The sequence below is a fragment of the Rhodomicrobium sp. R_RK_3 genome, assembly GCF_002198715.1.
Classification (GTDB): Bacteria; Pseudomonadota; Alphaproteobacteria; order Rhizobiales; family Rhodomicrobiaceae; genus R-RK-3.
Genome location: NZ_MWLK01000014.1, coordinates 1 through 50,925 on the forward strand (window position 1 = coordinate 1; position 50,925 = coordinate 50,925).

Sequence of the window (50,925 nt, forward strand, 5' to 3'; positions counted from 1 at the left end):
TTGCTGCGGCAAGTGGAGAGGCGAGTGGGCCCCGGCTCTAACGGCCGGGGCGAAGGAATCGAAGTTTTGCAAAGGTCTTCCCTGGGAGAGGGAGTCCGGCGGCGGAATGGGAGAGGCGGGGGACGAGATCTCGGCCGAAGCAGGTTGCTAAGGCCTGCGGTGATTTGATTTTGTGATTGCTGGATCCCGCGCGCGGGATTTCGAAAGGCGTAGCAAACCATGCCACATCCGCGCGACGCGCTCGCCTGGGTGAAACGCTTGCGAGGCTGGCGGCCGCCGCGCAAAGCGGTCCGCCGCGCCGGAGCCGTGCTCGCCGTGGCGCTCGTCCTCTGCGCCGCGACCGTCGCCGGCTACCACGCGGCGCTGGCTTGGCTCGGACCCCCGCCGCTCGCCGCCGCCGAGGTCAGCTCAAAGCTCGTGCTCGACCGCAATGGCCGCCTGCTCCGCCCTTTCACCACGCCCAAGGGCCTGTGGCGGCTGCCCGTCGCCGTCGACGAGGTCGATCCGCGCTATTTCGCCCTCCTCCTCGCCTATGAGGACCGCCGCTTCTACGAGCATGGCGGCGTCGACGCCGAAGCGCTCGCCCGGGCCGTCTGGCAATTTCTGCGCCATGGCCGCCCCGTCTCCGGCGCCTCGACGCTGACCATGCAGACTGCCCGCCTGCTCGACGACCGCCCGACCCGCTCCTATCTCGCCAAGGTCGGGCAGGTGTTTCGCGCCTGGCAGCTCGAAGGCATGATGTCGAAGCGGCAGGTGCTGGAGCTCTACATGCGGCTCGCGCCCTTCGGCGGCAATATCGAGGGCGTGCGCGCTGCCTCGCTCGCCTATTTCGGCAAGGAGCCGCGCCGCCTGACCATCGCCGAGGCGGCGCTCCTCGTCGCGCTGCCGCAATCGCCCGAGCAGCGCCGCCCAGACCGCGTCAACACTTCCGCCCGCGCCGCGCGCGACCGCGTCATCGAGCGCGCCGCCGATGCGGGCGTCATCAGCCGCGCCGAGGCCGATTTCGCCAAGCAGCAGAGCGTGCGCGCCGAGCGCTACAATTTCCCCGCCCTCGCCGCGCATCTGTCCGAGCGCATCGCCAGCGCCTCGGACGAGGACGTCGTCCGGCTGACCATCGACGCGCATCTGCAGGAGGGCGCCGAGGCCGTCACCGCGCGGCACGTCGCGGGCGCGGGGCCGAGGCTGTCGGCGGCGGCCATGGTGATCGACCACCGCACCGGCGAAGTGCTCGCCCATGTCGGCTCCGCCAGCTATTTCGACCTCGACCGCAACGGCCCCATCGACATGACCCAGGCCGTGCGCTCGCCCGGCTCGGCGCTCAAGCCGTTCATCTACGGGCTCGGCTTCGAGGCCGGCAACTCCCATCCCGAAACCATCATCCAGGACCGCCCCGCCCGCTTCGGCCGCTACGCGCCGGAGAATTTCGACCAGAGCTTTCACGGCGCGGTCACGGTGCGGCAGGCGCTGCAACTCTCGCTGAACATCCCCGCCGTGAAGATGTTGAACGCCATCGGTCCGGCGCGGCTCTCCGCCCGCATCCGGCAGGCCGGTTTCAGCATCGACGTGCCGCGCAATCTGAGTGTGGCGCTTGGCGGCGTCGGGCTGAAGCTGGAGGATCTGGCCGGGCTCTACACCGCGCTCGCACGCGGCGGCGAACCCTTAGCGCTGTCCTACCGGATGAGCGGCGAGCCGATGCGCCACGCCGCCGCGCAGGCTCTGCTCAATCCGGAAGCGGCATGGTATGTCGGCGACATCCTGCTCGGCTCGCCGCCGCCCGCCCATGCCAAGGCCGGCGGCATCGCCTTCAAGACCGGCACCTCCTACGGCTATCGCGACGCCTGGGCCGCCGGTTTCGACGGCCGCTACGTCGTCGCCGTCTGGCTCGGCCGCCCCGACGGCACGCCGACTCCCGGCCTGACCGGGCTGACCAGGGCCGCGCCGCTGCTGTTCGACATCTTCGCCCAGATCGGCCCGGAGCGCGCGCCGCTCGCCCCGCCGCCGCACGGCGTCATCCTGTCGGCGACGACGGGCCTGCCGCCGCCCTTGCTGAATTTCCGCGAGGCGGACGGCGAGTCGATCACCCAGGCCGCGACCGCCGACCCGCCGGTCCATATCGCCTTCCCGCCCGACCGGGCCGAGCTGGAATTGGCGCGGTCCGGCGATGGCGAGAAGCAGCCGATCGCCTTCAAGGCCGAAGGCGGCATGCTGCCGCTCACCTGGCTCGTCAACGGCGCGCCCATCGAGACACCGCCGCACCGCCGCGAGACCTTCTGGACACCGTCTGGGGAGGGCTTTGTGCAGCTTTCCGTGATCGACGCAGAGGGCCGCGTCGACCGGGTGACGGTGCGGCTGCGCTAGATCTTACATTTGAGCGAAGCGAGCGGGGCCGATGCCGCTCATCTCTCCGGGGCGCTTTACCGCCCGAGCGCGGCGTCCGCCTCCACCACCGGATCGTTGAAGGTCCAACGGGGGATCATGCGCATGCGGTCGAGACCGGCGAAGACAGCGGCAAAGCCGCCGTCCGGCGAAAGCTCGCGGAGCGCGGCGTCGAACGCCTCGCCGAACCCGGTGAAGCCCTCGGCATCGACTTCGCACAGATGAATCTGGTTCCAGTCGATCCTCAACGCCGGGTCACGGTAGAGCACCGCCGCCGTCTCCATCGTCCGGAACGTCCCAATCTCGTTCGCCTCGACGAGCCTCGCGGCGGCCGGGCCGATATATTTCCGCATGATGTCCCGGTATTCGCCGAGATAGGGCGGCCGCACCTCGATATATTCCAGCGATGCCAGCCGTTCGGGACGATCGGCCGATCCCTGCCAATTGCGCGGCAGTACGAAGGCCGAGGGGGTGGTCAGCAGAATCTCCGCGCGCAGCAATTGCGCCTCCGCCGGTTGCGGCTCGACCACGAGCTGGTGAATGGCGTCGGCGGGAATTATGTCGCGAAAATAGCTCAGTTCGAGATGGCTCCACACGGCCGCATCCGAAGCGTTCCGAAAGACGGAGCGGTGCCGGTAGAGCGCCTGCCCGAGGCAGGTCTGTCCAAAACGCGCCCAATGAACGGCGCTGTCCTGGAGTGCGGCTTCCGTTCCGGGGGCCCGCGCCTGGATCGTCCGGGCAAGTACGACGAGACGGTCGTCGGGCTCGATCCGAACCAGACGCGGATCGTAAACGGCATGATTGCTCATTGCGCGCCTCTCTTTGGAGCCTCTCCCCAGAGGATTGAGCGGCCGCGCATCTTGCGATTGCAAGAAGTTGTTCAAGCCATCATCGGACGCGACCGATGCGGACCCCAGCCGCTCGCCGGCAGCATAGCCGCCTGGGCTTCGATACGAGACGGATTTGACGGACGTGGAGCGGCGCGCTCGGGCCTCGCGCAGCGCCGCAATTTGCCTTCGCCGCCGCCCTCGGTTATCCCTATGAGGGTGGGGGACCAAGGAGACGCCGCTCGTGACGCTCGCCCAACGCCTGCGATCCGCCCCCATCCTGCACGACGCCGCTATGGCGGAACGAGCGCTGCGCGAGCTGCGGCTGCGGGCCGTCCATGCGGATGCGGCGGCGGAACTGGCGGCGCTGCTCGATGCGCCGTCGCCCGCGCTCGATCTCGTCACCGGCATTTTCGGCAGCTCGCCCTACCTCTCGCGGCTGATTCTCGCCAAGCCGGACGAGCTTTGGCGCATCCTGCAATCCGAGCCGGAGGATTACCTGCGCCAAAGCGCCGAAACCCTTGCCGTCGAAATGGCAACGGTGGTCCGCCACGACGAGGCGATGAAGCCGTTGCGCGAGGCCAAGCGCCGGCTGGCGCTCGCCACGGCGCTGGCCGATCTCGGCGGCGTCTGGGACGTCAGCCGGATCACGGCGGCGCTCACCGATGGCGCCGACGAGCTGCTGCGCGCGGCGATCCGCTTCCTGCTGAACGAGGCGGCGCGGCGGGGCAAATTCATCCGCGCCGATCCGGACGCGCCGGAGACAGGCAGCGGCTATATCGTCATCGGCATGGGCAAATACGGCGCCTGCGAGCTGAACTATTCCAGCGACATCGACATCATCGTCTTCTACGAGCCCGAGATCGCGCCGCTCGCGCCCGGCGTCGAACCGAGCCCGTTTTTCGTCCGGCTAACCCGCGACCTCGTCAAGCTGATGACCGAGCGCACGCCGGACGGCTATGTCTTCCGCACCGACCTGCGGCTGCGGCCCGATCCCGGCGCGACGCATGTCGCCCTCTCGGTCAATGCCGCGCTGCATTATTACGAGACGGTCGGCCAGAATTGGGAGCGGGCGGCCTATATCAAGGCGCGGGCCGTCGCGGGCGACATGGCGGCGGGCCACGGTTTCCTGCGCCAGCTCAGCCCTTATGTCTGGCGCAAATATCTCGACTACGCCGCCATCGCCGACATCCATGCCATGAAGCGGCAGATCCAGGCGCATAAGGGCCACGCCCAGATCGCCGTCGAGGGGCATAATCTGAAGCTGGGGCGGGGCGGCATCCGCGAGATCGAGTTTTTCGTGCAGACGCAGCAGCTTATCGCCGGCGGCCGGCATGTCGAGCTGCGCGTGCGCGGCACGCTCGAAGCGCTGGATCTGCTCGCCCAGCATCATTGGATCACGCGGCAGACGGCGGACGAGCTGGCGACGGCCTACAAATTCCTGCGCGGCATCGAGCACCGGCTGCAAATGGTCGAGGACGAGCAGACCCATTCGCTGCCGTCCAACCCGGACAAGTTCGAGCAGATCGCGCATCTCTCTGCCTATCCCAGCGGCGAGGCGCTGGCGAAAGCGGTGCGCAAGCAGCTCGAAACCGTGCAGACCCATTATGCGGCGCTGTTCGAGCACGTGCCGGCCTTGTCGCGCACCGGCGCGCCGGGCAATCTCGTCTTCACCGGCGACAGCGACGATCCGGCGACGGTCGAGACGCTGAGCGACATGGGCTTTGCCAGCCCGGCGACGGTCACCAACACCGTGCGTGGCTGGCATTTCGGCCGCTACCCGGCCGTGCGCACCGCCCGGGCCCGCGAAACCCTGACCGAATTCCAGCCGAAACTGCTCGAAGCGCTCGCCCGCACGGCGCAGCCGGATCTGGCGCTCGCCAATTTCGACCGCTTCCTGGCCGAACTGCCGGCCGGCGTGCAGCTTTTCGCCATGCTGCGCAACAATCCCGCCCTGCTCGAAGTGCTCGCGGACATCATGGGCACCGCGCCGCGCCTCTCCCGCCAGATCAGCCGGCGCCCGCGCCTCGTCGACGCCGTGCTCGATCCCGGTTTCCTCGGCGAATTGCCGGGCCCCGGCGAGCTCGCCGCCATCGTGCGCCGCCATCTGGAGGCGAGCGTGTCCTATGAGGACTGTCTCGACCGCGCCCGCACCATCGGCCAGGAGCAGGCATTCCTGATCGGCGTCCGCATCATTTCCGGCGATGTCGGGCCGGAGCAGGCGGGGCAGGCTTATGCGGCGCTGGCCGATCAGCTCATCATCGGCCTGCACGCGCAGGTCCAGACGCAGATCGAGCGCCAGCATGGTCGGGTGCGCGGGGGGGAGATGGCGGTGATCGGCATGGGCAAGCTCGGCGGGCGCGAGATGACCGCGACCTCCGATCTCGATCTCATCATGATCTACCGCTACGAGCAGGGCCAGGATTTCTCCGACGGCGCCAAGCCGGTCGCCACCACGCAATATTACGCCCGCGTCACCCAGCGGCTGATCAGCGCGCTTTCCGCCCCGACCGCCGAGGGCGGCCTTTACGCCGTCGACATGCGGCTGCGTCCGTCCGGCAAATCGGGGCCCGTCGCCACCAGCCTGCCGTCCTTCGTCGCCTATCAGCAGGGCGACGCCTGGACCTGGGAGCATATGGCGCTCACCCGCGCCCGCGTGATTTCGGGCCCTCCGGCCTTGCGCGAGGCCATCGAGTCGACCATTCGCGGCGTCCTTTGCCGCCCCCGCGACCGTGCCCGCATTGCCGCCGATGTGCGCGACATGCGCGCCCGCATCGAGCAGGAGAAGGGTTCCAAAGATGTTTGGGACACCAAATATGCGGTCGGCGGCCTGATCGATGTCGAGTTCATCGCGCAATTCCTGCAATTGGTGAACGCGCATGAGCACCCGGACATCCTCGACCAAAGCACGGCCGGAGCGCTGGAAAAGCTGCGGGCGGCCGGCCTGCTCGCGGCCGCCGACGCCGAGCTTTTGCTGCCGGCGGCAAAGCTCTATCATGGCCTTACCCAGATCATCAGGCTGTGCCAGGATGGCCGTTTCGATCCGGCAAAGGCCCCGCCAGGGCTCAAGGCGATGTTGAGCCGGGCGGCGGATGTGCCGGATTTCTCAAGGATCGAGCCATTGCTGAAGGAGACGCACGCGGCCGTGGCCCGCTGTTTCGAACGCCTGATTAAATAAGTGGCGAAATCGCGACGGAGCGGCGCGCGGCCATGCGTATAGGGGACATGGCGGGCACTCAACAGACTTCTCTGCCGCAGGTGGAAGATTGCCGGAGTGACCGGTCGTGGATGTTATGTCAGCGGCGGAAAGGCGCGCTAGTGCCGGGGCCTAATGTGCTTCCCAAGGAGCCGGTTGCCGGTTCCCTGAGCGCGCCCGACGAGGACGCCGCGCTGGCCGCGCGCGTGGCCAAAGGCGATCGCGACGCCTATGCCGCGCTGGTGCGGCGCCATTTGCCGCGCGTGCTGGCGGTGACGCGGCGGATGCTCGGCAACGAGGCGCTGGCGGAAGAAGCGGCGCAGGAAGCGCTGCTGCGGCTGTGGACGCACGCGGCGAGCTACGACCCCGCCAAGGCGCGCCTGACCACCTGGTTGACCAGGATCACGGCGAACCTGTCGCTCGACCGGCTAAGAAAGCGGGACGAGGAAGCGTGGCCGGAAAATTTCGACGTGGCCCTGCCGGCTCGGCAAGAGCAGGACTACATGCAGGGTCAGGTCGCGGAGAAAGTCAATGCGGCGCTGCAGACCTTGCCGGAGCGCCAGAGATTGGCATTGATTCTCTGCCATTATGAGGAATTGAGCATGGCCGAGGCGGCCGCCGTCATGGAGACCACCGCCGAGGCCGTCGAATCGCTGCTGAGCCGGGCCAGACGCAGCCTGCGCCGGCAGCTCGAACCGGAATGGCGGATGCTGCTTACCGAGGACGACGCCATCTGATGGATCGTGGACCCCAGGAATGAATGCGAAATATAGCCGGGAAGATTTGCTGAAGGAGCTGGAGAAGGCGCTGGACGTCGCCGGCCCCAACCCGACGCGCTGGTCAAAAGGATGTTGCGCGCGGCTGTCGGCCTTCATCGAGAGCGACAGCGAGGCGGCAAGGCTCTATGCCGAGCACAAGGCGCTCGACAAGGTGCTGTGCTCCGCCTCCGGCGGCTCGCCCCGGCGCGATTTCGAGCGCTGCATCCTGGAGGCCGCCTTCAGCCGGCCGCAGGAACGCGATGCTTCCCCCAAGATCGATTTGAGGCTGGTCGGCGGTGGCGCGGATGGCCGCATCGCACGGCTGCCCTTCCTGCCCAAGCGCGCGCTCTGGGGCGAGGCGGCCCTGCTCGCGGCGTCGCTGGTGCTCGGCGTCTATATCGGCATGTCCGGCGAGGCGGTGCAGACCTTGCGCGGCATCGACATTTTCGCCTCCAATGACCAGGAGGCCGGCATGGCCTTTTACGGGTCGCTGTTCGAACCCAGCGGACTGCACGAGCAGGAACAGCTATGAGCAGCGCCGCCGCCGCCCCCGGGCCTGAGATCGTGCGCCGCACGCCGCGCTGGATCTGGATTCTGCTGATCGTTTCGCTGTCCGCCAATGTGCTGGTGATCGGCGTCGTCTGCGGCAGCATGTGGGCGGTGCGCAAGGGCGGCTTGTGGGATATGCCCGTCGCGCTCGAGCGCAGCCAGCGCTTCATGGACGGCCTGCCCGCCGAACGGCGTGGCGAGATCAAGGGCATCTTTTTCGACTATAAGGCGAGGCTCGTCCCCTATTGGCGCGAGGTCCGGCAGGCCCGGCTCGCCATCGGCCGGCTGATCGAGGGCGGCAGCTATACCGGCGAGGAGCTGGATGTTGCCCTGAACCAGCTTTTCCAGAAGGAAATGGCCGCGCGCGAGGCCGCCAAGCCGATGGTCGCCGCCATGCTCGCCCAGCTCAACCCGCGCGAGCGCGTGCATTTCCTCAGCGTGTTCATGCCCTATCTGGACGAAGTGCAAGGTCAGCCCGCCGCGACGCTTTCGCAATAGGGCGCGGCAGGGATTGCCAGAAATCCGTCAGCGTCTCCCCCTCGCCGCAACCTAGCCCTCTCCCACGGGGGAGGGGACTCGCCTGCGGATTGGGCTTAGGGGCGTCAGTTGTTACCGTCTAACCGGCCCGCGCGAGCCGCCTCTCGAAATACCGGACCGTTTTCTTTCCGCCATGGATCGCCGCGCGGCCGACCTCCGCGAACCCCAGCGCCGCGTGGAAGGCGTCGGAGGCCGGGTTGGGCGGATCGATGTTGACCTCGCAGACGACGCGCTCGTGGCCGAGCCGGGAGGCTTCGGCGAACAGGTCCTCGTAAAGCCTGCGGCCGTAGCCACGTCCGCGCGCGGCGCCCGCCGTGATGACCCGGTCGATATAGACGAAGCGCGGGAAGCGCTCGCGGAACCACAGGAAATTCGGGCTCCGGTAATCCGCATTCTGGTCAAAGGCGATCAGGAAAGCGTCGCCGCCGCCGCCGATGCCGCGCGCATAGAAGGCCTCTCCGATGAGCCGCCGCAATTCGGGCAGGCCGAGCGGCGAGGTTTCGAGCTCATGGGCGACATTCAGCGCCAGCACGGCCGCAAGATGCGCCTCCGCTATCGGCTCGATTGATCCGTCAGGCATGCGCGGCGTCTCCATGTTTCGTCCCCCGGAGGGTTAACGAACCTGCCGGAGGAAGGCAAATCCGCCTCGCCTTCGGGCACGGAACACGCAGTTTCAAAACTGGGTGAAGCCCGGCACTCTCCCGCGAAGATTTCCCCGCGCTGATGTATTCTGCACTCAAGCGGTCCTAACAATACGAATTCGCGGAAAGGTTTTACTCGAATGCCCATCTTCAAGCCCGGCCGGATCGCATCCTCCGAGATCACCCCGCGGGCGGTCTATCTGCGGCGCCGGGAGTTGTTGGCCGGAGCCGCCGCCCTGGGCCTCGTCGGCGCAATGACCCGGACCGCGCGGGCCGCCCCGCTGACCACCGTGAAAAGCCCGTTTTCCACGGACGAGACGCGGACCTCGCTGCAGGACATCACCGACTACAATAATTTCTACGAGTTCGGCACCAGCAAAACCGATCCATCGCGCTACGCCAAGTCGCTGACCACCTCCCCCTGGACGGTCAAAATCGACGGGCTCGTCGCCAAGCCGGCCGATTACACGCTGGAAGACATCCTGAAGCCCGTAACGCTGGAGGAGCGCGTCTACCGCATGCGCTGCGTCGAGGGCTGGTCGATGGTCATCCCCTGGAACGGTTTTCCGCTCGCCGAGCTGCTGAAACGCGCCGAACCGCTCGGCAGCGCGAAATACGTCGCCTTCGAAACGCTGGTCCGCCCGGCCGAAATGCCCGGCCAGCGCGCCTTCCTGCCGGTGCTGAACTGGCCCTATGTCGAGGGCCTCCGGCTCGACGAGGCGATGCACCCGCTGACCATCCTGGCGACCGGCCTCTACGGCGAAACGCTGCCGAACCAGAACGGCGCGCCCTTGCGGCTGGTGGTGCCGTGGAAATATGGCTTTAAGGGCATCAAGTCGATCGTGCGCATCAGCCTGGTCGAGAAGGAGCCGCCGACCTCCTGGAACCTGCAGGCGCCGAGCGAATACGGCTTCTATTCCAACGTCAATCCGGAGGTCGACCATCCGCGCTGGAGCCAGGCGAGCGAACGGCGCATCGGCGATGGCGGCATCTTCGCCAAGAAGCGCCCGACCTTGAAGTTCAACGGCTATGCGGATCAGGTTGCGGGCCTCTATGCCGGCATGGACCTGAAGGCGTATTTCTGAGATGAGCGAGGCCAGCACCTCTCCCGCGCCGCAGCGCGCCTTTGCGTGGCAGAGCGTCATCCGGCCGGCAATCTATTGGGGCGGGCTGGCGCCGGGCGCCTGGGCCTTCTATCTCGGCTTCAGCGACCAGCTCGGCGCCGATCCGATCAAGTCGCTGGAACATATCCTCGGGCTGTGGGCGCTGCGCTTCCTGATCGCCGCGCTGGCGGTGACGCCGCTGCGGCGCCTCGGCGGCCCGAACCTCCTGCGCTACCGCCGCGCCCTCGGGCTGGTGGCCTTCTTCTACGCGGCATTGCATCTGCTGGTCTATGTCTGGCTCGATCAGGGCCTCGACCTCGCCGCCATCGGCAAGGACATCCTCAAGCGTCCGTACATTACCATCGGGATGCTGGCTTTCCTGATCCTGCTGCCGCTCGCGGTGACGTCGAACAACGCCATGATCAAGCGTCTCGGCGGCGCGGCATGGCAGCAATTGCACCGCTGGGTCTATGTCGCAGCGGCGCTGGGCGCGCTGCATTTCCTGATGGTGGTGAAGTCCTGGCCGCCGCAGCCACTGATCTATGCGGGCATCGTCGCCGCGCTGCTGCTGTTCCGGCTGACAGGGATCGGGAAGAAGGCGAGGGCGCGGGCGCGCGCCTCAATGCCTACCCTCGCCCCTGACGGCGCGAAGCGCTGAGCCGGCGCCTACTCGCCTCGCCGCTTCGCAGGAGAACGTTGAGGCGCTGATGGGCCCCGGCTCGCCCTTGCGGGCGTCCGGGACGACATCCTCAAATATCCAGATCATGCGCGAATTCCGCGCGCTCCTGGATAAAGCGGAAGCGGCCTTCCGGCTTGTTCCCCATAAGCTGCTCGACGATGTCCGCCGTCACGCCGCCCTCGTCGGCGATGCCGACCTTCAGCAGCGTGCGCTTCTTCGGGTGCATCGTCGTCTCCTTGAGCTGCGCCGGCATCATCTCGCCGAGGCCTTTGAAGCGCGACACCTCGACCTTGCCGCGGCCGCTGAAGGTCGTGCGCATCAGCTCGTCCTTATGCGCGTCGTTGCGGGCATAGGCGGTCTTGCTGCCCTGGCTGAGCTTGTAGAGCGGCGGCACGGCCAGATAGAGATGGCCGCCCTCGATCAGCTCGCGCATCTGGGTGTAGAAGAAGGTGATCAGCAGCGAGGCGATATGCGCGCCGTCGACATCGGCGTCGGTCATGATGACGACGCGCTCATAACGCAAATCGCTCTCGCGGTAGCTCTTGCCGGTGCCGCAGCCGAGCGCCAGCACCAGATCCGAAATCAACTGGTTCTGCGCCAGCTTCAGCGATGAGGCGTTGGCGACGTTGAGGATCTTGCCGCGCAAGGGCAGGATCGCTTGGGTCGAGCGATCGCGCGCCTGCTTGGCCGATCCACCTGCCGAATCGCCCTCGACGATGAAGATCTCGGTTCCGTCGGCGGCGTCCTTGGCGCAGTCGGCCAGCTTGCCGGGAAGCCGCAGCTTGCGCGTCGCCGTCTTGCGGTTGACCTCCTTCTCGCGCTTGCGGCGCAGGCGCTCCTCGGCGCGGTCGACCACCCAATCAAGGAGGCGCGTGGCCTGGGTCGGGCTGGCCGTCAGCCAATGGTCGAAGGCATCGCGCAGGGCGCCTTCGACGATGCGGGTCGCGTCCTGCGAAGACAGCTTGTCCTTGGTCTGGCCCTGGAATTCGGGGTCGCGGATGAAGACGGAGAGCATCACGCCCGCCGAGGTCAGCACGTCTTCCGCCGTGATGTTGCCGGCCTTCTTGTTGTTGGTCAGCTCGCCATAGCCCTTCAGGCCGCGCGTCAGCGCCGCCCGTAAGCCGGCCTCATGCGTGCCGCCTTCGGGCGTCGGGACGGTATTGCAATAGGAGCTGAGAAAGCCGTCATCATCGGCCAGCCACGCGACCGCCCATTCGACCGAGCCGTGGCCGCCCTCGCGGTCGATCCTGCCGGCGAAGACATTGCTGGTGACGGTCTCCGCGCCTTCGATGCGCGACGACAGAAAATCCTTCAGCCCGCCCGGAAAATGGAAGACGGCCTTCTCCGGCGTCTCGTCGCCGCTGCGCAGCAATTCGGGCGCGCAGGACCAGCGGATCTCGACGCCGCCGAACAGATAGGCTTTCGCGCGCGCCATGCGGAACAGCCGGTTCGGCTTGAAGGCGACGCCTTCCTGGAAAATCTGCGCGTCGGGGCGGAAACGGATCTTGGTGCCGCGCCGGTTCTTGGTGACGCCGAGATCTTCCAGCTTCCCCTGCGAATGGCCGCGCGAAAACGTCTGGCGGTAGAGCCGCTGCCCGCGCGCAACCTCGACCTCCAGCAATTCCGACAGCGCGTTCACCACCGAGATGCCGACGCCGTGCAGGCCGCCCGAGGTCGAATAGACGTTGGAATTGAATTTGCCGCCCGAATGCAGCGTCGTCATGATGACTTCGAGGGCGGATTTGTTCTTGTATTTGGGATGCGGATCGACCGGGATGCCGCGCCCATTGTCGGTCACCGTGATGAAGCCATCGGCCTCCAGCGAGACATCGATCCAGGAGGCATGGCCGGCCACCGCCTCGTCCATCGAATTGTCGATGACTTCGGCGAACAGATGATGCAGCGCCTTCTCGTCGGTGCCGCCAATATACATGCCCGGACGCCGCCGCACCGGCTCCAGCCCTTCCAGCACCTCGATATTGGCGGCGGTATAGGCGTTTTCCGCCGCCGCCTGCCGCTGGGACGTGCCGGTGTCGGGCAGTTGCTTGGCGAGCAGGTCTCTGGGTGATGCCATGTGGGGTCCTCGTCAGCCTCGGCGGATCGTGAACGCAAGAATTACACTGAGTCGCAAGCCGCTAAGGTGCTCACCTCGGGGCCGCTTGGCAAGGTGTGTCGCGTCGCATAGGGACGCGGAGCCGCCGCGCTGTGCCATTCCGGCACGCGGCGGAGCTTAGCGCACAACGTTTCCGGCCACCGTCAGATTGAGGTAAGCCTCGGCGCTTTCTCGCGCCAGGTCGGGGCCGACGAGCTTTGATCCGCTGAAGGCGCGGATGGCGGCGTCCGCCGGTTTCGAGATCAGGTTGATCGAGGCGAGGATGGTCTCGCCGCCCGCCACGACGCCGATGGCGATGGTGCAATCGCCGATGGTGTTGCCGGTCGCGGAGATCACGCCGCTGTCATAGCCGCCGCCGAGCCGCAGGCCGAACGCGCTCGATCCGGCGACGACATTGCCGCTGACGGCGCCGCTGCCCTTGAGGCTGATGCCGGTCGCGCATTTCACGATGTGATTGCCGGTGACGATGGCGCCGCCCTGCTCGCTCTCGGAGGTGGCGAGGTCGATGCCGGACGCGTCGCCGCCGCGAACGGTGCATTGGCTGACGCTGATGCTGCGGGCCTTGCTGACGAGGATCGCCGGGCCGTTCGCCTCGCGCATGTTCACCGCGCGGATGGCGCCGCCGATGCCGTCGGCCGCGATGCCGCCACCGCCGCAGCGCTCGAGCAGGCAATGGCTGATATCGGCGTCGCCGCCCTTGATGACGATAAGCGCGATGTCGCGGCGCGGCGCGAGCGGGTCGGCGGCGCCGTCGAACATCAGGCCGGACAGGGTGAGCGCCTGATTGCCCGATGCGTCGAGGATGGGCTGGCCGCCCTTGCCGACGAACTGCGTCCGCCCAGGCACGCCGGCGATGGCGCAGCGGGCGGGCAGTTTCAGCGCGCCGGTCAGATATTTGCCGCCGGGCATGTGCACGAACTCGCCCGCCGCCGAAATCTGGTCGATGGCTTTTTGCAGCGCGGCGGTCTGGTCGGCGGTGCTGTCGGGCCTGACGCCGAATTCGGTGACGCTGCGGGCGGACGCGACGGGCGCGGCCTGGGCCTCGCCGGCATGGATCAGCGCGCCGCTGGCGATGGCGCTTCCACCCATCAGAAAATGACGCCTGTCCCAACTCATTGCTCAAGCCCCTGATTCCAGTGCGTTCGGCTGTTTAGCCGATTTACCGGCGGCGGGCTATGTGGGTTTGCGAGGCGATTGCGCTGAAGCCAGCGACATAAGCGAGACAGCGGAACCGGACCTTCAATCCGCTTCCGTTGTCTTGCATTCGTAGGGAGAGGTGTCAGCAGCGGCGTGCCTCAGCCTGCGGCGAGCGCGGCGGAGGATTGCACCAGCCGGGAGGGCATGTCGTCGGCGGTGATCTCGCCGGCGCGGAGCGTGACCACGCGGTCGCAGATCGCCGCCAGCATGATCGGCATGTGCCGCATGGCCATCAGGATCGAGACGCCGTCATCGCGGACACCGCCCATCACCGCCGCGAGCATGGCGCATTCGGGCGGCGTCAGGCCGCAGGTCGGATCGTCCAGCAGCAGCAATTGCGGCTCGCCGGCCAGCGCGGCGGCGATGGCGAGCAAGCGGCGCTGCAGCGGGCAGAGCGCGGCGACCGGCCGGTCCGCCAGCGCTTCGAGGCCGACACGCGCAAGCACGTCGAGGCCGGCCTCGCGGTCGGGCTTGCCGCCACGGCGGGGGAAGAGCGCGATCTGGCGTTCCGGCGCACCCAGCAGCACGGTCTGCAGCGCGGTCAAATCCTCAAAACCCTGGCCGGCTTCGTGGCAGCGCGCGATGCCGCGGCTGGCGCGCAGCTCGGGAGCCAAGTCGGCTAAATCCCGGCCCGCGAACATAATCCGCCCGGAGCCGGGCTTAATTCGCCCCTCAACGAGATCGAGCGCCGTGGTCTTGCCCGACCGGCTGGGCCCGACCAGGCCGACGATTTCATGATAGCCGATCTTCAATGAGACATTGCGCAGAGCGCGGCCGTTATGAAAACTTTTCGAGACCGCTTCGATCTGCAGCAAAGGAAACCTCTCGGTCGAGACCTCTGCTTTCTCGGCCGCCCAAACATATGACATCAACATTCCCCAGATACAGAGTTTCGTTCATATGGCTGCGAGTAATAATTCTTAACGTCGCTGCATACAATGCGTATTAAACTATAGTGATGGGGAAAATTACCTCTTAAGAACATCAACTTAGCCGAGATAAACCCTTTTCGTATTTAGCAAAAATCTAGCGCCTATTGTAGAACTGCTTATGCAACGGTCGCCCGCCAGGCATGTTCCGCGCATCCGGTATTTAAGATGCTCTGCGCGTCGCGTCGGCGGCGATGCGCCAAATCGATGGCCGCATCTAAGTAATGGACCCTAATCCGAAACCGAAGCAATAGGTAGTCAAACTCAGTCTGTAATCGATACTATAGGTAATCTCACTTAGGAGAGTGCCCAGATACGCACAAAAAACCGCCGGCGGCTCGAAGATTCCAGCGCACCGGCGGCATTATGTTACCGAGTTACATCGCGGGCAGCACGGTGATGTCGCGCAAATTGCCCTTGGCGCCGTCGATCTTCCCCGCGGCGCTCGCCATGCCGGTCGTCAGATCGACCGAATAAAGCGAATTGTCGGCCACCAGCCAAGCCGTATTCTTACCATCTGCCGTCGTCGCAATGTCGAAGGCATAAGACTTGGCCCCGGCGATGCCGAGCTTGCCGATCGCCTTCAGCGTGCCGTCATTGGGGACGACCTGCTGGATCAGCGCGACGATGGTCGCGTCGATGTCGTACATCGCGGTTTTCTCGGGCTTGCCGAAGGCATTGCTATAGGCGGCTGCGACGATATTGGGCTTCTCGCCGGCGTGCATATCCTCCTTAAGGAAGATCAGCGAGCCGTCGGTCGTGACCTTGCCGGTCTCGACATCGGCGCGAAGATTGGTGCCGTCCGTGCCCATGAAGCGCAGCTTGTCGGCCGCCGGGTTGAAATCGACGATGGCGCCCACGCCGGCGGGAATGGTCTTTTCCAGCTTCACGCCCTTGGTTGCCGCCCCCGTCGCCGCATCGATGGTGACCACCGTGCCGTCGGCGGCGACGCCGTAAAGCTGCTTGTCCTTCGGCCGCACGTCGATGCCGTATAGTTTATCCACGCCCGAGACTTCGACGGTTTTCGTCACCGTTGCCTTGGCGGTGTCGATCAGCACGAGTGTCCTGTCGCCGACGAGGCCGACTGCGGTCTCGGCCGAAGTGGTTGCCGCGAATGCGAGGGAGGACAGGCCGCAGGCGAGGGCAAATTTCAAGACTTTCATCATCAAACTCCATTTCGGGTGAGCGAATCGTGGCTTGGCCACGCATCCGTTACCCGGCCTCAGGTGTTTCGGATGCAGACCTCAGATTTTTTTGGTCCCGATGCTGTATTCAGCCCCATCCGTCGTGTATGAGCCTTCTGAAGAAGACGGCCGACAGTGCCGCCAGGGGATGCTAGCCATGCTCGACCATGCCGGATTGCTCAAAGCCTGCGCGGGCGGCGATCGCACGGCGCTGAAAAATCTTTACGACGCGGAAGCCGGCCGCATGATCGCCGTTGCCCAGCGCATCGTCCGGCGGCGCGAACTCGCCGAGGAGGTGGTGCAGGATGCCTTCGTGCAGATCTGGCGCAAGGCGGACAGTTTTTCCGCCGAGAAGGGCTCGGCGCGCGGCTGGATGTACACCATCGTCCGCAACCGGGCGCTCAATCTCATCCGCGATGGCGCGCGCGAGGACCTGATCGACGCCGAAACGCTCGACCGCGCCCGGGACGAGAGCGCCGATATCGGCGACGCCTTCGAAAGGCTGTCGGCGAATAGCGCCCTGCGGCGCTGTCTCGAGGCGCTGGACGTAGAAAAACGTCAAAGCCTCCTTTTATCTTATGTGTCAGGCTACTCGCATGGCGAGATCGCGGCGCTGCTGCGCGTGCCGGTCGGGACGGCGAAATCCTGGGTCCGGCGCGGGCTGCTGGCATTGAGGGACTGCATGGCATGACCACGGAGCGCGACGAATTGGACGCCCAGGCCGGCGAATATGTGCTCGGCCTGATGAGCGACGATGAGCGCCGGCAGTTCGAGTCCATGCTCGAAACCGATGGCGAGGCCCGCCGCGCCGTGCGCGAGACGCAGCAGCGCTTTGCCGATTTGGATGCCGCCGTGCCCGCCGCCGCCGTCCCGCCGCAGCTTTGGGCGCGCATCGAGGACGAGATCGGCAAAGCGGGCAATGTGGTGCCGTTCCCGCGCGGGCTGACGCGGATCAGGCCGCGATCGGGCTTGAAATTCTGGCACGGCTTCGCGGCCGCCGCCGCTTTGGCGCTGGTCACGGCCGGCGCGTTCTTAGCCACGGTGTCGCCGGCTCAGCCGCAGCTCATCGTGGTGCTGATGGACGCGCAGGCGCAGCCGGGCGCCATCGTCGAGGCCTTCGCCGGCCAGCGCGTCCGCGTGGTGCCGCTGTCGCGCTTCGAGGTGCCGGCGGGCAAGAGCATCCAGGTCTGGACCTTGCCGAATCCGGCGACGGGGCCTGTCTCGCTCGGCCTGCTGGACGGCGCCTCGGCGACCAATCTCACCGGCCCGGTGCTCCCCGAGCCGCGCCTGGAACAGCTTTACGAGCTGACACTGGAGCAGGCCGGCGGCTCACCAACGGGAAAGCCGACCGGCCCGGTGCTGGCGAAGGGTTTTGCGCGCGCGCCGCAGATCTAAAGCGAAATCACGTAAGATAGAAGCGGCCAGGACGGCGCTTCTTGGCCTCCGCAAGTCGCCGCAGCCCAGTCCTCCCCCGTTGGAGAGGGAACCCGGCTGCGGATTGGCTTCCGGCGTCATTGTCCATCTAAACTGTCAGCGCGACCCGAAGGCGGTGTTGCCGAACAGCGTCTTTTGTTCATGCGGCGCGGCCCGCCAATATTGCGGCGGCGCATCGACTGAGCCGCCGAGCTGCGCGGCGGCGTGCCAGGCCCAGCGCGGGTCGTAGAGCATGCCGCGGGCGAGAGCGACCAGATCGGCCTTGCCGCTGGCGATGATGTCCTCGGCCTGCTGCGCATCGGTGATGAGGCCGACGGCCATGGTGGTGACGCCGGTCGCCTCCTTCACCGCCTCGGCGAAGGGCACCTGATAGCCGGGCGAGAGCGGAATCTTCTGCTGGGGCGAGACACCGCCGGAGGAACAATCCACCCAATCCGTGCCGCGCGCCTTCAGCGCCGCCGCATAGGCGATAGTCTGCTCGACATCCCAGCCGCCCTCGACCCAGTCCGAGGCCGACACCTTGACGCCGACCGGCTTTTCCGCCGGGAAGGCGGCGCGCACGGCGTCGAAGACCTCCAGCGGGAAGCGCATCCGATTCTCGAGCGTTCCGCCGTACTCATCCGTGCGCTGGTTTGCGATGGGCGAGAGGAATTCGTGCAGCAGATAGCCGTGTGCGGAGTGGATCTCGATGGCGTCGATGCCGAGCCGTGCCGCGCGTTTCGCCGTGGCCACGAAGGCGTCCCGCACCCGGGCGAGACCGGCGGCGTCGAGCGCGGCCGGCGGGGCCTCGCCGTCCTTTTGCGGCACGGCGGACGGTGCATAGGGCACCCAGCCGCCTTCGGCCGGCGGAATGAGCTGGCCGCCCTCCCAGGGCACCTGGCTCGAAGCCTTCCGCCCGGCATGGGCGATCTGCATGGCGACGGCGATCTTGGAATATTGGCGGATCGCGGCCATCACCGGCACCAGCGCGGCTTCGGTCGCGTCATCCCACAGGCCGAGATCGCCGGGGGTGATGCGGCCGTCCGGCTCGACGGCGGTCGCCTCGATGATGAGCATACCGGCTCCGGACAAGGCCAGCGTGCCGAGATGGATCATATGCCAGGGGGTAGCCGCGCCATTCTCTGCGGAATATTGGCACATCGGCGAGATGACGATGCGGTTGCGAAGCGTCACGTCGCGCAGGGTCAAAGGGGAAAAGAGGGCACTCATGGGAACTCCCGTAGGGGAACAAGGACACGATCATATAGGGGATTTGCCGGATAGGCGAATGACGGCACCTGACGGAGAAATAGGGCGGCGCCCCGGAAGCGCAAGCGGATGGAACGGGTTGGGGGAAGCCTCCTCATGAGGACCTTGGCAATACATTCAAGCAATTGCATGTGCAGTGCGCAGCATCGGCGAGCCGATGCCAAGCATGATTATGATAAAAATACTGCATGCAGTTTTTGGCCATGCAAAAATGCGATCCGCCATTTTCTGTCCCAATAATGCTGTGTATATTGCATTGCGCTCTACCTGCCGTCAGGGGCATCGGGATCAGAAATGCGTCGCAAGATCAATCGAATATCCCCGAGTGCGTCTCCATCGAGACATCGAGAGCTGCTGAAGACGATCATGTTGTCGTCGGCTTTACTGAGTCCGACGGTTGACTTAGGCCCCATCGGCGGCATGGTGAGCGCCGAGCCGGCGCCGGCGGCCGAGCGCGTCAGGATCAGGGTGCCCGCCGGGCTGAAGGTCGAGAGCGGGCTCGAAGCGCGGCTGGCCATCGATATCACGCCGAAGGAAGCCATTCCAAGGCAGTCGCTGGTGATGATCCGTGGACTGCCGGCCTCGGTGACGCTGTCCGCCGGGCATGTCTTCGATTCCGGCGTCTGGGCGGTCAGGCCGACCGACCTGCCCACACTCAAGATCGCCACCCGGCCCAGCTCCTTCGCCCGCAGCGAGCTCACCATTTCGCTGGTGACCCTCGACGGCGAAATCCTCGGCAATGCCCAGCTCAGCCTTGCCATCGCCTCGCGGCCGCCAGCCGTGGCCGTGGCTCCGGCCCCGCCGTCCCCACCCGCCGCGACGCCGACCGCCGCGGCCAGCGCGCCGCGTCCGTCGATCCGCATCCACAGCGGCAGCGAGCTCGAGGAAATCCTCGTCCTGATGCAGAAGGGCGACGAGAATATGCGCGACGGCAAGGTCAACGCCGCGCGGCTGTTCTACACTTATGCGGCGGAAAAGGGCTGGGCCGAAGCGGCGCTGGCCGTCGCCGCCACCTATGACGAGATCGAGTTGTCGCGGCTGAAGATTATCGGCGGCGTCGAAGCCAATGCCGATTTGGCCCGGCAATGGTACGAGAGGGCCCAGATCATGGGCGCGAAAGCCGCCGATGAGCGGCTGCAACGGCTTAGCCAACGCTAGAATCGATATTTAAATGATCGTCGAAGGGGACAGAACTATGCTGTACCGCGTTCCGTTTCATTTTCCATCATCGGCATTGATCGTTTCGATCATGCTCCTGCTCATGACGGCGCACTCCGCATCCCCAAGCTCGGCGCAGACCCCCAAGGCGAATGCCATCGACGCCTATCGGAACCAGCTCAACGAGAATGTCGTCTCGGTGCTCGGCGCGGATCTGACCGGCGGCTATATCAAGATCGTCGAGGACATCGCCAAGGCGGTGAATGACGGGCAGAAGCTGCGCGTCCTGCCGATCGTCGGCGAAGGCGGCTCGCAGAATATCCGCGACATCCTCTATCTGAAGGGCGTCGATGCCGGCATCGTCATGTCGAACTCCTTCGACGTCTATAAGAAGGAAGCGCTGTTCGAGGACCTGCCGAACCGCCTCCTCTACATCGCGCGGCTCTATGAGGAAGAGGTCCACATCATCGCGTCGAAGGACATCAACAAGATCGAGGATCTGGCGAATAAGAAGGTCGCCTTTCATGGCGGGGCGATCGTCAGCGGCAAGCTGCTGTTCGACAAGCTCGGCGTGAAGCCGTCGGAAATCAGTCAGGTGAATTTCTTTCAGGGCCTGGAGAAGATCAAGACCGGCGAGCTCTCGGCCATCGTGCGCGCGACGGCCAGCCCGATGGAGCAGTTCGAGGCCTCGTTCGACCCCAATTTCCACAAGCTGATCACAGTGCCCTTCGACACCCGGCTGATCGATTCCTTCCTGCCCTCGAAGCTGACATCGAAGCAATATCCGAAAATCCTCGGGGAGGGCGAATCGATCGACACGCCGGCCATCGGCGTCGTGCTCGCCGCCTATGCCTGGAAGCCCGGCACCGACCGCTACCGGCGGCTCGAGCTGTTCATCAACGCCTTCTTCTCCAACATCGACAAGATCATCAAGAACCCCAAGCGCCATCCGAAATGGGATGACGTGAACCTTGCCGCCACGCTGCCCGGCTGGAAGCGCTTTCCCGCCGCCGAGGCCTGGCTGAAGCGCAACCGCCCGGCCACGACGGCCGACCCCAAGAGCGACTTGCAGCGCAACTTCACCAGCTATCTGGAGAAACGCGGCGTAAGGGACGCCCAGCAGGACGAGCTGTTCCTCGAATTTCAAAAATGGCGTCAGTCTGGAGGGCGTTAGACGGACGAGAACGCGGGGCGGAATAACACCGCCTCGCGGATAACAGTCGTTCCGCGCCGCTTACGCATTTGCACTTAGCGACGGCCTCTTCGCACAGTTGTCGTTGACATTTCGGCAATGTCATATTGCCATGTCGGGGCAATGTCGCGGCCAAATCGCAATGACCGGGCGAGCGCCTGCCGGATTTGTCCGTGCGGGCCGCTCGAATCCGTTTGGCCTCAACATCTTAGATCTGACCGACTGGCAGAATACAGCCGATGAATACGGCTGGGGCACGCAACCATTGTACGAAAATAACTTTGGCCACACGAGTATGGGGAGTCACAAAATGAGATTGCTGCTATTCGCAGCCGCCGCTTTTATCGCGACGGGGGGATTGAGCCGCGAGGCCGGCGCGGGGCCGACCGTCGATGCGATCAAACAGCGGGGCAAGGTGATCTGCGGCGCCAATGGCGCGCGGCCCGGCTTCTCCGGCCTCGACAGCAAGGGCGAATGGCAGGGGCTCGACGTCGACACCTGCCGCGCGGTCGCAGCGGCCGTGCTCGGCGACGCCAACAAGGTGCAACTGGTCAAGACCACCACCGCGACGCGCTTCACCGCCCTGCAAACCTCCGAGATCGACGTCCTCACCGCCAACGCCACCTGGACGCTCAGCCGCGACGCCGAACTCGGCATCGATTTCGTGGCGCCGACCTTCTATGACGGCCAGGGCTTCATGGTGAACAAGAATTCCGGGGTGAAATCCGTCAAGGATCTGAACGGGGCGACGGTCTGCGTGCTGCCCGGCTCGACCTCGGAAAAGATCGCCGCCGACGTCTTCAAGGCCAACAAGCTGGAATACAAGCCTGTCGTCATCGAGGACAAGAACGAGCTGAACACCGCCTTTTTCGGCGGCCGCTGCGACGTGCATGTGCAGGCGACGTCCGGCCTCAGCTCGGCGCGCGCGACGGTCGCCGCGAAGCCCGACGATTACATCATCCTGCCGGGCGTCTACGGCAAGGACCCGATGGGTCCGGTTGTGCGCCAGGGCGATGCGCAATGGCGCGATGTCGTCGCCTGGGCGGTCTATGCCATGATGGCGGCCGAGGAATTCGGCATTACCTCCGCCAATGTCGACGAGAAGAAGAACACCGACGACGCCGAGATCGCGCGCCTGCTCGGCACCAAAGGCGAGCTCGGCAAGGGTCTCGGGCTCGACAATGAATGGGCCTACCGCATCATCAAGCAGGTCGGCAATTACGGCGAGGTGTTCGACCGCAATGTCGGCGCCGGCTCGCCGCTGAAGCTGGAGCGCGGCATCAACGGCCTGTGGACCAATGGCGGCCTGCTCTACGCGCCGCCGTTCAATTGAGGGGATAGGCTGGCGGGCCAGGCGGCTCTGCTGGGCCGGAAGCAAGCCCCCTCACCCACCCGCCTGACGGCGGGAGCCCTCTCCCTCGAGGGGAGATGGCGAAGGAGCCGGAGCCCTCTCGTTTTTGGCCCTCTCCCGCATCGTGAGCCGTCAAGGCGAACGATCAGATTAGGTCCTCGGGAGAGGGCGGGTGCCGGAGGCGCCCGGGTGAGGGGGAGACACGCGCCCCGGCCGATGAAATTCACTCCCGTTGGCACGCCCGGCAAACCTGCTTAGACTAGCCGCATCCGCCCCAGCCTGCCGGCGTAACCATGTCCGAGATGTCAGCCACCGCACCCCGCCGCCGGCCGTCCGGGCGGCAATTTGCTTGGCGCGACGTCTGGCACGATCTCCGCTTCCGCGCGCTGGGCTATCAGGTCCTCGTCGTCGCGGCGATCATCGGCCTCGCGATGTTCTTCATCGGCAACGCCCAGGACGCTTTGCACAAGCGCGGCATCTCGACCGGCTTCGATTTCCTCTCGCAAGCCGCCGGCTTCGACATCGGCGAGGCTCCCATCGCCTTCACCTCCGCGGACAGCTTCCTGCGCGCCTACGCCGCCGCCGTGCTGAACACGCTAAAAGTCTCCGCCATCGGCATCGTGCTGGCGACGGTGATCGGCGTGGCCGTCGGTCTCGCGCGGCTGTCGGGCAACGCGCTGATCCGGGGTTTTGCCTCGGCCTATGTCGAGCTGTTCCGCAACACGCCGCAGCTCGTGCAATTGATCTTCTGGTACACGCTGATCGCGCAATTGCCGGTGGCGAAACAGGCGATCCCGATCTTCGACCTCGCCTTCATCAGCAATCGCGGCCTGGTGCTGCCCTGGCCATCCGACGCCGCCGCCTTCGCCCGCGTGCTGCTGGCGCTCGCGCTGGCCATCGCCGCCGCGATCCTGCTCCGGCGCAGGCAGCGGCGCAGCGGGCTCGCCGCCCTCGCGCTGATCGCCGTGGCGCCGCTCGCGGTCTGGATGCTGCACGGCGCGCCGACGGGGTTCTCGGTGCCGCGCCTGCAGGGCTTCAACTTCCAGGGCGGCGTGACGATCTCGCCGGAGTTCCTGGCGCTGCTGCTCGGGCTGTCGCTTTACATCGGCGCGTTCATCGCGGAAATCGTCCGCTCGGGCATCCAGTCGGTCGGCAAGGGCCAGCTCGAAGCGGCGCGGGCCATCGGTCTCCGCCCCCGCGACACTTATCGCAAGATCGTGCTGCCGCAAGCGCTGCGGGTGATGGTGCCGCCGGCGGCCTCGCAATATATGAGCCTCGTCAAGAACAGCTCGCTCGGCGTCGCCATCGGCTATCCGGAGCTGTTCAACGTCAACAACACCATCATCACGCTCAGCGGCCACACGATCGAGGCCATCGGCATCATGATGGCGATCTACCTGACCCTCTCCCTCGCCATCGCCGCGCTGATGAACATCTATAACCGCAGCGTCCAGATCAGGGAGCGGTAGAGGGTGCTTATACAAACCCATCCCTTCTTCGAAATCCCCGCGCAGGCGGGGATACAGTACGCCGCAGCATTCGCGGTTAGGCAGAGGGCTCACCGCGCGTTTGTGAATACTGGATCCCCGCTTTCGCGGGGATTTCGTTGGTGGGTGGGGAGAGGACTCGCACGATGACTCCCCGGCGCTCCGTCTCCGCAGCCATTCCCGGAAGCGCCGCGCCGCGGCCCGCTCCGGCTAGCGCGAGCAGCACCGGCCTCTGGCTGCGCCGCAACCTCATCGGCAGCGTGCAAAACACCATCCTGACCCTGCTCGCCCTCTGGGCCCTCTTCGTCACTCTCCCGAACATCATCGACTGGGCCATCCTCAGCGCCGTCTGGCACAACCCCGATTCCCAGGCCTGCCGCGATGCCGCCGGCGCCTGCTGGGCCGTCGTCGCGGAAAAGCACCGCGTCATGCTGTTCGGCACCTTCCCTTACGACCAGCATTGGCGCGCCGTCGCGGTGATCGTCATCGTCGTCGGCATGGCGATCCTCTCCGCCTTCCGCCGCTTCTGGTCCTACCGCCTGTTCGCCGCCTGGCTCGCCGCGACCGCCGTCATCTTCATCCTCCTGCTCGGGGGCATCTTCGGCCTCACGCCGGTCGGCACGCATCAATGGGGCGGGCTGCCGCTGACGCTGGTGCTGTTCGCGGGCACCGTCGTCGGCGGATTGCCGGCGGGGGTGCTGCTCGCTCTCGGCCGCCGCTCGTCCATGCCGGCGATCCGCGCGGTCTGCACCGGCTTCATCGAAATCGTGCGCGGCCTGCCACTGATTACCGTCTTGTTCATGGCCTCGCTGATGGTGCCGCTGTTCCTGCCGGAAGGCGTCAGCATCGACAAATTCCTGCGCGCCCAGATCGCCATGACCGGCTTCTTCGCCGCCTATGCCGCCGAAGTCGTGCGCGGCGGCTTGCAGGCGATCCCGCGCGGGCAATATGAGGCGGCGGACGCCATCGGCCTCGGCTTCTGGCAGGCGACCGGCCGCATCGTCCTGCCGCAAGCGCTCCGCATCGTGCTGCCCGCGCTGATGAACGAGATCATCCGCGCCTTCAAAAACACCACCTTCGTCAGCATCGTCGGATTGTTCGACGTGCTGCGCGCCACCTCGACGGCCTTGCAGGATCCGCTCTGGGGGCGTTTCGCCATCGAAGCTTATCTGTTCATTTTCGCGCTCTATTTCGTATTCTGTTTCTCGATGTCGGCCTATAGCCGGCATGTCGAGCGCGATCTGGCCGAGGGGCGCAATCTGTGACGGACGAGCCTGCCGCCATCGTCGAGCTGCGCGGCGTCAACAAATGGTTCGGCGATTTCCACGTGCTGCGCGACGTCAACCTGACGGTCGGGCGCGGCGAAAAGGTCGTCATCTGCGGCCCGTCCGGCTCGGGCAAATCGACCGTCATCCGCTGCATCAACCGGCTCGAGGAGCACCAGGAAGGCGACATCATCGTCGAAGGGACGCTGCTGACGCCGGATGTGCGCAAGATCGAGGCGGTGCGGCGCAAGGTCGGCATGGTGTTCCAGACCTTCAACCTCTTCCCGCATCTGTCGGTGATGGAGAATTTGACGGTCGGCCCGGTGCTGGCGCAGCGGGTGCCGGAGGCGGAAGCCGAGGCGCGGGCGATGGAATTGCTGGCGCGCGTGCGTATCCCCGAGCAGGCGAAAAAATATCCCGGCCAGTTGTCCGGCGGCCAGCAGCAGCGCGTCGCCATCGCCCGCGCCTTGATGCTCAGGCCGAAAGTCATGCTGTTCGACGAGCCGACATCGGCGCTCGACCCGGAAATGATCAACGAGGTGCTCGATGTGATGTTCGAGCTGGCGGGCGCCGGCATGACCATGATCTGCGTCACCCATGAAATGGGCTTTGCGCGCAAGGTCGCCGATCTCGTCGTGTTCATGGATGCCGGCGAGATCGTCGAAGCCGCGCCGCCGGAAGCGTTCTTCGCCGCGCCACAGAATGAGCGCACAAAGCTGTTCCTGAGCCAGATTTTGCATTGAGGCCGCCATGCAAGCCGAAGCCGAGCCCCACGCCTTCGCAAGTTTTCGTGAGGGCTTCCCCGCGCTCCGGGCGCAGACCTATCTTTCCATTTGCGACAAGACCATCCTGCACGACCGCGTGCGCGCCTCGATAAACGTCTTCCTCGACCACCTCGCCATGGCTTCGGCCAACCGCAAGGATCACGAAGTCCATGTCGCCAGCGCCAAGGCGAAATTCGCCGGGCTGGTGAACGCGCCCGCCGAGACCATCGCCGCCATCCGCAACGTCTCCGACGGCGCCAACACCATCGCCTGGGCGATGCCCTGGCGCGAGGGCGACAATGTCGTGCTGACGGTCGAGGCCGAGCACCCGAACAACATCTACCCCTGGCTCCGCCTGAAAACGCGCGGCGTCGAATGCCGCATGGTGGCGGCGCGGTCCGATGGCGGTCTCGACATCCCCGCGATGATCGCCGCCATCGACGGGCGCACGCGGGTGATGACCTGCTCCTCCGTCACCTTCGCGCCGGGGCACCGCTCGGACGTCGCCCGGCTCGGCGAAGCCTGCCGCAAGCGCGACGTTTTCCTGCTGGTCGACGGCGTGCAATCCGCCGGCATCCTGCGCCATGATTTCGACGCCGAGCCGATCGACGGCTTCGTCACCTCCACCTCGAAGGGTCTGCTCGGCCTCTACGGTTTCGGCTTCCTCTACGCCTCGCCGCGCTGGATCGACCGGCTGGAGCCGGCCTATCTCTCGCGCCCCGCCGTCATCCAGGGCACCGACGACCATTCCGCCATGGGCAATTTCGACTTTGAATTCCAGCCCGACAGCCGCCGCTTCGAAGTCGGCAGCTTCAACCTCGCGGGGGCTTACGCAGCGGACGCCTCGCTCGACCTGCTGCTGGAACTCGGCGCGGAGCGCATCGAGAAACGCGTGCTCTCCCTCGCCGCCGCGCTGCATGAGGGGCTGACCGCCATCGGCCTGCCGCCCGCCACGCCCGCCGGCGGTCCGGAGCTTTCCCACATCATGACCATCGGCAAGCTCGACGCGGGCGGTCATGGTTTTTCGAACGATCCGCTGATCGGCCCGTTGTCAGCCCATATGACCGACGGCAAGATCGTCCACACGATTCGCCGCGGCCAGCTCCGGCTGGCGCTGCACGCCTACAACAACGAGCAGGACGTCGAACGCACGATCGCCTGCGTCAGTGAGGGCCTTGCCAAGGCCCGGCAAGCATCCGAGGTTAAGTGATGACCATGCAAGACACCCGCCCCATCCGCATCGACCTCGTCAGCGACACCGCGACGCGTCCGACCCCTGGCATGCGCCGCGCCATGGCCGAAGCGCCGGTCGGCGACGAGCAGCGCGACGAAGACCCCTCCGTCAACGCGCTGACGGCGCGGGTGGCGGAACTGCTCGGCCAGGAAGAGGCGATCTTCCTGCCGTCCGGCACCATGTGCAACCAGATCGCGCTGGCGGTGCATTGCCGGCCGGGCGACGAGATCATCGCGGCGGAGAACGCCCACATCGTCACCTCCGAAGGCGCGGGCTCGGCGGTGTTCGCCAGCAGCGTCATCCGCCCGATCCACAGCGAGCGCGGCATCTTTTCCGGCCGCGAGGTAGCGGCCTTTGCGCGGGGCGCCTACGCCAAGGCGCCGCGCACGCGGGTGGTCGCGGTGGAGCAGACCAACAATCGCGGCGGCGGCAGCGTCTGGCCGCTGGAGACGCTGTCCGAGGTGGTAACGGTCGCCTCCGAGCTGAAGCTGGTGCTGCATATGGACGGCGCCCGACTGCTCAACGCCGTCGTCGCGACGGGCATCAGCGCCCGGCAATATGCCTCGCCCTTCGACAGCGTCTGGCTGGATCTGTCCAAGGGTCTTGGCTGCCCGGTCGGCGGCGTGCTGGCCGGATCGGCCGCCTTCATCCGCGAGGCCGATGTCTGGAAGCACCGCTTTGGCGGCGCCATGCGGCAGGCCGGCATCCTGGCCGCCGCCGGACTCTATGCGCTCGATAACCATGTGGATCGGCTGGCCGAGGATCACGCCAATGCGCGGCTGTTCGGCGCGCTGATCGGGGCGCTGCCCGGCATCAAGCTCGATTCCCCCGAGATCGAGACCAACCTGGTGTTCTTCGATGTCGAGGGAACCGGAAAGCGCACGCCCGAGATCGCCGAACGCCTGCTGCGCCAGGGCATCCGCATCGGTGTCGAAGGACCGACCCGGATGCGCGCGGTCACCCATCTGGATGTCGACGAAGCCGGCATCCGCGAAGCCGCCGCCGCGCTCGCCGCCGCGACGGCGGAGCGGGTGAGCGCTTAATGCAAGGATCGCGGATGGCGGCCTGGACTGGCCTGACCGCCATCCGGTTGCGTCAGGCTTCGTCGGTATCGCAATAGGCTTCGAGGCGGTAGCCGTCGGGATCGATGAGGAAGGCGGCGTAATAGCTGTCGCTATAATCCGGCCGGATGCCCGGCTTGCCGTTGTCAGTGCCGCCCGAGGCGAGGCCTGCCGCGTGGAACGCATCGACGCTTTTGCTATCGGGCGCGTCGAAGCAGAAATGCAGGCCGGATTTCGGGTCGGCCGGGACGGGATGCTCGGCCTTGAGGATCCAAAGCATGACGTCGTCCTCGCCATAGCCGAGCGCGCCGGGGCTGTCGCTGAGCAGCGTGTAGCCGAGCGGTTCCAGCGCGGCATTATAGAAGAGCTTGGACCTCTGCGGGTCGGCGACGCCGATCGAGATGTGACTGAACATGGATTTCTCCGTTTCCAGGTTGATCGTTAGACGTGCAACGTCTGATGCACTGATTCTGCTCCGCCCGGCTCCCTCGGGCTTGCTCGCCCGCCGCATCGGCGGCATCCTGGCGCGGAACAGCAGGAGCACCGCATGACCTCTTCGGCCGACCTCGCCGCCTTCGCCCTCATCGCCCTCGGCATGGTGCTGACGCCCGGCCCGAACATGATCTATCTGCTCAGCCGCTCGATCCTGCAGGGGCGGCTGGCCGGTTTCATTTCTCTGCTCGGCGTCGTGCTCGGCTTCGTCTTCTACATGGTCTGCGCCGCGCTCGGCCTGACCGCGCTGCTCTTCGCCGTCCCCTTCGCCTATGAGGCGATCAAATGGGTGGGCGCCGCCTATCTGCTCTATCTCGCCTGGACGACGGTCCGGCCCGGCGCGCGCTCGGTTTTCGAGGCCCGCAAGGACCTCGCCATCGACAGCCCGCGCAAGCTGTTCGCGATGGGCTTCTTCACCAATCTGCTGAACCCGAAGATCGCGGTGCTCTATCTGTCGCTGCTGCCGCAATTCATCGACCCGGCGCGCGGCGACGTGCTGCTGCAAAGCGTGACGCTCGGTGCGGCGCAGATCCTGGTGAGCTTTTCGGTGAACCTCACCATCGTCATGGCCGCCGGCTCGGTCGCTGCGTGGTTTTCCGCGAGGCCGGGCTGGATCAGGATGCAGCGCTGGATCATGGCGAGCGTGCTCGCGGCGCTCGCCGTGCGACTGGCGACGGAGCGGGCGCGATAGGGCTGGCTTACCGTTACCCCGCGAAAGCGGGGATTCCGTAAAGGGCAAACATAGCCGGGCGTCGGTGCCTTTGCGGCGACCGCTGCGGCGTACTGAATTCCCGCTTTCGCGGGAATGACAATAGTGGGCGGCCTCACTCCGGCAGCGGCAGCCGGCTCGTCTCCTTCACCGTATGCACCACGATGCGGGACTGCACGTCGGCGACGACGGTTTCGGCGAGGAGCTTGTCGCGCAGGAAGCGGTCGTAGCTGCGCACGTCGGCCGTCACCACCTTGATGAGATAGTCCGCCGCCCCGGTCATCAGCTCGCAGAGCACGACTTCCGGCCAATGGCTGACATTGGCCTCGAAGCGTTCCAGCGTCTCGCGGTTGGTATTGGCCAGCTTCACATAGGCGTAGACGACGAATTGCAGGCCGAGCTGCTCGCGGTCGAGCTGCGCCACCTGCCGCTTGATGATGCCCGCCTCCTGCATCCGCCTGATCCGCCGCCAGCAGGGCGACGAGCTGAGCCCGACCCGCTCGGCCAGCTCAGCCATGGACAAAGTGCAGTCCTGCTGGAGCTGGTCGAGGATGCGCAGATCGATGCGGTCAATTCCTTCCAACATCCGGCCTGTTTCCGCAAAATCCTTGCTGATTATGCAACCGCAACGGGCCAAAAGGCAAAAGATTTCGCGTATTTCGGGCTACTCTACCGATTGTGCGGCGTTTGCGATTGACGATGATTCGGAGGCGAAGCGGCATGACGGATCCAACCGTTCGACTGGACGACAAATATCTCTCCGAGAGTGGCTCCTGCCTCATTGGCGGCGTCCAGGCGCTGGTCAGACTTCCCCTCGATCAAATCCGGCGCGACCGGCTAGCCGGCCTCAACACGGGCGGTTTCATCTCCGGCTATCGCGGCTCACCGCTCGCCGGTTACGACCAGCAGCTCGCGCGCGCGAAAAAGCTGCTCGACGTCCACAACATCCATTTTCAGCCCGGCGTGAACGAGGATCTGGCGGCAACCGCCGTCTGGGGCAGCCAGCAGGTCAATCTGCATCCCGGCGCCAAGGTCGACGGCGTGTTCGGCCTCTGGTACGGCAAGGCGCCGGGCGTCGACCGCTCGGGCGATGTGTTCAAACACGCCAATATGAGCGGCACCGCGCCGCTCGGCGGCGTGCTTGCCATCGCCGGCGACGATCCGCTGGCCAAAAGCTCCACCCTCGCCAGCCAGAGCGAATTCGCCCTGATCGATAATGAAATGCCGGTGCTCGCGGCAGGCGACATCCAGGATCTGCTCGACCTCGGCCTGCACGGCATCGCCCTGTCGCGCTTCTCCGGCCTGTGGGTGGGCATATGCGCGCTGACGGATGTCCTCGACGGCTCAGCGACGGTCAACGTCGATCCGGCGCGGCTGTCCATCCTCATGCCCCCGGATGACGGCGTGGCGCGGCACATCACGCTCGCCGGCTTGCGGATGCAAGGCCGCCTTGGCGCCGAGGAGAAAATGCTGCTGGTCCGGCTGCCCGCCGCGAAGCTCTATGCCCGCCTCAATCGCCTCAACCGCGTCGTCTGGGACAGCGCCGCGCCGCGCCTCGGCATCATCGCCAGCGGCAAGAACTGGTCGGCCCTGCGCGGCGCGCTTCAGCTTCTCGGCATCGATGCAGCCGTCGCGGACCGCCTCGGCCTGCGCGTGATGAAGACTTCGATGCCCTGGCCGCTCGACGAAGCGGATATGCGCGATTTCGCCTCCGGCCTGCAATCGGTGCTCGTCGTCGAGGCCAAGCGGCCGCTGATCGAGACGCAGCTCAAGGAGCAGCTCTATCATTGGGACGCCGCCAAGCGCCCCGCTATCATCGGCAAGCGCGACCTGACCGGCGCGCCGCTGTTCTCCGAATTCGGCGATCTCGAAGCCGCCGATATCGCCGCCGTGCTGGCGAAGATGCTGCCGCCGAGCGAGCTGAGCGCACGCATGGACGAGACCGTCCACCGCCTTGAACGGCGCGAGCGCTTCGGCCATAAGCTGGCGACGCCGTCCGCGCGCCCCCCGCATTTCTGCTCCGGCTGCCCGCACAACAGCTCGACCGTCATTCCCGAAGGCAGCCGCGCCATGGCCGGCATCGGCTGCCACATCATGGCGCAGACCATGGACGGCCGCGCCGGAGACAGCTTTTCCCAGATGGGCGGCGAGGGCGTCGCCTGGCTCGGCCAGTCGCCCTTCACCGAGACCGGCCACCTTTTCGTCAATCTCGGCGACGGCACCTATCATCATTCCGGCAGCCTCGCCATCCGCGCCGCGGTCAGCGCCAAGGCGCATGTCACTTACAAGATTCTCTACAACGACGCGGTCGCCATGACCGGCGGCCAGCATGTCGAAGGCCCGTTCGGCGTTGCCGAAATCGCGCGGCAGGTCGCGGCGGAGGGCGTGGCGCGGATCGCCATCGTCGCCGAAGACCCGGGCCGGCATGATGCGGCCACGCTGCCGGCCGGCGTCAGCATCGACGGGCGCGACGCGCTCGACCGGGTGCAGCGCGAATTGCGCGATACGAGCGGGGTCACCGTGCTGATCTTCGACCAGACTTGCGCGGCGGAAAAGCGCCGCCGCCGCAAGCGCGGCGAATATCCGGTGCCACTGAAGCGCATGTTCATCAATGATCGCGTCTGCGAGGCCTGCGGCGATTGCAGCGTGCAGTCCAACTGCCTGTCGATCGAGCCGCTGGAGACCGCCTTCGGCACCAAGCGGCAGATCAACCAATCCTCCTGCAACATGGATTATTCCTGCGCCAAGGGCTTTTGCCCGTCCTTCGTCGTGGTCGAAGGCGCGGCGCTGAAGCAGCCGGAATTCGCGCCCGACGCCATCATCGCGGCGGCGGCGGCGCTCGTCGAGCCGGTGGCCACGCATGGCACCCGCGAGGTGAAAATCCTGCTGACCGGCATCGGCGGCACCGGCGTCACGACCGTTTCCGCGATCCTCGCCATGGCGGCGCATCTCGACGGGCGGCAGGTCGCGACGCTGGACGTGACAGGTCTCGCGCAAAAGGGCGGCGCGGTGCTCTCGCATCTCGCCATCGCCCCGGCGGGCGGCCCCGCGCCGATCGCCAAGATCGCGCCCGGCGGCACGGATTGCCTGATCGCGGGCGACCTCGTCGTCTCCGCCGGGGAAGCCTGCCTGACGCTCTGCGATCCGGGCCGCACCTTCGCCGTCGCGGACGAGGAGATCGCTCCGACGGCGGATTTTGTGCTGCACCAATCGCTCGCGTACCGCACCAGCCGCCCGGCCATGCGCCTGCGCAACGCCGTGCATGAGCTGACGGCGCAGCCGGTCGCCAGCGTCGCCAAGCGGCTGCTCGGCGACACGCTCTACGCCAATATGATGCTGACCGGCATGGCCTTTCAGCGCGGGCGGCTCCCGCTGTCGCTGGCGGCCATCGAGAGCGCCATCGCGCTGAACGGCACGGCGGTGCCGGCCAATCTCGCGGCCTTCCATGCCGGACGGCTGCTGGCCGCCAAGCCGGAGGCGCTGCCCGGTTTCACCGCACCCGTCGCCGCGCCCGCCGAGGATCTGGATGCACTGATCGAACGCCTGGCGGGCGAACTCGCCGCCTATCAGAACGCCGCCTATGCCGAGCGCTTTCGGGCGCTGGTCGCCCGCGTCCGCGCGGCGGAAACGAAACTGGGCGGCGCGAAGCGTCTGGCGCTGACCGAGGCCGTCGCGCGCAGCGGCTTCAAGCTGATGGCCTATAAGGACGAGTACGAGGTCGCGCGGCTCTATGCCGATCCGGCCTTCAAGGCCAAGCTCGCGGCGAGCTTCGAGGACGGCGGCAAGCTCAGCGTGCAGCTTGCGCCGCCACTGATCAGCGGCATCGATCCCGCGACCGGCCGTCCGCGCAAAATCACCTTCGGCCCCTGGATCTTCACCGCCTTCACGCTGCTTGCGAGGTTCAAGCCCCTGCGCGGCACCCCCCTCGACCCGTTCGGCTGGACCAAGGAGCGCCGCGCCGAACGCCGGCTCGCCGAGAACTATGAGCGGACCATCGACGGCCTGCTGCCCGCGTTGACCTCCGCCAATCTCGGCGTGGCGATTGCCATTGCCCAGCTTCCGCAGCAGATCCGTGGCTACGGCCCGGTCAAAGCCGCGCGCATGGCCGAGGCGGAAGCGCTCGAAGCTCAGCTCCTCGCCCGCTTCCGCTCACCGGACAAGCGCCCCGGCGATGCAGCCCACCTGATCGCCGCGGAATAATCAGCCGGTCACAGGCTGTCGACCACGCCGCCATCGACACGCAGCGCGGCGCCGGTGGTCGCGGAGGCCTGGGGCGAGGCGGTGTAGACCACCAGATTCGCCACCTCCTCGGCCGTCGCCATGCGGCGGATGATCGTGCTTGGACGGTTGGTGAGGACGAAGGCCTCGCCGGCGGCTTCGACCGAGCCGAGACGCTCGGTGTCCTCCTTCAGCATCCCGATGACGCCTTCCGTGATGGTCGGCCCGGGCAGCACGGCGTTCACCGTCACGCCCGTCCCGGCAAGCCGCTTGGCCAGACCGCGCGAGACCGAGAGGTTGGCGGTTTTGGTAAGGCCGTAATGGATCATGTCGGCGGGAATGTTGAGGCCGGATTCGGAGGACAGGAAAATGATCCGGCCCCAGCCGCGCTCGACCATCCCCGGCGCATAGGCGCGCGCCAGACGGATGCCGGACATGATGTTGGTGTCGAAATAGCGCTGCCACTCGCTGTCGGGGATCTCGAAGAAATCCTGCGGGCCGTAGACCCCGAGATTGTTGACCAGAATGTCGGCGCTGGGCTCGGCCGCGACCAGCGCCGCGCAGCCTTCCGCCGTGGCCAGATCCGCCGCGAAGCCACGGAATTTTCCGCCCGCCACCTCATCCGCCAGGGCCGCGAGAGCCTTGTCCACGGCCCCCTGCTTGCGGCCGTTGACGACCACGGTGGCGCCGCTTTCGCCGAGCCCCTTGGCGATGGCGTAGCCGATGCCGAGCGTCGAGGCGCTGACGATGGCGGTCTTGCCGGACAGGTCGATTATCATGGGGATGCCTTTCTTGCTGCGCGAATGCGCCGGTCGATGGGTCGCGCAAGAAGATGGCCCCTCGCAGCGCCCGCGTCAAAGGGGGCGCCGCATTATGGCGAGGCGAAAATTAACCATCGTGCCGGCGCCTTGGCGGCCGCCCGAGCGACGCGTCGGCGTCGGGGGCGGCCGCCTGTGGCCGGCGAGGTTCGCGCGGGGCTACTTTGCGATGCGGCCGTGCTGCCGGGCGAATTCGATGAGGTCGCTGAGCTGCGCGCCGGCATAGTGCGGCGATTCGGGGTCGACCGGCGTCTGAGGCGGCCGGGGGCGCGCCGGCGGTTGCGGCTGGCGCATCGGCCGTGGGCGGGCCTCCTCGGCGTGCTGGGCGCGCGGCGGCGGCGGAAGCTGCCGGGGATGCGGCTGCGGCCGATGGGGCCTCGGGGGAGGCGGTGGAAGCGTCTCCTCCGCCTGGACGTCATCGAGCGCCTCCTGCAACGACGTCGGCCGGCGCTGCGGCCGCTGGCTGTGGGCCCGCAGCGGCGGGAAGATCTCCATCGGCGGCCCAAGATCGGGCTGCGGCCGGCCGACCGGATCCCTGGCTGGCGGTGGCGGCGCGGGCCTGTCCTCGGCACGCGGCTGCATGTCCACACGGTCCGGGGCCGGAAGCGCGAGCCGCTGCGGCGGGCGCGCCTGCTGCCGTGGCGGGGCGGTGGGCACCGCCTCCTCCGTCTGCTGGCGCAGGGGGGAACGGGGGCGGCGCGCCGGCTTTGCTTCCTGCGCCTCCGTCTGCTGCTGCTTGGGCTTTTCCAGCAGCGGGCGCGCAATCGGCGAGCCGAAATGGCAAAGCTGGTCGAGCGCCCAGGCCAGCAAGCCCTCATAGGTATCGTCGCCTTGCGCGACGAAGGGGTCGGCATAGAAACTCGCCCCGGCCTCCGCCGCCTTGGCCTTGATCGCCTCGACCATGGGCGGCGCACCGCAGGCATAGACGATGTCGTCGGGGGTCAGCGCCGGCATGTGGTCGGTCGGCCGGCCGCGGCGAACCGTGACGTTCGGCGGGGCGTGGTCGGCGACCGGGAGGATGATGACGCCGGGATGATACCGGAGCCGGCGCGCGGCGGGGCCCATATAGAGCGACTCGTACGTCTTGGCGGCGGGGATCATGACGATCTTGCGCAGGGGGTTCTCGAGCAGCGCCGCTTCCGCGATCGCCCAGATCGGCGCAAAGCCCGTGCCGCTGCCGATCAGCACCAGCCGGTTCGGCAGATTGGGCCGCAAATAGGCGGTGCCGAACGGGCCCTCGAGCCGGACCGGATGGCCGATGGCGATCTGGCCGCCGAAGGACGACGACACCCGCCCGCCCGGCACCACCCGCACATGCAGCCGGATGCCGCCATCGCTCTTCTCCGGCGTCATCGGCGCGGTCGGGCTGAAGCAGCGCGCCGGAAAGCCGCGAAAGCGGAATTTGTAATATTGCCCCGGCAGATATTCGACCGGCTTGGCGAGGCTGATGCGCACCTCGACCACATCGGGCGCCAGCGGGCGCAGGCCGGTGACGATGCCGCGCGTCGTCACGATATCCGGCACCGGCTCGACCAGCAGCTCCAGATCGGTGATGACGCGCGCCTGGCAGGCCCGCACCGTTCCGGCTTCGCCGCCGTCACCGCCGAAGGTCAGGCCCTTCAACACGCGCAGCTCGCAGGTGCCGCATTGGCCGGCGCGGCAATCGTGCGGGATTTCGATGCCGTTGACCAGCGCCGCGTCTAAAAGGACGTCACCCCGCTTGGCGGAGAATTTCTGACCATTGACGGACACTGTGCAGCTTTTTTGCATGTATTCACCTGAAGACGTATCGGCCTGATGTGACGTGTATGGCGGGTCTGGGAGTGGTCGAAGACAGCGACCCGCAAATAGCTGTCGGTCTTGATTGGGACATCGAAACGGCTGCGCGTATCCAGCCGGCGGACGACTTCCAGCACCCAGCGCCCGGCCGCCCATTTCGCCGCGCAAGCCAGGTCGGCGCGGTCGCCGCTGGCGTCCCCAGCCGCGATGATGCCGGGTATGATGGTGCCGACCGGAATGGCGTCGTCGAGCGCCTTGGAATAGGGCACCGACTCCGAGGCCGGCAGCCACCATTTCGCTCCGTCGCTTTCTCCCCGGTCCGGATCGAGGTCGACGGCGCCGAGCGCCCGGTCGGTCTCGGCAAGGTTCTTCGGCAGGCGCAGCGGCTGCAGCGCGGTGTCATAGCCCCCGATCCGGCGCTCCTTGAAATTCAGCCCCACCGGCGCGGTACCGGGGTCGGGCACGAAGCCGCCCTTATAGGCTTCCACGCCGTCGAGCTCGGCCTGGGTCGGCTGGGCGGGGGGCCCGAAATGGCTGTCGTCCACCCAGCCCGAGCCGGTGCCGCCGGTCGCGTGCCACTGCCAGACGTCGACCATGCTGCCGTCGGTCGTGTAGTGCAGGCCGCGGCCCGAGGCGCTCGGCGGCGCGTCGGGGATCGGTTTGTGGCCGGCGTGGAAGGTGCGGTCGCCGGGGATCAGCGTGTAGCCGGGCGCGATCAGCACCGCCAGCTTGTCCTCGAAAAACGCGTTGGCATCCTCGAGGTCGAACCTGTCGTGGACCAGCATCCAGCCCGCCTTGGTCTTGGCCAGGGGCAGGTGCTTGAGCGACCGCGTCGGATCGGTCCAGACGAAGGAGAAATAGGCGTTGGTGCCGTCATGCACGGCACGGATCTCGACGATGGTGCCGCCCGCGCCGTTCAGATTGGCGCCCTGCTGGGTGCGCACTAAGACCGGCTCGGCGTCGCTCCAGACCCGGTCCGAGATGTCGCCGTCGATCGCCGGGCCATCATTGCGCTCGATCTCTTCGATGACGAGCGTGTCGCGGCCGACATGGTCGAGCGACATCAGCACCGCCATCGCCGCCATGCCGCCGCCGATGGCGACCACCAGCGGATGGGCGTGCAGCACCTCGCCGGGGCGGCCCCGCCGCGCCGGGAGCGGCACCACTGAGGGCGGGTGCCTGGAGCTTATCTGGGGATGGACGGTTGGCGCAGGGAGACGCGAGGCAGCGGCTCTGTCCCTCATCGCCGCCTCGGCGAGCAGCTCGAACGGATCGAACGGGGGCGGCGGCGGGGCGAGACGGCCGGGGACGAAGATGCGCAGGAGCTGGCGCGCTCCGCCGATGGCGTGGTGCATCAGGAGATGCGCCGGCAGATAGGCGATGACGATCCAGGTGCCGAGAAAATGCAGGTCGGCGACCATGCCGGCATAGCCGAGATAGAGCAGGATGCCGGTGACCAGCTCCAGCAGGATGGTCAGGAAGAAGATCCAATAGAAGATGACGTTGATCGCGCCGAGCCGGGCGCGCTTGCTGCCGGCGAGCCCCGACAGCCGCGCCCTATCGGGCTTGATGCGCCGGGAAAGGCCGGTCCTGGCGAGATAGATCGCGTAGGACACCGCCAGCCCGAACAGCAGGGCCCCGGCCGGAATATGCCAGGTCCACACCGCCGATTGCGGCAGGATGAGATCGAACGCCTGCAGCCAGGTCATGTCATAGGGCGAGCCGATCGCGATCCGCAATCCGGTGGTCACCGCGACAAGGAGCAAGCCGACCAGCGTCCAATGCAACAGGATCGTACCCAGGTCGGTCTTTCGGATCGCCCGGCGGGCCATATCAGCTCATCTCTTCGACTGTTCGCACACAGCAAGAATCATCGTCGCCGGACGCGGATCGTTCGGCGCGGATAAGGCCAGAAGCTATTTGGCGGCGATTGTTGTCGTTGGAATTCTTCGCCCGGCAGCCCCGAGCGCATGTGTGAACCCTAACCAGAAATTGGGGCGAAGTCCCGACGGCATTGCGTGGGGAGTTGGGCAATTTCTGCACTGCAAAATCGAAGTGTCATAAGGCGGAACGGGATGGCGGCGCCTCGGATGCCGCCGCCACGCTGCGAGATTTCGACATCATTGTGTTCCGGCGAGGATGATCGGCGGTCACTGGCGATTCGTCAGTCGCGGCGGCCTTCCGAGGAGCCCGCATCCGCTTGAGGTCCATACAGATTGGCGAAGGCGGCTTCGTCGAAGGCGGCGGCGGGGGCATCGACGACGACCTTGCCGCCCATGAGGCCGACAATGCGGTCGGCATAGGCGCGCGCGAAATGCACCTGATGCAGGCTGCAAACGATTCCGACGCCCTCCGTATGGGCGATGCCGCGCAGCAATTCGAGCACGCTGACGCTGGTCTGCGGGTCGAGGCTGGCGACCGGCTCGTCGGCAACGATCAGGTCGGGGCGCTGGGCGAGCGCCCTGGCAATGGCGACGCGCTGCTGCTGGCCGCCGGACAGCGTGTCGGCGCGCTGCATCGCCTGGGCGAGCAAGCCGACGCGGTCGAGGCAGCTCAGCGCCAGCAGCCGGTCGGCGCGGGTGAAGCGGCGGGTCCAGCCGCGCCAGGCGGCGACATAGCCGAGGCGTCCGGCAAGCACGTTCTCCATGGCGGTCAGCCGGTTCACGAGGTTGAACTGCTGGAACACCACGGCGATGCGCCGCCGCTCGGCGCCGCGCATTTCCGAGATGTCGCGGCCGCCGATGCGGATGTCGCCGGCATCGGGGGCCAGCAGCCCGGCGACGCAGCGGAACAAGGTGGTCTTGCCCGCCCCGCTCGGCCCCAGCACCGCGACGAATTCATGCCCGCGCACGGTCAGCGAGACGTTGTCGATGGCGGGCACGCCGCCGAACGCCTTGCTGAGCCCGCGCACATCGAGCCGGGGCGGCCCGGACAGGACGGGCCGCGCAAAGCCGTTTGGCGCGTCGACGCCGGGTGTGGGGAAGGGCGCGGTCATCGCGTCACACCAGCTTCCTGCGCAGCCAGCCCGACAACTGGTCGAGCACCGTGACCACGACCAGGATGAGCGCGATGATTGTGAACAGCCGGGGGAAATCGAGCAGGTCCATGCTGTTCTTCAGCTCCAGGCCGATGCCGCCCGCGCCGACGACGCCGAGCACCGTCGAGGCGCGGACATTGAACTCGAACCAGAACAGGGTGGTGGACAGCATCACCGGCAGCACATCCGGGACCAGCGCATAGACAATGGTGGTGGACCGGCTGGCGCCGGTCGTCTGCACGGCGTGGAAGGGGCCGAGATTGGCGTTCTCGATATGGTCGGCGAAGAATTTGGCGGCGCTCCCCCAGGTGTGCAGCGCGATGCCGAGCACGCCCGCGAAAGGCCCAAGCCCGACGGCGGCGACGAAGAGCAGCGCGAAGACGAAGGAATCGATGCCGCGCAGCGCGTTCAGGAACCAGCGCGCCGGGTAATACAGCCGAGGGAACGGTGTGATGTTGCCGCTGGCGATCACCGCCATCGGGATGGCGAGCAATGTCGCGAGCGTCGTGCCGATGGCGGCCATCGCCACCGTCTCCGCCATGCGCAAGAGGAAGAGCGGCAGCTCGGCGGTATCGGGCGGCCAGGCGGAAGAGATCCAGCGCCATAGTTTCGGCAATCCGGTCAGCAGTTTTGCTGGATCGACCTGCGCCAGCCGCCAGGCGGCGACATAGAAGGCGAGGATCAGCAGCGCCGCGATCCAGAAGCGCAGCCGGGCGGCGGTGAAGCCGCGCTTTTTGGCGTCGATGTCGTCCAGGGCGCGTTCGGCCGGGGACATCGATCAGCCCTTCGGCTTGATCTTGCCGAGCGCGCTTCCCGCATTCTCGATCGGGGCATAGGCCGCGTGCGTCGCGGCCACGAAGCCGGTATAGCGCGGCGGCAGCAACTGCTTGGCCTGCTCGGGTGTGATGGCGGTCAGGATCTGCTGCACCTGCGCGCCCCGGTCCTTCGCCGTGTCGGCCGGCAGGGCGATGGCGTCGTTCGGCAGGGGATCGGAGGTCCAGATGATCTTGTTGGAGTCTTCCTTCACCGTGCCCTTGGCGATCATCGCATTGCGGTTGCGGTCGTAATCCGTCGCCATGTCGACCTGGCCGGAGATGACGGCGATCTCATTCGCCGGGTGGCTCGCCCCTTCCGAATATTTCCAAAAGCTCTTGGGATCGATCTTCCAGACTTCCTTGGCGTAAAAAGACGGGATCAGCCATCCCGAGGTCGAGCCGACATCGGCGAAGGAGATCGACTTGCCCTGGGTGTCGTCGGGGAATTTCGTCACGGGCAGGTCAGGGCGCGCGATGATGATGGCGTGATAGACCGGCTTGTCGTCATATTTGACGGTCGCCACCGCCTGGCAGCCGGTCGCGTTATTGGCGATGATATAGCCCCATGGCCCCATCCAGGCGACGTCGAGCTGGCCCGAGCCCATCGCCACCGCGAGCCCCGCCCAGTCCGTCGCGACGACGAGATCGAAATCGGCGCCGAGCTGCTTGGCCAGATGGGCGAAGAGCGGCGTGTAAGCGGTCTTGGTGTCGGTCGCGCTGGGCAGAAACGGGCCGACGCCGAAGCGCAGCGTCCTGGTTTGCGCGATGGCCGGCGTGAACAGTTTTGCGCCCGACAGCGCGGCGCCGCCGGCGCCGATCAGGAATGTGCGGCGTTTGATGGTCATGACGTTCCCTTCCCCGAATGCCCGGCTTTTTGCGATCGCGGACGGCCACTGCCGCCGCAACGCGCGCATGAACAAGTCTTGCCCTCGCCCGGTCAAAGCGCGGCGTCGTCCTCGATTGTATGGTGATCACGCGGAAACCATGGCCTCGTTCCGCAATTGTCTAGCGGCGTGGCCCGGACCGGGCACAACGGACAATCTGGCTCGCGTTTCGAGGATAGGAAGCGAGCCGGGGGCGGTCAAGCCGCATCCGGCCGGGTTGGTAAGCGGCTTCTGACGGGGGCGGCCGCCTGCTGTCCGCGACCCGGTGCTAAGCCGCATCGCCATGCGCCCGCGCGGTGCGGGCGTGCATCTCGCGCAGCGCCGCCAGCTCCGCCGCGCTCGGCGGCAACTCCTCGCGCAGCAGCGCGGCGAATTTCAGCGGCCAGCCGCATTTGGCCTGGATCGTTTCGCGCGTCGCGCCCGGATAGAGGCTGGTGACGGTCAGCTCCTTGGTTTCGGGATCGGGCTCCATCAGGCAGAGATCGGTGAAGATTTTCGTCGGGCCCTTCGAGGTCACGCCGAAATCGCGCCGGCTCGTCCCGCCGCTGCCGTGCCCGAGCGTCGTCACGAATTCCAGCTTCTCCACGAAGGACCGCTTGCCGAGCGCCATGATAATGAAGATCTGGCCGCTCGCCGTGGCGATCTCGGGCGCGCCGCCCGCGCCCGGCAGCCGCACCGACGGCTTGCCGTAATCGCCGATTACAGTGGTGTTGAGATTGGCAAAACGGTCGATCTGCGCGCCGCCGAGGAAGCCGACGCTGATGCGCTCGCCCTGCAGCCAGTAGCGGAACATCTCCGGCACCGAGACGGTGGTCAGCGCGGTGTCGCAGAGCTCGCCGTCGCCGATGGAGAGCGGCAGCACTTCGGGCTTGGTGTCGATGGTGCCGGATTCATAGATCAGCGTGATCTTGGGGGCATGGGTGTAGCGCGCCAGATTGCAGGCCGCCGACGGCGCGCCGATGCCGACGAAGCAGATGTCGGCGTCGGTGAGCGCCCGCGACGCCGTCACGGTCATCATCTCGGTGGGTGTGTATGGCAGGTCGTTCGGCTGGTCGCTCATGAAACCCCATCATGCGGCCCGGGCGGAAGAGAGCCGAGTTTAGACGCTCGCGCGGGCGCGTGGAAGCGGCTCGGCAGCGGGATTGCCCAAATCTAGAGCAGCCCGACAGCGCGCAGCTCCGGATCGAACAGCTCGTGCAGGCGGAAGGCCGTGCAACGGGCAAAGCGCAGCGTCACCGCCTTGCGCCGCGCGGAATTGAGGCGGTGCTCCGGCGGCTCGCGCAGCACGTCCGCGCCGAAGCGGTCGGCGAGGATCAGGCCGCAATCCTCCGGGATCAGCCCCTGCGGAAAATCGGCATCGACGGCGAAATAGAAGCGGTCGCACCATTGCCGGTATTCGGGCCACTTCTGATCGGTGCGGAAGTCAGCCATGCAGGATTTGATCTCGACAATCGCAATATCGCCCTTGGCGTCGAGCGCCATCAGGTCGCAGCGGCGGCCGTCGGCCAAGGGCAGCTCCGCCAAAACCGCGAAATTCATCGCCCGGAAATAGCGCCCGGTGCCGCGCAGGATCTGCAACGCAGCGCCGTCCATCGGCGCCGCCGCAATATTTTCGCTGGCCGGCCCTTGATCCGCCGCACCCGCAGTTCCTACATTGTTCTCGTTCGCGAGCTGGATTCCGCCGTTTTCGGGAACCAAGCTCGCCGTAGGTGATTTGTGTCTCATGTCGCTAGCAAGGTAGGATTTTATGCCACTTGACGACCCGACGCCGTATGACGGCCACCCCGAGGGCCACGCAAGTCTGCGCGGCAGTCTCACCCGAACCCGGCAAACCTCGATCCAGATCGCCGAACCCTTGTCCGAAGAGGACCAGATCGTTCAGGCCATGGAAGACGCCAGTCCGACCAAATGGCATCTGGCGCACACCACCTGGTTCTTCGAGGAACTGGTGCTCAAGCCGCATGATCCCGCCTATAAGATTTTTGACGAGCGCTTCGGCTATTGCTTCAATTCCTACTATGAAACCGTAGGCGACCGCCACCCGCGCCCGAAACGCAGCCTTTTGACGCGCCCGCGCCATGATGAAGTCATCGCCTATCGCGAGCATGTCGACGAAGCGCTGGAGAATTTCTTCGACCGCGGCGGCAACGGCCCCTCGCCGCAGGCGCTCGATCTGATTACGCTCGGCGTCAATCACGAGCAGCAGCATCAGGAGTTGATGCTGACCGACTGCCTCGCCATCTTCGCCGGCAACCCGCTGCGCCCCGCCTATCGCGAAGAGGGTACGGCGATCGAGGGCGGCAAGATCCCCGATCTACGCTGGGTGGATTTCGGCGGCGGCATCCTGCCGGTCGGGCATCAGGGCGAGGGCTTTGCCTTCGACAATGAGAGCCCGCGCCACGATCAGCTCATCCGCCCCTTCCGCCTCGCCAACCGTCTCGTCACCAATGCCGAATGGCTCGAATTCATGGCCGATGGCGGCTATGCGACGCCGACGCTCTGGCTCGCCGACGGCTGGGCCATCGTCAAGCGCGAGGGGTGGGACGCGCCGCATTATTGGGAGCAGCGCGACGGCGTCTGGCATCAGATGACGCTGCGCGGCCTCAAGCCGGTCGATCCGGCGCGGCCGGTCTGCCATGTCAGCTTCTTCGAGGCCGACGCCTTTGCCCGCTGGGCCGGCAAGCGGCTGCCGAGCGAGTTCGAATGGGAGGTCGCCTCGGCCGATCAGCCGCTCGAGGGCAACATCCTCAGTCATGACGCGCTGCGCCCGGAGGCCGCCCGGCTCGGCGAGCCCGGCCTGCAGCAGATGATCGGCGATGTCTGGGAATGGACAGCGAGCGCCTATCTCTCCTATCCCGGCTTCAAGCCCGCGACCGGCGCGGTCGGCGAATATAATGGGAAATTCATGTGCAACCAGTTCGTGCTGAAGGGCGCTTCCTGCGTGACGCCTGACGGCCATATCCGCCGCAGCTACCGCAATTTCTTCTATCCCCATCAGCGCTGGCAATTCACCGGGCTGCGTCTCGCCGATGACGGCGCCGCGTCATGAGCGCGCTCGAGGCGACCTGGGACGGCCACGGCTGCGATTTTGCCGATGCCGTCATCGCCGGATTGCGCGGAACGCCGAAATCCATCCCCTCGCGCTTCTTTTATGATGCGCGGGGGTCCGAACTGTTCGAGCGCATTACCGAGCTTGAGGAATATTACCCGACCGGCGCCGAGATCGCCTTGCTCGACGCCCATGCCGAGGAGATGGCCGCCCTCGCCGGGCCGGGCGTTTGCCTCGTCGAATTCGGCTCGGGCTCCAGCCGCAAGACCGACCGCCTGATCGAGGCGCTGCCGCGTCTTGCCTCATACGTCCCCATCGATATTTCCGAGGCCGCATTGGCGGGTGCGGTGAGCCGGCTGCGCGAGCGCTTTCCAGGTTTGCGGGTGACGCCCCTGCACGGCGATTTCAGCGCCGCGCTGACCCTGCCGAGGAGCGCGCGGACGCAGAAGAAGCTCGGCTTCTTCCCCGGCTCGACCATCGGCAATCTGACCCATGCCGAGGCCGCGGCATTCCTGGAGAATTGCCGGGTGCTGCTGGGGGCCAATTCCGGCTTCCTTGTCGGCGTCGACCTGAAGAAGAGCACCGACATCCTGCTGCCCGCCTATAATGACCGGCTGGGTGTCACGGCGGCCTTCAACCTCAATCTGCTCGCCCGCGTCAACCGCGAGCTCGGCGGCGATTTCGACCTGTCCGCCTTCGCGCATGAGGCGATCTACAACGCCGCGGCGGGGCGGATCGAAATGCATCTGCGCAGTTGCGTCCCCCAGAGCGCGACGGTCCTCGGCGAGAGTTTTGCCTTCGCCGAGGGCGAGACTATCCACACTGAGAATTCGTATAAATACACGGTGGCGGAGTTCGAGGCGCTGGCGGCTTCGGCCGGGTGGGCTTCACGCCAGGTGTGGACGGATCCCAAAGGGTTGTTCAGCGCGCATTATCTGACGCCCGCCTGATCGAAAGGCGGGCGCCAAAGCATCAGGCCGATCTCGGACTGGGATGCGGGGCGAATTGCGATTTCGTCAGATAGGACGTGCCGAACCTGCGGAGGTTGAACACCCAGTTCATCGTATTGTAGCGAAGCCGGAACATCACGGATCGCAGGTTTCTGCTGAACGACACCGTCCGGCGCGCCGAGCCCCGGTCCCCGCCGATGGTGGTGTTCGACATGTCGAGCGGATGCGTGGCCAGCCAGGGCGACGTTTCGAACACCGAGCATTTGTGGACATAGACGTTGCGCAGGAACAGATCGAACGGGTCTCCGACCGGCAGGACCGTCGCGACCAATTTACGTGCGCCGCTCTTGCTGACGATATAGGCGGCCGAGCAGGTCGAAGGCGATATGACCGCCACAATGGTCACGTCGCCCGCTCGCGCCGCCGCCTTGCCGATCGGGCCACACCGTCCATAGCCTCCGATTTTCAGAATGTCGAAATTGGGCAGCGCCTGCACCGCCGAGGAGATCCTCGCGAAATCGTCTTTTTCGATAACGGCGTCATCCTCGAGAATGAGGCCGTTATCCGCGCCGCTGAGCAGGAAGCGTTCCATCGCCCGCTTGTGGCTGAGCGAGCACGCGAGTTCGTTCAGGGACATTTCCCGGAAGGCGCGCGCGCAATAAAGATCCTTGCAGAATTCCCGCTCGCGGCCTGCGAGGTCCTTCCCCGCCGTGGCGTCGAGAATCTCGTAGGCGATGTTGCCGGCCAGCATCGCATTGATCGCGTCGCGCCTCGCTTGGGCGTCCGGCAATGAAATGACGAAAGCCTGGATCATTCTAGGTACGCCCCCACCATTGGATCAACAGAAATCACAATGGCGTGTACTTACCGGATGGCTCCTCTGGCAGGAAGATCGATTCGCGGGGTAAGACTATTTCTCCGCGCCGCCCCAGGCATCCGCGACATAATTCGGCAGCACGAAGGAGGCCGTGTGAACCTGCGGATTGTAGTAGCGCGTGGTCATCCCGCTCGCCGCGTAGCGCCCGGCGATCACCTCGGTGGACACGTTCCGAGTCGCGGCGTCATTGCCGCCCCAGGCGAGCGCGAAGGGACCGCCGAAATAGGTCGGCTGGGTGCACATGAAGCAGGCGGCATCAGCGAACAGCGAACGCAGGATCTGGCCGCTCTCGGCCAGATGCTCCGGATACAGGAACGGCAGGCCGTTCTGACCGATGAAGACGCCGCCCGGTGTCAGGCAGCGCTGGCAGGCGGCGAAGAATTCTTCCGTGAACAGCACCTTCGCCGGGCCGATCGGCTCGGTCGAATCGACGATGATGACGTCGAAGCGGCGCTCGGTCTCGTTGACGAATTTGATGCCGTCGCCGATCAGCAGCTCGACGCGCGGGTCCTCGAATGAGCCCTGCGAGATCGCCGGGAACAGCTTCACCGACTGCTCGACCACGACCTTGTCGATCTCGCAATGCACGACGCTTTTCACGCCCTGGTGCTTCAGCACCTCGCGAAGCACACCGCCATCGCCGCCGCCGATGATGAGCACGCTCTCCGGGCGCTCCAGGCTGAACAGCGGCACATGCGCCATCATCTCGTGATAGATGAATTCATCCTTGTCCGTGAGCTGAATGACGCCGTCGAGCATCATCACCCGGCCAAAGGTCTTGTTGTCGAAAATGATCAGGTCCTGAAAGCCGGTATGGCCTTCGTAGTGAACCGCGTCGGCTTCGATCGCGCAGCGGAAATGTGGATTGAACGTCTCGTCGACCCAGCGAGTCATCGCAGCGGCTCCAGCGGCTAAACCTGTGCATAAAAAGGACGTGCCCGGCCATGACAGCCGGGCACGTCATTCCTTGGCGAGAACGCCAGCGGCTCCGCCTAGGCGGCGACCGCCAGTTCCTTGCCGCGCAAATGCTCGGTGACGATGATTTCGCTCGGCTGGAAAGCTTCGCGAATCACGTCCACGGCCAGATGCGGTTTTGCGTCTCCGCACATGAAGATGTCCAAGGCTGCGTAGCCATATTCGGGCCAGCTATGAATGCTGATATGAGACTCAGCAAGCACGGCGACGCCCGAGACGCCTCCATTCGGTGTAAAGTGATGCATGTGGATGTGCAGGAGCGTGGCACCTGCGACTTCGATGCATTTCTTGAAGGTATTCTCGATGTGCTCCAGGTCGTCAAGGCGACTTCCATTCTTCACATCGATGATCAGATGCGTACCGGCGAAAGTCTCGCCGCCACGCGTGCAAAAATAGTCTTTCCGATCGTTCTGCTGCGCCACGCTCGGGCCGCAGACGGAATGCTTTTCTTCCGTTTGGGCGGTGCTTGAACCAAAGTCCAAGTCCATCCCCAATTGGAAGAGGGCGACATCGTATGCCATATGGCGTCCTCCCCAACCAGTAGATGACCAGACAAAACCGGCGGAACAAGCACTGCATGACCTCCGGCTTACAAGGGGGGGCATATGCACGCTATGGACCGAGGTTTCAAGAGAAAATTGTATACGCAATGAAGAAAATCCCGGGGGTGGCGACATCTGGGCATCGCCGGGGGCGGCATCGCTAGCGCTGGGGTAGGGCATGCGACGGACCAGGCTCGCCGGCCGCAGTCCCGCGCCGCGTTGGTGAGCCCCGTTGCGCCGTCTCACCGGCGGGTCTAGAACCGCTTTCAGTCGCAGGGTGAATGCCCTCAGCACGCGCCGCCATGGGCAGCCAAGCGCGCTGTGCATACGGGCAATGCAGATCGGACCGATGGCCGCATGACACAGGCTCAGCACATACCGGTGACCCAGCGGGTGATACCGGCGGTCGATGCCGCCCTGGCTCCGGTTCCCCGCTCGGGACGCGATCCGCTGCTCCGCGCGGCCGTGGTCGGATTGTTCGTCATCGCCCTGTTCTACACGCTGTATTTCGCCGCGCCGGTGCTCATCCCGATCACCATCGCCATCCTGCTCTCGATGCTGCTGTCGCCCGCCGTCGAATGGCTGGAGCGGCTGTCGCTGCCGCGCGGTCTTGCCTCGGGCGTCATCGTCATTGCGGCGCTCGGCCTCATTATCGGCTCGGTGGTGACGCTGGCCGGGCCCGCCCAGGACTGGGTGACGCGGCTGCCCTCCGGTTTCGGCAAGATCGAGGAGCGGCTGAAGCTGATCAAGAAGCCGATCGCCGAGATCCAGAAGGCGACGGAGCAGATCGAAAACGTCACCGAGCTGGACAAGCCGCAACAGCGCCGGCAGGTGGTCGAGCTGCGCCGCCCGAGTTTTGCCGGCGAGCTGCTGTCGGGCACCCAGCGCGCCATGACCTCGGTCGGCATCGTCATCATCCTGCTGTATTTTCTGCTGTCGACGCGCGACCTTTTCCTGCGCAAGCTGGTCGCGCTGATGCCCTCGGAGGAGCACAAGACCCGCACCATCGACATCGCCCGCAGCGTCAAGAAGGACATCTCGTTCTACCTCGTCTCGCTCACCCTCACCAATATCGGCTATGGCCTGCTCGTGACCGTCGCAGGCTGGGCGCTCGGGCTCGAGAACGCGCTGCTCTGGGGCGCCGTTACCGCCATCCTCAGCTTTGCCCCCTATGTCGGCCCGGTGGTGATCCTGGTGCTGCTGTCGCTGGCCTCCATCGTGTCGGTGAACGCGCTGACGGCGGCGCTCGCCTTGCCCGCGATCTATCTCTGCGTCCTGCTGCTGGTGCAGAATTTGATCTCGCCCTATATTTGGGGCAGGCGGCTTTCGCTCAATCCGGTCGCTATCTTTATTTCGATCATCCTGTTCGGCTGGATGTGGGGCATGGCGGGCGCGCTGCTCGCGGTGCCGCTGCTCGCCAGCTTCAAGATCGTTGCCGAGCGCGTCGGCACGCTGCGCCCCGCCGCCGAATTCGTCAGTCCTTAATCCTGATTTCGGGAGCTGCAACCCCGCGCCCCCTGCATTGTTTCCTCAAGGCGCGCAAACCGCAATGGCGCGGCTTTCAGGGGGCATCGGCAGATCAATGCGCATACACGCGATTCTGAACCGGCGCGCCGGCACCATCATCGGTGCGGGCACCGAAACGTTCGAGCACAAGCTGGGCAAGGTGTTCGGCGATGCCGGCCACTCGATCAACATCGAGGTGGTCGAGCCCGACGCCATCGGTGAGGCCGTGAAACGGGCGGCGGCGCAAGGCTACGACGCGCTGATCGTCGGCGGCGGCGACGGCTCGGTGAATGCCGCGGCGACGGTGCTGGTGGACACGCCGACGGCGCTCGGCATCCTGCCGCTCGGCACCATGAACCGGATGGCGCGCGACCTCAATCTGTCGATGGAGGTCGATCAGGCGTTGCAGCAACTGGCCACCGCCGAGCCCAAGCTCATCGACGTCGCCGAAGTCAACGGCAAGCTGTTCCTGTGTAATTCCTTCATCGGGCTGCCGCCGATGATTACCGAGAAGCGCCAGGAGCTGCGTGGCGGCACGCTGGCCGAACGCTTGCGCGGCTATGCGGCGATGCCGGTCGCCATCGCTCGCGGCGCCCGCCGCATCGCCCTGCTGATCGACGACCGCGACTCGCCCCGGCTGCACCGCGCGCTGACCGTCGTCGTCTCCAACAACCTCTATAGCGAATCGCCGAGCCTGCTGCCGAAGCGCCGCGCGCTCGACGAGGGCCACCTCGGCCTCTACATCTCGAAGCACCGGACTGTCACGCAAACGCTCTGGCTGCTGGTCAAGGCCTCGCTCGGGCGCTGGTCGGGCGATCCTGATTTCGAGGGCCAGGCGGTCGAGAAGGTGACGATCACCTCGAGCGGCAAGCGCCTGCGCGTCGCCAATGACGGCGAGCTGTTGTGGCTGACCTCGCCGCTCGAATACCGCATCCGCCCCAAGGCGCTGACCGTGCTGGCGCCGAAAGCTGAGCCCGCATGACCCGCATCGTGCTCCTGGCCGATCTGCATTTCGGCTCGGTGCCGCCCGAGCTGGCGATCAAGCTGACGACGGGCATCGCGGCGCTCGCCCCCGACCTGATCGTGGTCGCCGGCGATCTGACCATGCGCTCCCGCCGCAGCGAGTTCTCCGATGCCAAGCTCTGGCTGGCGAGCGTCGCCGCCCCGCTGCTGATGCTGCCCGGGAATCACGACCTGCCCGTCTGGAACATCTTCGAGCGCTTCGCCAATCCCTTCGCCCGCTATAGCCGCGTCACCGGCCAGTCGCTGATGCCGGTCTTCGAGGACGATCACTGCTTTATCCTCGGCCTCAATACCACGGCGAGCTGGCAGCCCAGCCTGAACTGGCAGGAAGGCACCGCCCGCCGCCGCGACGTCGAGGCCGCGCGCAAGCTGCTGGCCGAAGCGCCGCCGGGCAAGGCGCGCATTGTGGCGACGCACCATCCTCTCGTCGCCGTCGAAGGCTTTCCGAGGGCGCGTCCCGTCAGGCGCGCGGCGGGCGCCCTGGCGATGCTCGGGGCGGAGCGCGTCGAGATGCTGCTTTCGGGGCACATCCACCAGACCTATGCCGTGCCGCTCGCCGAGCCCGCCCCGCCGATGATCGCCGTCGGCGCGCCCACGGCGCTGTCGACGCGGATGCGCGGCGAGCCGAACGGCTTCTGGCTGATCGAAGTCGGGCCGGAGCGCTTCAGCCTGTGCCTGCACAGCTTCGACGGCAAAGGCTTCGCGCCCACCGGCCCGGCCCGGACATTTGCGCGGGCGGTCAAGGCGTAGGTTCCAGCACGAACGAGGATCCAGCGCCCCCATCAGCGTGCGGCAGCCTTCCCCTCTCCCACGGGGAGAGGGTGGCACGCGAAGCGTGCCGGGTGAGGGGTTGCGGACTCTCGGATAGGCACGAACCCCTCACCCTATGAAGACCTTTGCAAAACTTCGATTCCTTCGCCCCGGCCGTTAGAGCCGGGGCCCACTCGCCTCTCCACTTGCCGCAGCAA

43 protein-coding genes and 1 pseudogene are annotated in these 50,925 nt (G+C 66.2%); 24 read left to right on the plus strand and 20 right to left on the minus strand.

Annotated features, from left to right (window positions below):
* Positions 1–219 precede the first annotated feature (219 nt).
* Positions 220–2,358 carry a penicillin-binding protein 1C gene (pbpC, locus tag BLEFHOIH_RS06600; RefSeq protein ID WP_088343738.1) on the plus strand — a complete coding sequence of 713 codons (2,139 nt, stop codon included), beginning with the start codon at positions 220–222 and terminating at the stop codon, positions 2,356–2,358.
* A gap of 56 nt (positions 2,359–2,414) precedes the next feature.
* On the opposite strand, the gene BLEFHOIH_RS06605 is transcribed toward pbpC, so the two are convergent.
* Positions 2,415–3,185 (minus strand): hypothetical protein, encoded by a 771-nt coding sequence (locus tag BLEFHOIH_RS06605; RefSeq protein ID WP_088343739.1) that lies wholly within the window; start codon positions 3,183–3,185, stop codon positions 2,415–2,417.
* A 262-nt stretch (positions 3,186–3,447) separates the two neighbouring features.
* Here BLEFHOIH_RS06605 and BLEFHOIH_RS06610 point away from each other — a divergent pair, with 262 nt between their 5' ends.
* The 4 genes from BLEFHOIH_RS06610 to BLEFHOIH_RS06625 all read left to right on the plus strand — a co-directional run bounded on the left by BLEFHOIH_RS06610 (position 3,448) and on the right by BLEFHOIH_RS06625 (position 8,204).
* A complete protein-coding gene (locus BLEFHOIH_RS06610) occupies positions 3,448–6,381 on the plus strand; it encodes a bifunctional [glutamine synthetase] adenylyltransferase/[glutamine synthetase]-adenylyl-L-tyrosine phosphorylase (RefSeq protein WP_088343740.1) in 2,934 nt (977 codons plus the stop codon).
* 140 nt (positions 6,382–6,521) lie between these two features.
* Entirely contained in the window at positions 6,522–7,136 is a 615-nt protein-coding gene (locus tag BLEFHOIH_RS06615) for a sigma-70 family RNA polymerase sigma factor (protein WP_245296893.1), read from the plus strand.
* A gap of 19 nt (positions 7,137–7,155) precedes the next feature.
* Positions 7,156–7,689, plus strand: a complete 534-nt coding sequence (locus BLEFHOIH_RS06620; RefSeq protein WP_088343742.1) for a hypothetical protein — start codon at positions 7,156–7,158, stop codon at positions 7,687–7,689.
* The gene (locus BLEFHOIH_RS06625; RefSeq protein WP_088343743.1) at positions 7,686–8,204 is read left to right on the plus strand and encodes a periplasmic heavy metal sensor; all 519 of its coding nucleotides are present in this window, start codon (positions 7,686–7,688) and stop codon (positions 8,202–8,204) included. Before BLEFHOIH_RS06620 ends, BLEFHOIH_RS06625 begins: the two co-directional genes overlap by 4 nt.
* 118 nt (positions 8,205–8,322) lie before the next feature.
* Here the strand turns inward: BLEFHOIH_RS06625 and BLEFHOIH_RS06630 are convergent, their stop codons facing one another.
* Positions 8,323–8,823, minus strand: coding sequence for a GNAT family N-acetyltransferase (locus BLEFHOIH_RS06630; protein ID WP_088343778.1), 501 nt, complete (start codon positions 8,821–8,823; stop codon positions 8,323–8,325).
* Positions 8,824–9,024: 201 nt separating this feature from the next.
* Between BLEFHOIH_RS06630 and msrP the strand changes: the two genes are divergently transcribed.
* Together msrP and msrQ are read left to right on the plus strand one after the other, a co-directional pair.
* Positions 9,025–9,969, plus strand: a complete 945-nt coding sequence (gene msrP, locus BLEFHOIH_RS06635; protein WP_088343744.1) for a protein-methionine-sulfoxide reductase catalytic subunit MsrP — start codon at positions 9,025–9,027, stop codon at positions 9,967–9,969.
* Between the two features lies 1 nt (position 9,970).
* On the plus strand, positions 9,971–10,645 hold the full coding sequence (gene msrQ / locus BLEFHOIH_RS06640; protein ID WP_088343745.1) for a protein-methionine-sulfoxide reductase heme-binding subunit MsrQ: 675 nt from the start codon (positions 9,971–9,973) through the stop codon (positions 10,643–10,645).
* A 91-nt stretch (positions 10,646–10,736) separates the two neighbouring features.
* On the opposite strand, the pseudogene parE reads toward msrQ, so the two are convergent.
* The 4 genes and pseudogenes from parE to BLEFHOIH_RS06660 form a co-directional block, all read right to left on the minus strand.
* Positions 10,737–12,653 (minus strand): annotated as a pseudogene (gene parE / locus BLEFHOIH_RS06645) (DNA topoisomerase IV subunit B); the annotation flags it as partial.
* 243 nt (positions 12,654–12,896) lie between these two features.
* A complete protein-coding gene (locus BLEFHOIH_RS06650) occupies positions 12,897–13,895 on the minus strand; it encodes a TIGR03808 family TAT-translocated repetitive protein (RefSeq protein WP_088343747.1) in 999 nt (332 codons plus the stop codon).
* A gap of 179 nt (positions 13,896–14,074) precedes the next feature.
* The gene (locus BLEFHOIH_RS06655) at positions 14,075–14,845 is read right to left on the minus strand and encodes an ATP-binding cassette domain-containing protein (protein WP_170937035.1); all 771 of its coding nucleotides are present in this window, start codon (positions 14,843–14,845) and stop codon (positions 14,075–14,077) included.
* 437 nt (positions 14,846–15,282) lie between these two features.
* The gene (locus BLEFHOIH_RS06660; RefSeq protein ID WP_088343779.1) at positions 15,283–16,068 is read right to left on the minus strand and encodes a DUF4394 domain-containing protein; all 786 of its coding nucleotides are present in this window, start codon (positions 16,066–16,068) and stop codon (positions 15,283–15,285) included.
* A 178-nt stretch (positions 16,069–16,246) separates the two neighbouring features.
* On the opposite strand from BLEFHOIH_RS06660, the gene BLEFHOIH_RS06665 reads away from it, so the two are divergent.
* The gene (locus BLEFHOIH_RS06665) at positions 16,247–16,780 is read left to right on the plus strand and encodes a sigma-70 family RNA polymerase sigma factor (protein WP_245296894.1); all 534 of its coding nucleotides are present in this window, start codon (positions 16,247–16,249) and stop codon (positions 16,778–16,780) included.
* Positions 16,777–17,484 carry an anti-sigma factor gene (locus tag BLEFHOIH_RS06670; RefSeq protein ID WP_088343750.1) on the plus strand — a complete coding sequence of 236 codons (708 nt, stop codon included), beginning with the start codon at positions 16,777–16,779 and terminating at the stop codon, positions 17,482–17,484. Before BLEFHOIH_RS06665 ends, BLEFHOIH_RS06670 begins: the two co-directional genes overlap by 4 nt.
* 135 nt (positions 17,485–17,619) lie before the next feature.
* Here BLEFHOIH_RS06670 and BLEFHOIH_RS06675 read toward each other — a convergent pair whose 3' ends face one another.
* Positions 17,620–18,732 (minus strand): NADH:flavin oxidoreductase/NADH oxidase, encoded by a 1,113-nt coding sequence (locus tag BLEFHOIH_RS06675; protein ID WP_088343751.1) that lies wholly within the window; start codon positions 18,730–18,732, stop codon positions 17,620–17,622.
* A 462-nt stretch (positions 18,733–19,194) separates the two neighbouring features.
* Here BLEFHOIH_RS06675 and BLEFHOIH_RS06680 point away from each other — a divergent pair, with 462 nt between their 5' ends.
* The 8 genes from BLEFHOIH_RS06680 to BLEFHOIH_RS06715 all read left to right on the plus strand — a co-directional run bounded on the left by BLEFHOIH_RS06680 (position 19,195) and on the right by BLEFHOIH_RS06715 (position 28,265).
* Positions 19,195–19,929, plus strand: coding sequence for a hypothetical protein (locus BLEFHOIH_RS06680; protein WP_125461613.1), 735 nt, complete (start codon positions 19,195–19,197; stop codon positions 19,927–19,929).
* A 91-nt stretch (positions 19,930–20,020) separates the two neighbouring features.
* Positions 20,021–21,103 (plus strand): hypothetical protein, encoded by a 1,083-nt coding sequence (locus BLEFHOIH_RS06685; RefSeq protein ID WP_125461614.1) that lies wholly within the window; start codon positions 20,021–20,023, stop codon positions 21,101–21,103.
* Positions 21,104–21,431: 328 nt separating this feature from the next.
* On the plus strand, positions 21,432–22,454 hold the full coding sequence (locus BLEFHOIH_RS06690; RefSeq protein ID WP_088343754.1) for an amino acid ABC transporter substrate-binding protein: 1,023 nt from the start codon (positions 21,432–21,434) through the stop codon (positions 22,452–22,454).
* Between the two features lie 311 nt (positions 22,455–22,765).
* Positions 22,766–23,941: an ABC transporter permease subunit gene (locus tag BLEFHOIH_RS06695; protein ID WP_210191599.1), complete on the plus strand. Its 1,176-nt coding sequence runs from the start codon at positions 22,766–22,768 to the stop codon at positions 23,939–23,941.
* A gap of 164 nt (positions 23,942–24,105) precedes the next feature.
* Complete coding sequence (locus BLEFHOIH_RS06700) at positions 24,106–25,224, plus strand: amino acid ABC transporter permease (protein WP_088343755.1); 1,119 nt, start codon at positions 24,106–24,108, stop codon at positions 25,222–25,224.
* Complete coding sequence (locus tag BLEFHOIH_RS06705; RefSeq protein WP_280950366.1) at positions 25,221–25,967, plus strand: amino acid ABC transporter ATP-binding protein; 747 nt, start codon at positions 25,221–25,223, stop codon at positions 25,965–25,967. Before BLEFHOIH_RS06700 ends, BLEFHOIH_RS06705 begins: the two co-directional genes overlap by 4 nt.
* A 7-nt stretch (positions 25,968–25,974) precedes the next feature.
* Positions 25,975–27,198: an aminotransferase class V-fold PLP-dependent enzyme gene (locus BLEFHOIH_RS06710; RefSeq protein ID WP_088343756.1), complete on the plus strand. Its 1,224-nt coding sequence runs from the start codon at positions 25,975–25,977 to the stop codon at positions 27,196–27,198.
* Positions 27,198–28,265 (plus strand): threonine aldolase family protein, encoded by a 1,068-nt coding sequence (locus BLEFHOIH_RS06715; RefSeq protein WP_170937036.1) that lies wholly within the window; start codon positions 27,198–27,200, stop codon positions 28,263–28,265. Before BLEFHOIH_RS06710 ends, BLEFHOIH_RS06715 begins: the two co-directional genes overlap by 1 nt.
* Before the next feature lie 52 nt (positions 28,266–28,317).
* Here the strand turns inward: BLEFHOIH_RS06715 and BLEFHOIH_RS06720 are convergent, their stop codons facing one another.
* A complete protein-coding gene (locus BLEFHOIH_RS06720) occupies positions 28,318–28,698 on the minus strand; it encodes a VOC family protein (protein ID WP_088343758.1) in 381 nt (126 codons plus the stop codon).
* Between the two features lie 132 nt (positions 28,699–28,830).
* On the opposite strand from BLEFHOIH_RS06720, the gene BLEFHOIH_RS06725 reads away from it, so the two are divergent.
* The gene (locus tag BLEFHOIH_RS06725) at positions 28,831–29,466 is read left to right on the plus strand and encodes a LysE family translocator (protein WP_088343759.1); all 636 of its coding nucleotides are present in this window, start codon (positions 28,831–28,833) and stop codon (positions 29,464–29,466) included.
* A gap of 133 nt (positions 29,467–29,599) precedes the next feature.
* Here the strand turns inward: BLEFHOIH_RS06725 and BLEFHOIH_RS06730 are convergent, their stop codons facing one another.
* The gene (locus BLEFHOIH_RS06730; RefSeq protein WP_088343760.1) at positions 29,600–30,070 is read right to left on the minus strand and encodes an Lrp/AsnC family transcriptional regulator; all 471 of its coding nucleotides are present in this window, start codon (positions 30,068–30,070) and stop codon (positions 29,600–29,602) included.
* A 134-nt stretch (positions 30,071–30,204) separates the two neighbouring features.
* Between BLEFHOIH_RS06730 and BLEFHOIH_RS06735 the strand changes: the two genes are divergently transcribed.
* Positions 30,205–33,684, plus strand: a complete 3,480-nt coding sequence (locus BLEFHOIH_RS06735) for an indolepyruvate ferredoxin oxidoreductase family protein (RefSeq protein ID WP_088343761.1) — start codon at positions 30,205–30,207, stop codon at positions 33,682–33,684.
* 8 nt (positions 33,685–33,692) lie between these two features.
* Here BLEFHOIH_RS06735 and BLEFHOIH_RS06740 read toward each other — a convergent pair whose 3' ends face one another.
* From BLEFHOIH_RS06740 to BLEFHOIH_RS06775, 8 genes are all read right to left on the minus strand, one after another.
* On the minus strand, positions 33,693–34,481 hold the full coding sequence (locus tag BLEFHOIH_RS06740; RefSeq protein ID WP_088343762.1) for an SDR family oxidoreductase: 789 nt from the start codon (positions 34,479–34,481) through the stop codon (positions 33,693–33,695).
* A gap of 198 nt (positions 34,482–34,679) precedes the next feature.
* Positions 34,680–36,272 carry a 2Fe-2S iron-sulfur cluster binding domain-containing protein gene (locus tag BLEFHOIH_RS06745; RefSeq protein ID WP_170937037.1) on the minus strand — a complete coding sequence of 531 codons (1,593 nt, stop codon included), beginning with the start codon at positions 36,270–36,272 and terminating at the stop codon, positions 34,680–34,682.
* Complete coding sequence (locus BLEFHOIH_RS06750) at positions 36,221–38,131, minus strand: ethylbenzene dehydrogenase-related protein (protein ID WP_088343764.1); 1,911 nt, start codon at positions 38,129–38,131, stop codon at positions 36,221–36,223. Before BLEFHOIH_RS06750 ends, BLEFHOIH_RS06745 begins: the two co-directional genes overlap by 52 nt.
* 332 nt (positions 38,132–38,463) lie before the next feature.
* The gene (phnC, locus tag BLEFHOIH_RS06755; protein WP_088343765.1) at positions 38,464–39,294 is read right to left on the minus strand and encodes a phosphonate ABC transporter ATP-binding protein; all 831 of its coding nucleotides are present in this window, start codon (positions 39,292–39,294) and stop codon (positions 38,464–38,466) included.
* A gap of 4 nt (positions 39,295–39,298) precedes the next feature.
* Positions 39,299–40,111: a phosphonate ABC transporter, permease protein PhnE gene (gene phnE, locus BLEFHOIH_RS06760; RefSeq protein WP_088343766.1), complete on the minus strand. Its 813-nt coding sequence runs from the start codon at positions 40,109–40,111 to the stop codon at positions 39,299–39,301.
* A 3-nt stretch (positions 40,112–40,114) separates the two neighbouring features.
* Complete coding sequence (locus BLEFHOIH_RS06765) at positions 40,115–40,996, minus strand: phosphate/phosphite/phosphonate ABC transporter substrate-binding protein (RefSeq protein ID WP_088343767.1); 882 nt, start codon at positions 40,994–40,996, stop codon at positions 40,115–40,117.
* 307 nt (positions 40,997–41,303) lie between these two features.
* Positions 41,304–42,095 (minus strand): CoA-transferase subunit beta, encoded by a 792-nt coding sequence (locus BLEFHOIH_RS06770; RefSeq protein WP_088343768.1) that lies wholly within the window; start codon positions 42,093–42,095, stop codon positions 41,304–41,306.
* A 92-nt stretch (positions 42,096–42,187) separates the two neighbouring features.
* The gene (locus BLEFHOIH_RS06775; RefSeq protein ID WP_088343769.1) at positions 42,188–42,628 is read right to left on the minus strand and encodes an MmcB family DNA repair protein; all 441 of its coding nucleotides are present in this window, start codon (positions 42,626–42,628) and stop codon (positions 42,188–42,190) included.
* Between the two features lie 154 nt (positions 42,629–42,782).
* On the opposite strand from BLEFHOIH_RS06775, the gene egtB reads away from it, so the two are divergent.
* Both egtB and egtD read left to right on the plus strand, forming a co-directional pair.
* Positions 42,783–44,084 carry an ergothioneine biosynthesis protein EgtB gene (gene egtB / locus BLEFHOIH_RS06780; protein WP_088343770.1) on the plus strand — a complete coding sequence of 434 codons (1,302 nt, stop codon included), beginning with the start codon at positions 42,783–42,785 and terminating at the stop codon, positions 44,082–44,084.
* Positions 44,081–45,034, plus strand: coding sequence for an L-histidine N(alpha)-methyltransferase (gene egtD, locus BLEFHOIH_RS06785; protein ID WP_088343771.1), 954 nt, complete (start codon positions 44,081–44,083; stop codon positions 45,032–45,034). The genes egtB and egtD overlap by 4 nt, the downstream gene beginning before the upstream one ends.
* Before the next feature lie 22 nt (positions 45,035–45,056).
* Here egtD and BLEFHOIH_RS06790 read toward each other — a convergent pair whose 3' ends face one another.
* The 3 genes from BLEFHOIH_RS06790 to speD form a co-directional block, all read right to left on the minus strand.
* Positions 45,057–45,848, minus strand: a complete 792-nt coding sequence (locus BLEFHOIH_RS06790; RefSeq protein ID WP_088343772.1) for a glycosyltransferase family 25 protein — start codon at positions 45,846–45,848, stop codon at positions 45,057–45,059.
* A gap of 96 nt (positions 45,849–45,944) precedes the next feature.
* Entirely contained in the window at positions 45,945–46,805 is an 861-nt protein-coding gene (gene speE / locus BLEFHOIH_RS06795; protein ID WP_088343773.1) for a polyamine aminopropyltransferase, read from the minus strand.
* Between the two features lie 98 nt (positions 46,806–46,903).
* Positions 46,904–47,407, minus strand: coding sequence for an adenosylmethionine decarboxylase (gene speD / locus BLEFHOIH_RS06800; RefSeq protein ID WP_088343774.1), 504 nt, complete (start codon positions 47,405–47,407; stop codon positions 46,904–46,906).
* 378 nt (positions 47,408–47,785) lie between these two features.
* Here speD and BLEFHOIH_RS06805 point away from each other — a divergent pair, with 378 nt between their 5' ends.
* The 3 genes from BLEFHOIH_RS06805 to BLEFHOIH_RS06815 all read left to right on the plus strand — a co-directional run bounded on the left by BLEFHOIH_RS06805 (position 47,786) and on the right by BLEFHOIH_RS06815 (position 50,707).
* Entirely contained in the window at positions 47,786–48,913 is a 1,128-nt protein-coding gene (locus BLEFHOIH_RS06805; protein WP_088343775.1) for an AI-2E family transporter, read from the plus strand.
* Between the two features lie 97 nt (positions 48,914–49,010).
* Positions 49,011–49,916: a diacylglycerol kinase family protein gene (locus tag BLEFHOIH_RS06810; RefSeq protein WP_170937038.1), complete on the plus strand. Its 906-nt coding sequence runs from the start codon at positions 49,011–49,013 to the stop codon at positions 49,914–49,916.
* Positions 49,913–50,707, plus strand: a complete 795-nt coding sequence (locus BLEFHOIH_RS06815; RefSeq protein WP_088343777.1) for a metallophosphoesterase — start codon at positions 49,913–49,915, stop codon at positions 50,705–50,707. The genes BLEFHOIH_RS06810 and BLEFHOIH_RS06815 overlap by 4 nt, the downstream gene beginning before the upstream one ends.
* Positions 50,708–50,925 lie beyond the last annotated feature (218 nt).

Coding starts and splice junctions, on each gene's coding strand:
- BLEFHOIH_RS06810 (WP_170937038.1), top strand. CDS start 49,011: ATGCGCATACACGCGATTCTGAACCGGCGCGCCGGCACCATCATCGGT.
- egtB (WP_088343770.1), top strand. CDS start 42,783: ATGCCACTTGACGACCCGACGCCGTATGACGGCCACCCCGAGGGCCAC.
- BLEFHOIH_RS06650 (WP_088343747.1), bottom strand. CDS start 13,895: ATGAGTTGGGACAGGCGTCATTTTCTGATGGGTGGAAGCGCCATCGCC.
- BLEFHOIH_RS06695 (WP_210191599.1), top strand. CDS start 22,766: ATGTCCGAGATGTCAGCCACCGCACCCCGCCGCCGGCCGTCCGGGCGG.
- msrP (WP_088343744.1), top strand. CDS start 9,025: ATGCCCATCTTCAAGCCCGGCCGGATCGCATCCTCCGAGATCACCCCG.
- BLEFHOIH_RS06655 (WP_170937035.1), bottom strand. CDS start 14,845: ATGTCATATGTTTGGGCGGCCGAGAAAGCAGAGGTCTCGACCGAGAGG.
- BLEFHOIH_RS06720 (WP_088343758.1), bottom strand. CDS start 28,698: ATGTTCAGTCACATCTCGATCGGCGTCGCCGACCCGCAGAGGTCCAAG.
- BLEFHOIH_RS06770 (WP_088343768.1), bottom strand. CDS start 42,095: ATGAGCGACCAGCCGAACGACCTGCCATACACACCCACCGAGATGATG.
- BLEFHOIH_RS06665 (WP_245296894.1), top strand. CDS start 16,247: ATGCTCGACCATGCCGGATTGCTCAAAGCCTGCGCGGGCGGCGATCGC.
- BLEFHOIH_RS06805 (WP_088343775.1), top strand. CDS start 47,786: ATGACACAGGCTCAGCACATACCGGTGACCCAGCGGGTGATACCGGCG.
- BLEFHOIH_RS06750 (WP_088343764.1), bottom strand. CDS start 38,131: ATGGCCCGCCGGGCGATCCGAAAGACCGACCTGGGTACGATCCTGTTG.
- speD (WP_088343774.1), bottom strand. CDS start 47,407: ATGGCATACGATGTCGCCCTCTTCCAATTGGGGATGGACTTGGACTTT.
- BLEFHOIH_RS06725 (WP_088343759.1), top strand. CDS start 28,831: ATGACCTCTTCGGCCGACCTCGCCGCCTTCGCCCTCATCGCCCTCGGC.
- BLEFHOIH_RS06715 (WP_170937036.1), top strand. CDS start 27,198: ATGACCATGCAAGACACCCGCCCCATCCGCATCGACCTCGTCAGCGAC.
- BLEFHOIH_RS06775 (WP_088343769.1), bottom strand. CDS start 42,628: ATGGACGGCGCTGCGTTGCAGATCCTGCGCGGCACCGGGCGCTATTTC.
- BLEFHOIH_RS06630 (WP_088343778.1), bottom strand. CDS start 8,823: ATGCCTGACGGATCAATCGAGCCGATAGCGGAGGCGCATCTTGCGGCC.
- BLEFHOIH_RS06740 (WP_088343762.1), bottom strand. CDS start 34,481: ATGATAATCGACCTGTCCGGCAAGACCGCCATCGTCAGCGCCTCGACG.
- BLEFHOIH_RS06685 (WP_125461614.1), top strand. CDS start 20,021: ATGCTCCTGCTCATGACGGCGCACTCCGCATCCCCAAGCTCGGCGCAG.
- phnC (WP_088343765.1), bottom strand. CDS start 39,294: ATGACCGCGCCCTTCCCCACACCCGGCGTCGACGCGCCAAACGGCTTT.
- BLEFHOIH_RS06710 (WP_088343756.1), top strand. CDS start 25,975: ATGCAAGCCGAAGCCGAGCCCCACGCCTTCGCAAGTTTTCGTGAGGGC.
- BLEFHOIH_RS06660 (WP_088343779.1), bottom strand. CDS start 16,068: ATGAAAGTCTTGAAATTTGCCCTCGCCTGCGGCCTGTCCTCCCTCGCA.
- BLEFHOIH_RS06620 (WP_088343742.1), top strand. CDS start 7,156: ATGAATGCGAAATATAGCCGGGAAGATTTGCTGAAGGAGCTGGAGAAG.
- phnE (WP_088343766.1), bottom strand. CDS start 40,111: ATGTCCCCGGCCGAACGCGCCCTGGACGACATCGACGCCAAAAAGCGC.
- BLEFHOIH_RS06790 (WP_088343772.1), bottom strand. CDS start 45,848: ATGATCCAGGCTTTCGTCATTTCATTGCCGGACGCCCAAGCGAGGCGC.
- BLEFHOIH_RS06605 (WP_088343739.1), bottom strand. CDS start 3,185: ATGAGCAATCATGCCGTTTACGATCCGCGTCTGGTTCGGATCGAGCCC.
- pbpC (WP_088343738.1), top strand. CDS start 220: ATGCCACATCCGCGCGACGCGCTCGCCTGGGTGAAACGCTTGCGAGGC.
- BLEFHOIH_RS06700 (WP_088343755.1), top strand. CDS start 24,106: ATGACTCCCCGGCGCTCCGTCTCCGCAGCCATTCCCGGAAGCGCCGCG.
- BLEFHOIH_RS06765 (WP_088343767.1), bottom strand. CDS start 40,996: ATGACCATCAAACGCCGCACATTCCTGATCGGCGCCGGCGGCGCCGCG.
- BLEFHOIH_RS06735 (WP_088343761.1), top strand. CDS start 30,205: ATGACGGATCCAACCGTTCGACTGGACGACAAATATCTCTCCGAGAGT.
- BLEFHOIH_RS06730 (WP_088343760.1), bottom strand. CDS start 30,070: ATGTTGGAAGGAATTGACCGCATCGATCTGCGCATCCTCGACCAGCTC.
- speE (WP_088343773.1), bottom strand. CDS start 46,805: ATGACTCGCTGGGTCGACGAGACGTTCAATCCACATTTCCGCTGCGCG.
- msrQ (WP_088343745.1), top strand. CDS start 9,971: ATGAGCGAGGCCAGCACCTCTCCCGCGCCGCAGCGCGCCTTTGCGTGG.
- BLEFHOIH_RS06670 (WP_088343750.1), top strand. CDS start 16,777: ATGACCACGGAGCGCGACGAATTGGACGCCCAGGCCGGCGAATATGTG.
- egtD (WP_088343771.1), top strand. CDS start 44,081: ATGAGCGCGCTCGAGGCGACCTGGGACGGCCACGGCTGCGATTTTGCC.
- BLEFHOIH_RS06675 (WP_088343751.1), bottom strand. CDS start 18,732: ATGAGTGCCCTCTTTTCCCCTTTGACCCTGCGCGACGTGACGCTTCGC.
- BLEFHOIH_RS06690 (WP_088343754.1), top strand. CDS start 21,432: ATGAGATTGCTGCTATTCGCAGCCGCCGCTTTTATCGCGACGGGGGGA.
- BLEFHOIH_RS06815 (WP_088343777.1), top strand. CDS start 49,913: ATGACCCGCATCGTGCTCCTGGCCGATCTGCATTTCGGCTCGGTGCCG.
- BLEFHOIH_RS06625 (WP_088343743.1), top strand. CDS start 7,686: ATGAGCAGCGCCGCCGCCGCCCCCGGGCCTGAGATCGTGCGCCGCACG.